Source organism: Bdellovibrio bacteriovorus (assembly GCF_001592745.1).
Lineage (GTDB): Bacteria > Bdellovibrionota > Bdellovibrionia > Bdellovibrionales > Bdellovibrionaceae > Bdellovibrio > Bdellovibrio bacteriovorus_B.
In genome coordinates, this window is the sequence record NZ_LUKD01000001.1 from 118489 (window position 1) to 174852 (window position 56364).

The following is a 56364-nucleotide window of genomic DNA, read 5'->3' on the forward strand; positions in this document are numbered from 1 at the left end:
GAAATTAGCGGAGCGGAAGGCTCAAGGACTGCGCTGAAACGTCTTCCAACCAGCATCGGTCTTTTGATAGATAAAACGCTCGTGAAGGCGTCCACTAAGGCCAAACCAGAATTCAATTTCCGTGGGGATGACTCTCCAACCGCCCCAGTGGGGGGGACGTGGAACGACTTGACCGTCGAATTGCTTTTCGTATTCAGCCACACGACGAGCGAGCCAATCACGATCTGGAATGACTTCACTTTGATGCGAAGCCCATGCACCGATCTGACTTAAGCGCGCACGGGTTGCGAAGTAAGCATCGCTTTCTTCAGCAGAGATCTTTTCAGCTTTACCTGTGATACGAATTTGATGCCACAAAACGGGCCAATGAAAATTCAGGCAAACGGAAGGGTTTGCCTCAATATCTTTTCCTTTACGGCTCAGGTAGTTGCCGTAAAAAACAAAGCCCCCCTTCGACACCTCTTTAAGATAGACGATGCGAACGGAGGGCACACCCTTTTCATCCACTGTGGCGACAGACATAGCATTGGCCTCGGGGACTTGCTTTGCGATCGCCTCTTTAAGGAGGCGATCAAAATGCTGAAAAGGATCTATCGATAAATCGATCATTACTTTTTCTTTTTAGTATCTTGTTTAACGATGTCGATCAACTCAACGTCGAAAACTAGAACTGAATTTGGTGGGATGCCTGGACGACCAGAAGGACCGTAAGCCAATTCAGGTGGGATGAAAAGTTTAGCTTTGCCGCCGACTTTCATCAATTGAAGAGCCTCTGTCCAACCTGGGATTACACCGCCAACTGGGAATTCAGCGGGTTGACCACGATCGTAAGAAGAATCGAATTGCTCACCGTTTGTCAAAGTCCCTTTGTAGTGAACTTTTACTACGTCTTCTTTTTTAGGAGAAGCGCCCGTGCCTTCTTTTTCAGTGATGTATTGAAGACCAGAAGCTGTTGTTTTCACGCCCGCTGCTGATTTGTTTTTTTCCAAGAAATCTTTACCTGCTTTTGCGTTACCTTCAGCAGCTTCTTGTTGTTTCTTCATCGCCATTTCTTGAAGTTTCATCATAGCGGCTTGCATGTCTTCTTTAGACATTTCGTTTTTACCCGCAGATGCATCTTTCAAAGCTTGCGCCAAAGCGTCAGCATCGAAATCGATGTTTTGTTGTTTCAAGTTACCACCGATTTGTTGACCGATAGCATAGCTCGCTTTTTTCATATCAGTGTCGAGCTTAACTTTCTTTTGGCAAGCAGTTGTAAATGCCATAGCAGCTACAACGAGACCGCCAAGTACTAACTTATTCATGTTGTCTCCTCATAAGGGTTGTTAAATTTGGCAACGGTTTATCTTGCGACGAAATCTTGCCGTTTCAAACAGATAACGCACCCAGAAAAAGGCAAATATCCACTACTGCGGAAGGCTTTTTAGGAAGGCAACGACCTCGTGACGAGGCCCTTTGAAGAGCACGCGGACTTGTCGCCGCTCCAAGGAAGACAGATAGAGGGGATCATAGTAATAGCTCAAAAGCTTTTCGATCCATATTTTGTTCGACTGGATATCACCGTGAGCCAGAAACTGAGACTCGGCCGTTTGCAGATCGGCCAAGATCTCCTGACTTCTTAAACCGCCCAGCTTTCTGCGAATTGACAGCACGGCCTCGCGGTATTTTGCAAAAAGTTTAAGCGCTTGTCCTCGAAGGATCTCTTCTTCTTCAGCGCAGCGAAACTGGGGTGACGAGCCTTCGCCAATATCAGTGTTGAGCACATAATCAGTAAAAATGTTCTCTACCCGGGTTTCAAAAGCTTCGTCCAACCATAGAACTTCGGAACTTCGCAGGCGTTCAAAGAAAGGCTTCGGCTGACAAATGCGACCGATAAGCCGACTTTCATCTTCCACCAAAGGGCGAATGCTTAAAGGGGTTTTGTCCTCAATCTTTAAACAATCTAAGGCCAAAGCGATTTCAAAATCGATCTGCGTGGGCTGATGAATAGGCAAAGATCCAAAAGCCGAACCACGATGTCGCGCCAAAAGTTCTAGATCCATCGTGGGATAAAACCCACTCACCTCTTTTAAGAGATCCGTCTTGCCACTTCCCGTGGGTCCCGAGACAACTAAGAGTTCGCGCTGATTGCAGAACTTATCCAACTCGTCAGAAAAAAACTGCCGTGCTTTCTTATAACCGCCGGCAATGATCGGAACTGAAATACCCGCTTCGGCAAGCCAGGCTTGAGTGATTTGTGAACGCTTCCCACCGCGAAAACAATAGACAACGCTTCCCGGATGAGTTTGTACGAAGTCTTTCCAGCGTTGAACACGGTCCGCCTTCACGTCTCCAGAAACGATTTGGTATCCGAGTGCGACGGCGGCCTCTTGCCCTTCACGCTTGTAAGTCGTGCCAATAAGGGCGCGCTCTTCATCATTTAAGATAGGAATATTGACGGCATGGGGCAGATGACCTTGAGCAAACTCCACCGGGGCTCGCACATCAATCAAGGGCGCTCCCGATAAAAATAAGTTTTTATACTGCTCGATAGGAATTCGTTCGTTACTCAAAAATCACCGCTTTATCTTGGCGAGGCAAAACCTCTCCAATGATTTCAGCAGATTTGAACTTAGCTCGCAAGGCCTGGACAGTGTCGCGACTGGTTTCGCGAGATACACTTAAAAGAAGGCCACCACTGGTTTGGGGATCGTGGATTAAAAGCCTGTGGAGATCATCGAGTTTTGTCGTATCAATCGAAGCTTCGGTGTATTGGGCATTAGAACGATGGGCTTTGGTTAAAAAACCTTTTTCTAAGAAGGATAAAGCCTTGGTAAATTTCGGAACCTTATCCAAAGAAATTCTTAAACTCACTTGGCTCGCATTAGCCATTTGCATGGAGTGACCCGAAAGTCCAAAGCCCGTGATGTCTGTCGCCGCATGCACGTAAGGTTTTGTCAGCGGAGTCAAATAGTCGACAGCATTGTTAATGGTCGCCATGCTATGCAAAGCTTCCATGATGTCTTCTTCGGAAGATTCACGACGTTTTAAAGACGCCGTCAATGTCCCGGTACCAAGAGGTTTTGTCAGGATCAAATGATCACCGACTTGCACTTTGGCGTTTGTCCACACTTCATTCGGATGAACAAATCCCGTGACCGAAAGACCGAATTTTAAAGTGTCATCATCAATGGAATGACCGCCGACAAAGTTGGCGCTGGCCTCCGCGATTTTGTCGCTCGCCCCTTGCATAACATCGACAATCACAGACTCAGGAAGAGTGGCTAAAGGAAAAGCCAGGATACCCATGGCTGTTTTAGGAAGCCCGCCCATGGCGTAGACATCGCTAAGAGCGTTGGCCGCCGCGATTTCACCGAACAGTTTGGGAGTGTCTACGATGGGAGTGAAAAAATCCAAAGTCTGAACCAGGGCTATCTCGTCCGTGACTTTGTAAATCGCCGCATCGTCAAAAAGTCCGCCATCGACCATCAAAGCCGGATGCGCGGCAGGAAACTTCACGTTACTTAAAATACGACGAAGCTCAGAGGCGGCCACTTTCGCGGCACAACCTCCCTTTTGCACAGTTTGCGTCAGTGCGATTTTTTCAGAACTCATGATTGCTTATGAGTGTCTTTTTGCTCTTGAGTTTGATTCAGAGGCTTTTCTTTGTTTTGAGAAATTTGCGGGTTGGCTTCGCGCTCATTAGGGTCTTCGTTTAAAGCTTTTTTGAAGCCGCGGATAGATTCACCCAAAGAACGTCCCAAACCGGGAAGTTTGCTGGGCCCGAACAAAAGAAGTGCGATACCACCGATCAATAAAATCTCAGTCCAACCTAAATTCATAAGGTCTCCTCGTTACAAGGCCCAACCCTACTATAAGGCCTATTGCATGGCAACAAAAGGCCGTGCATTATATTGGGATAGGAGGCAACATGCTAAGTCTCATCCTGACACTCTTACTCGTGAGTGATGCACAGGCTCAAAGCAGTGCGAATTCCACGAAATACTTCGAAGCCGAAGAAGAACCTGAAAAATCCGATGAATCTAGGAGTTTTACCGCCAAGGTCAAAGTTGTTCGCGAAGAAAGTGATGGCGTGGACGTCTTCTTTGAGGGCGAAAAAGCCAAGGGAGCTTACTTCCTTTCGCGCTCCGTGGAGCACTACGGCAAAATGATCAAAGACCTCGAAAAAAGTAAGAAGCCAAAGGGCCCGGCAGTAGCCGTCACGGCCGATAAAGATAAAAACATCAAAAAAGTGGAACTGAAAAAGGTGGAAGCCACTTCGGACTTCAAAATCCCTGACGATCCCAATCAAAAATGGGACTTCGGTAAACCACCAGAATAAGCTTCTGAATCATGTTGCGTAAGCGCCTGGGAAGTGCGATTTTCATGTCCTCAACATGGAAAAATCTCGGGCGCAATGGCTAAAACAATCCTGGCTCTATCTTAAACGCATTCTGATTTTGAATGCCGTCTTTCTTTTTATTGGTTTTCTTTGGCGTGTAGGATTTTTCTTCGTTTATGGCAACATGAACGAGGTTTCGCAGGTAAAAGGCGATGTTGTACGTGCATTCATTTTAGGCGCTCGCTTTGACAGTACGATTTTATTCTACGTCAACGCGATTCCCCTCTTGATACTTTTTCTGGCAAGCTTTCTGGCGTTCACGAAGTTTCTTGAAAAACCACTGCGCCATCTTTTTTCACACTTTACGAAGTTTTTAATTCCGTACTACACCGTCATGCTCTTTATCGTGACCTTCGTTTCGGCGGTCGACTTTGGTTTTTACAGCTTCTATCAAGATCGCATCAATGTTTTGATCTTTGGTTTTATCACCGATGACACTATCGCCTTGATCAAAACGATTTGGCGCAATTATCCGATGGTGTGGATTGCTTTGGGCTTTTTCTTTTTCACTTACTCGTTGTGGAAGGGACTGAAGATCAACTTCACCCAAGGGCGTGAGTGGATTCCTTTAAAGGTCGAGCGCGTTTCTTATCCCGTTTTCGTTCTGTTCTTTTTTATCGTCTTCCTTTTAAACGGCGTGGGTGCCCGCGGTTCCTTAGGGTTATTCCCATTAAGTGAGATGGACACCGGAATTTCCAAATCTATTTTTGTAAACCACTTAAGTTTTAACGGCACTCGCGCTTTCACTCGCGCGATAGAACTTAAAGCCCAGCAAACCTCTAAGTGGGATAGCAATTTACGCCACTACGGGTACGGCGAAAACTATCGCCAGGCTTTCGCGGATTTTTACTCCTTAACGCCGGAACAAGTCCCTGAAGATCCTTTGGAGTTGATGAAGCGTCGAACACCTAAAAGTGAATGGGCGGAAAAAACAAAGCCGCATGTCTTGCTTTTGACGATGGAATCCATGGGGGCATATTGGTTTAAATACGACCAGCCTGATTTTGATCTTTTAGGTCAATTCAAACCGCACATGCAAGAAGACACTTATCTAACGAACTTTCTTTCAAGCACCAATGCAACCATTGGAAGCTTGAGTTGTTTGATGATTGGTTCTGCACAACGCCCGATCAGCGAATTTTTATCTGAAAGCGATTACTTGCAAGTTCCCTTCCGCACTAGCCCCGCCCGCGTCTTTAAGGACTCAGGCTACAAGGCGCGCTTCTTGTATGGCGGAAATCCCGGCTGGCGAGAGGTCAATAAGTTTGCGGTCGCTCAAGGCTTTGACACCGTCGAAGGTGAATTTGAAATGAGCGAAATTTTGGGAGGACTTAAAGACCGTCACGACTGGGGCGTTTACGATGAAGACGTTTTTGAATACGTTTTTAAAACTTTAAGTGAAGCCAAAGAACCGCAGTTTTTATTGACGATGACTACGACGAATCATCCGCCCTATCAACTGCCTCGCGCTTATAAAGTTCCTGAATTAAAAGCACCGGCAGAGCTGACATCTCGTTTGATCGGCGACACGTCTTTGGCAGAGAAACGTTTTAAAACATATCGCTATTCTTCAGATAAATTGGGCGAGTTTTTAACTCGACTTAAAAACTCGCCTTTAAAAGATAAAGTGATCGTGGCGATTACGGGCGACCATACGTTCTGGATAGTGAATTTTTCTGAGCAGGAACTTCTGCAGAAAGGCTCAGTGCCGTTTTATCTTTACGTACCGGCAGCCATCCGTAAAAAATTAGACCCTGAAGCTTTTGGATCCCAAGCCGACATTGCCCCGACACTTTATAACTTAGCTCTTTCTGACAAAGAATATTACTCTTTGGGGCGTGACCTTTTTGAAAAAGAAGGCGACTTTGCCGTGAATGCTTCAAACCTTATCGTCAATCGCACCGGCGGAGTTTTGGCGGCGGGCCACGCGGCCGAGGATCATGCTTTTGATTGGCAAGGTCACTACGAAAAATTAGTTCCCGGAGAAATGACCGAATCTAAAAAAGCCCTTTCTTTAAAATACAAATCCTTGATGGGCATTTTGGATTTCTATTTTATGAAAGAGAAAAAAGATCAGAAAGGACCGATGCAAAATGCGGATTCTCGTCGTTGAAGATCAAGTCAAAATGGCGAACTTTCTAAAAAAAGGGCTCGCTGAAGTGGGTTATGCGGTCGATCTTGCGGAAAGCGGTTCCGCAGCTGAGTCTTACATGGCTCAAGGTGATTATGACTTGGTGATCTTAGATGTGATGCTTCCTGATCAAAGCGGTATCGATACCGCTCGCCATATTCGTCGCGATGGTTACGAAGGACCAATTCTGATGCTCACTGCTCTTTCAACGACGAAAGACAAAGTAAATGGTTTGGATGCCGGCGCTGACGATTATTTGACGAAGCCGTACTCTTTTGACGAACTTCACGCCCGTGTGCGTGCGCTTCTTCGTCGTAAGGGAAGTGCGACGAATGGAAGTCATTCCAACACTTTGAAATATGCGGACTTAGAGTTGGACTTGATTCAAAGAAAAGCCCGTCGCTCGGGCCAGGAGATTTCTTTAACCACGAAAGAGTTCGCTCTTTTAGAATACTTTATGCGCAACCCGGAACGTCCTTTAGGACGTGTTTCAATTGCGGAGCACGTGTGGGACATCCACTTTGATTCAGAGAGCAACGTGATTGACGTTTACATCAATCTATTGCGTAAAAAAATCGACGCTCCCTTTGCGAAGCGCTTGATTCACACAGTGGTCGGCACGGGTTATGTTCTTAAAGAAAATCTATAAATTTCTTTCTAGCTTCAGTATCCGTCTTCGCCTGTCGTTGATCTTCGTTCTGATTTTTGGAGCGACCACGATCTTTTTTAACATGTTCCTTTTCAAAATGATGATCGACACCCTTCAACAGGATTTCGACGATGCCCTCTTCAACTATTCGGTCGACGTTTCTGAGGGAATTGAAATCGGCGTAAAAGGAGATCTCAGCTTTCCGCCCCTGCGTTTAGACCATGGTAAAATTCTTCCCTTCCCGCTAGGAACCGCGTTGATTCAAGTGCGCCACAGTTCTGGCGCCGTCTTGGCGCGCGTAGGGAACTTTGGTGAATTCAATCCGCCTTATAAAAAAGATTTTCAACGCATCTGGGCCGGTGATGAAGCCACCTACCGCACTATTGAACACATTCGAAATATCCCCTCTGCCGAAGCGGACTCTTACCGACTGATTTCTTTTCCTTTAGATAATGCGGCCAAACCTCAGTTACTTTTACAGATCGCCGTGCCCATGACTTTGATGGAAACACAGATTTCGCAGCGTCTGACTTTGTTGCAGGTCGGGATTCCGTTTGTCCTTTTGATTGCAACCCTGGGCGGAATGTTTCTATCGGCCAGAGCCTTGAACCCTGTGAACAACATGATCAATACGGCCAAAGAAATTAAAGCCAGCGAGCTTTCTCAGCGCGTGCCGATTCCTAATGCCAATGACGAAATTCGTAAACTGGCTTTGACGTTAAATGAAATGCTGGATCGTATTCAGCAGGCTTTTTTAAGTCAGGAGCGCTTCGTCGCCGATGCTTCTCACCAGCTTTTAACTCCGCTGACAATCATGCGCGGAGAGCTAGAGCTTTTGCAGAAATCAGAAAAGCGCGATGTCGATCAATTTATTAAAAGTGCTTTGCAAGAGGTCGACAATCTTTCAGGTATCGTGCAAGAAATGCTGCTACTTGCGCGTGTCGATGCCGGCACCGGCGCACTCAACTTTCAAGACTTGGCCTTTGATGAAGTCATCTTTGAAGTGCTGCCTCGTTGTGAGAAGCTGGCTAACTCAAAAAATATCAAGCTCAAACTCAATATCAACAATGAGACAACGGACGATCGCAAAATGGTTCGCGGAGATAATGATCTTCTGCAAAATCTTGTGATCAATATCATCGAAAACGCCATCAAGTATTCGCCGAACAACGAAGTCGTGACGATGAATCTCAATTGGAAACAAGACATCACTCAGTTCGTCGTCGAAGACAACGGCCCAGGTATTCCCGAAGAACAATTGCCGTTTATCTTTGAACGCTTCTCGCGCGGAGCGAACATGGAGACCCGTGTTAAAGGCTTTGGTCTGGGTTTAGCCATCGCGCAAAAAATAGCGATTCTTCATAACGCAAAGTTAAGTGCGCAAAATCATTCAGAACACGGTGCGCGCTTCACTTTTGAAATTAAAAACATTTAATTCCGTTTTAATCAGGGCTTTAACCCTCTTTGCTAGCATAACTCCTGTTCGATTGAAGCTAACTAAAGAACCAATGGAGGTTACTATGAAAATCGCTTCTGTTTTGATGACTGTTGTATTTGCTGGTGTTGTTGCTCAAGCTAACGAACCTGCTAAAACTGAAACTACAACTGCTGCTGCTCCAGCTGCTGCAACTGCACCTGCTGCAGAAACTAAAGCTCCAGCTAAGAAAAAACACGCTAAAAAAGTTGAAGCTAAAGCTGAAACTAAAGAAGCTGCTCCTGCTGGTCACTAATTCCTTTACGGAATTAGCGAGCGCATAGCTTTCTAAGTTAAAAGGGAACCTCGCGGTTCCCTTTTTTATTTCTTAAGCTCTTCACACTCTTTCGCAAAACTTTTCCAGAATCCTTGAATCAGCTCTTTGCTCTTCGGATCCGTCAGCGTGCCCTTTTCGTCAAAGGCCTTAGAAGCATTAAAATAAAATTCAGGCTGACCCATTGTCGGCATATTTAAATACGCCAGCACCTGACGCAAATGATGTTGAGCGCCGAATGTTCCAATATTTCCAATGGAGGCCCCCATCACCGCCGCGGGCTTTTTATCCCACAGGTTTTGTCCATAAGGGCGGGAACCCCAATCGATGGCGTTTTTTAAAACTCCCGGAAAACTGCGATTGTACTCAGGCGTGATAAAGAGTGCAGCGTCGGCCTCTTTGATTTTATTTTTAAACTGTTTTGCGACTTCAGGTGGATCATTTTCTAGATCCTGACTAAAAAACGGCAGCGTGGCGATATCAAAAGTGTCTATCTGAATATCTTCGGGAGCCATGTCCTTGACGGCTTTAAAGAGTTTCTTATTCAATGAATCTTTGCTGATTCCGCCGACCAATGTAAGTACTTTTGTTGCCATAAAGGCCTCCTTCACAACACTTCATCAGAATCCATTCTGAAGTGCCTGCCAAGGTCTCCGACAAAAAACAAAGGCGGACTTACTGTCCGCCTTTTCTATCTTACACAAGACTTTCTTCGATCTCTTCTTTGGAAAATTCCGAAGGGCGCCGCACCGATTTAACTTCACCTGCAGAGATCTCAACGATCTGGTCACAATCTGCAATCGTACCCAAACGATGCGCGATGATGAGCATCGTTACTCCCGCGAAGGATTGACGGATGACTTTTTGAAGTGTCGCATCAGTTTGTACATCCACACTGGCAGTGGCCTCATCCATCACAATGACACGCGCTTTTGTTAATAAGGCGCGTGCTAGACAAAGAAGCTGGCGCTGACCTTGGCTTAAGTTCAAGCCCCCTTCACTGACAGCCGAATGAACTCCTTGCGGCAATTCTTTGACATATTCCCACATCGACGCATGTTTTAAAGCCGTCACTACTTCTTCATCGGAATATTCGTTATAACGATCCAAGTTATTACGAATGGTCCCTAAGAACAAAGTCGGATCCTGGGGAATGATCGCTAAGTTGCGACGCAATTTTTCTAATGGCACCGCTGCGATTTCCACTCCATCAATTTTGATTCGACCTTCTTCCGCTTCGATAAAGCGAAAAAGAGATTGAAAGAAGGTGCTCTTTCCCGAACCCGTGCGCCCGATAATACCTACTCGCGTACCGGCCTCGACATGGAAGGTGATGCCTTTAAGAACTTGCGGCAAGTGAGGAGCATAACGCACTTTCAAATTCTCAACAGAGATCTCCCCTTTTTCTGGCCAAGAAAGACGAAGCGACTCTTCGCCTTTCAGCAAAACATCTTTTTCCGCAGGAAGGTTTGAGAAAAACTTCAGACGTTCAATCGAAGTCATGCGTGACTCAATATCCGCAAAGATACGAACACCCCAGTTCAAAAAGCCCCAGAAGGATAATGAATAAAGCGTCACGAGACCCGCAGTTCCTGCTTCCATCACTCCATAGTACGCGGACAAGGTCACCCCCACGGCCGTTGACATCGAAATCAGTCCACCGATCAAAGGGATGCGTGACGAAAACCAACGATTGATCATGTAGTGTGAATAAAACATTCTTTGGCTGTGTGCGAGCTTGTCATAAAAGTTTCGCATAAACCACGGTGCCTTGTTAAAGCCACGAATAACCGTCAACCCTTGCAAGGTTTCTTTAAAGTGAGCATAACGTGGGGACCTAGCTACACTGTCAAAGCGTTTCACCTCTCGAGCGGGTCTGCGATAATCACGCTGCAACACATAGTAGAGCGCCATCACCGGTCCGATAACAAAAATCATCAGTGGCATCAATCCCAAGATCAACACGATGGACACAATCACCTGTAAAGCACAATGAACAGCGGAATCAAAACTCCACTGCAAGTAAACGTCCACCGATTCAATATCACGGGAAAACCTTTGGATGATTCGGCCCACGGGTGTGGAGTCAAAAAAGCGTACTGGAGAATTTAAAACACTGTGAAGCATTTTATCGTGCATATTTTTACCGGCACGAATCCCGCGCTCCAGCCAGATTAAGTGATTCAGTAAAGATCCCACTAAAACGGCAAGGCCGATCACACCATAGATACCCACGGCTGATAAAGCGGCCCACTCGCCTTGATGGCTGGAATAATAAGACAGCCAAGCTTTTTGCAACAGCGGCAAAAGCGTGACGCCGATCGCGCCTAATAAAAGAACACTTAAAATAAGGGGCTTCGTGTACTTTCCGTCGCCGCCCAAAGAGCTAATGTAATCCCAGTACACGGAGCCCTTAACGGCGCCGACTTCACGCTCTTCATCTTCGGTCACGCGGTTTTTCTTTTCGTCGGTTTCATCTGTCGCGGTGACAGCTTCAACTGAAGTTTCAGCAGGCACCGTCGTCGAACTATGATCCCCTTGAGTTTTACCATGTTCTTTATAAAATTCGGCAAAGGGCTGACAGACTTTTAGAAGCTCTTCAAAACTTCCTAAACCGCGCGCTACGCCGTTTTCAATATAAAGAACTTGGTCAAATTTTGGTAAGTGTTCCAGACGATGAGTGGCGACAACGCGAGTGACATCTTTCCATGCACCAAATAACAAACGCTCACAAAGAAGATTCTCGGTTTCAGCATCAACTGCGGATAACGGGTCATCCAATAATACGATCTGAGGTTTTCTTAAGTAAGCGCGTGCTAAAGCGACACGCTGTTTTTGGCCACCGGATAAGTTCACACCTTTTTCACCGATTTCGGTGCGAAGGCCTCCGGACCACTCCTTTAAATCACGGCTTAAACAACTATTGTGTAAAGCTCGACGCAACTCTTCCTTGGAAACATCTTCACCAAAAGAAAGATTTTCTAACAAAGTCGTATTGATGATGTAAGCCTCTTGCGGCACGAAGGACATGCGCGGACGCTCATTTTCTAAGACTTTAGAAAATTCAATCTTTCCCTTCGTGGGTGCCACCTCGCCAAGAAGTGCTGAAAGCAAACTGCTTTTGCCTGCGCCCACCGGACCTACGATAGCTACTGAACTTCCTGCGGGAACCACCAGGTCGATATTTTTTAATACTTCTTCTTGTGCTCCGGGATAAGTCAGCGACAGTCCATGGATTTCAAGTCCCATCGGCTGGCCCACTAAAGCGTTTTCTTTCGTCGTGATCTCGACTTCTTCTTGTTTTAAGAAATTAAGAATACGCCCCGCCCCGACAACGGCTGTGGTGTAGCGGGAGATCAAACGCGAAAGATCACCGAACGGTCCTTCTAAAAGACCGAATAAAGAAATACAGGTAAAGATTATAGCCGCATCTAAAATCTGTCCCCGCCACGCGTGAACAGCTAAAGCGACAAAAAGAACCAATGTCGAGACACCCAAATACCCCAATGAAGAAATCACTTCGGCGCGTGCCAAGCGGCGGCGACTTAGCAGTTCCTTTTCTCGCACTTCAGTCACTTCTTTAGAGACGCTTTTTTCCCAAGCGAAGTATTTTACAACGCGAATGGCGTTCAGAGCTTGCGTCATCAAAGTCACGCGATGATCGCGATGCTTCATCATTTCTTCATCCAAATGCGTGAATTTCTTCGCTACGTAATTCGTCAACGGAGCCAACGTGAAAAGCACGGCCAAGGCCGCAAGCGCCGACCATCCAATGTAATAAAAGAGCATCGCCACCACGCCGATGATCAGAAACAGTGACGAAACCAAATCTCCCAGGATCTGCGGGAAATCAGAAACAGAATCACTGTCCGAGCTCATATGGTTGACAATATCACCCACCTGGCTTTTTTGGCGCGCACTTTGACTGAGTTTCAAGCTGTGACTAAAGATCTTCTGGTTCAAAATGTTCGTCGTCACTTGATAACACTGAAGCGTATTATAAAAATAATGCTGCAAAAACAGTCCCGACAAAAAACCACAAAGACCTAAAAGAAGTCCATAAAGCAGGGCTTCAGGCAAAGTTTCTTGGGTCACACCTTTAGAAATCAAGCCAACAAAACGATTTACAAAAACTGGCGACAAAAGCGCTAAAACCGAGCTCGCCAGATACCAAGAGTATCCCGGCAGCAAAAATTTCTTAAGAGTGCGAATCAACGAAAACAAAAATGCTTTCGGCGTCGTCCACTGCAAGGGCTCTAAGGAAACAGGCAAAGTTTCCGGATGTAAATGCGCAGGCAAAGGCAGTAAGTCGCCTTCTTCAATGTTTTTCGTTTTCGCCAATTTCACCAAAGAACTAACTTGGTAAAACAGCATACGTCTAAGGAAGTTCATGCAAATCCGTATCTGCTCATCAATGAGCAAAATAAAATATTAAAATGTCAGAGAATCAGATCTTTACGTTGGGTTGACGTCGGGATCTTTATTTTTGAATAAGGGAAAGACACATCATTGAAATGATTTTAGATAGAATCATAGTGACCTCCCCTTAAGTTTTGCGTGAGATAAAACTAGGTTAAACAAACGACCGCACTTTGTCTAGCCCCTAAAAAATATATTTTTATTGAGTCATGGATTTAAAGGAATGGTGAAAATAAAGCGAGAACCCTGCCCTGGCGTGCTTTCTACGGTGATCTGACCACCCATTTTTTCCACCAGCTCTTTGCTAATACTCAATCCTAGCCCCGTGCCTCCGAAGCGGCGAGTTATCGACGAATCGCCTTGGTAGAACCTCGTGAATAGAGTGGCTAATTTATCTTCAGAAATACCTATTCCTGTATCCTGAACTGTGAATTCAAGAACGGGTTGGGCTTGTCGACGCAGGGATATATTTAATAGAACACTTCCCGAGTCCGTGAATTTAAGACCATTTCCGACCAGGTTGATAAGAACTTGCTGCAAACGTTTTGCATCTCCAGTCACCGTATCAGGTACATCGTGATCAATATCCACACGCAGTTCCAACTTTTTTTCCTGAGCCTTGATTAACAACAACTCAATACTTTTTCGCACGGTTTCGCGTAATGGAAACGGCACCTTTTCAAGCACCATTTGACCGGATTCGATTTTCGAGAAATCCAAAATGTCATTGATAATACCTAAAAGACTTTCAGAAGCACGACTCAAAATAGTGACATAGCTTCTTTGATCTTCATCAAGCGGACTTTCTAAAAGCACTTCTGCCATGCCCATTATTGAATTCATGGGTGTACGAATCTCATGACTCATATTCGCCAGAAATTCAGATTTGGCCTTGGTCCCGAGTTCGGCTTCTTCTTTCGCTTTCAGAAGTTCTTTCTGATAACGATGCAGTTCCGTGATATCCGTGGATACACCCGCCAAAGCAAGCACAGAGCCTTGAGCATCCATCAAAGGAAACTTTTCAGAGATGTATTGCTTTTCACTGCCGTCGGGTAAAAGAATGGCGTCTTCGATTTTTTCAGCTTTTCGGGTCCGGATCATCTGATGATCATTGCGTACGTGACGAAGGGCATCCCTTTCCGCAAATAGATCAAAGTCCGTCTTTCCTAAGATTTCATCTTTGCTTTTACCCATTAAAATTTCAAACTGACGGCTGGCTAAAATGTAGCGTCCTTCTAAGTCCTTCACGTAAATGATTGACGGTGAGGAATCGAAAAGACCATTTAAAAGCTCTTGCTGATAGCGCAGAATATTTTCGGTTTCTTTTACTTTGGTAATATCCTGAACGATTCCAAAAGCTGTGATGATGACGTCGTTTTCTTTTAAGGCGGCTCCCATAATTCGCGCCGGAAACAGACGGCCTTTACTAGTCGCCAGTACAGTTTCGACGTCGTACTCTTCACCGCGCTCTTTCAGATTTTTATATTTTTCTTCGATCAAGGCTCGTGCGTCAGGGGGCAAAATGCTCATGGCATCTTCCACTTCAGAGATATCCTTGGGATCGATTTCAAAGAGATCACACAGCTCTTGAGAAAAATGGACTTTCTCTTCCGCTAAGTCGACACTCCAACTGCCCAACTTCGCCACTTTATTGGCGCGCTTATAAATCTCGTCGTAGATTTTTTGCTGAGTGATGTCTTTGACGACAGCATAGATCAGCCGATTTTTCAGATCTATTTTATAATTCCAACAAAGATATTTGTAAGATCCGTTTTTACAACGATACCGATTTCGCACATCACGCACCACTTGGCCATCGTGAGGAACTCCGATCTGTTCCAAAGTGGATATGTAATCATCGGGGTGAATCAGATTTTTGAAAGAGAGCTGGATAATTTCGTCGTTGCTCCATCCCAGCTCTTTAGCCCAAACAGAATTCAGTTTTACAGGAACCCAATCCATTCCCACGACAGCAACCATGTCATTGGAAATTTCAAAAAATACGGAGTCCTCAAAATCCATCAAGAAATTTTAATGAGGACTTCAGCAAAAAGCATCGTTTATTATTTTTTTACAGGACCCACAAACAGAATATCGCAATGGCCGTAGGAACTATGGCCGCAATTAAAAGATTTAATGGCTTAATTCCGCCAGGAAATTTATGACTTAGAATAGAATATCCGGCCGCATTCGGAGCGTTGGCAATTATTGTTAGACCTCCGCCCGCAATGGCACCCGCCACCAGAGCGTATTTGCTGGAGTCGCTCAGCCCTTCGACTTGTGAACCCAAGTAAGTCAAAGCCGCATTGTCCGTGATTGCGGTCAAACCCACGGCTCCTTTGAACAACACTAAATCACTCATGCCTCCCAAAAGCGGAGCTAACCACCACTTTTGAAAAGCTCCGAATTGAATGATTCCGCCAAGGAAAAGAGAAACCAAAAGACTTTCTTTCAGTCGAAGAGCATCCTGATAACGTTGTGTGACACTCGCTACTCCTAAGAATAAAAGGAAGATGCCCAGAAACGCATTTTGATAGTGTCCCGTGATAACAATCCCTGCCAGGAACAGAAGATGCACCAATGTGACGCCGGCGGGAATAGGAGCTTGTGCTCCTGAAAGACGGGTTTCAACTTCGCGCAACGTGATACAGTTTTGTGCGAATTCTTTTCTAAAAATCGTCACCAGCAAAATACCATTGATAGCGACAGCAATCGCACTTTTCCAACCGAAGTGAGTCAACACGAATGCGAAGTCCCAATTCCATTTACTCGCAACCATTAAAATGGGTGGAGCCGCAAATGGGGTCAACGCTCCACCAATAGAAACGTTCACAAAAAGAACTGCGATCAAAGCATAGATTAGTTTGCTGGATTCTTTTTGCAACATGGAGTTAAGCATGAAAGCTGTCACTGTCATAGCTGCGGGCTCGGTGATAAAACTGCCACTGAGTGATCCAACAACTAAGACGATAAAAAGATCTGTATGAACTGCTGGAGTTCTAAATACTCTTTGCACAACGGTGCTTAAAAACAAGATTCCATGTCGAGCCGCTGCCAAGATGGGTCTTGTCGAACAGACCACCATAATCGCAAAAATAAAGAACGGCTCTACAAAATTCAGAGAAGTCTGATACTTGATCGCCTCTCCCCACCCTTCGAGAGAAATGTAGACAGCCATGAAGAGACTCGCCCAAATAGCAAAAACGGCTTCGATTTCACCTAAAAGATGCAAAATACTATTCCAAGCGGAATGCTTGGGAAAGTGGTGAGACCACTGAAGTATTTTCCCCACCATGAAAGTGTGAATGACGGCTAAAGCAAAGAATATCGTTCCAAGAAGTTCAATCGTTGTGTACTGCATGAGTACAATGCTAAACAAGAATGTCCCAGGCTCCAAACAGAACCGGTTTTAAACCTGTCGATTTTGCATTGAGCCACTTATTTTTTGACGCAGGCACCGCTCTGACAGACGTGATCGCCAGCACAGTTGATTTCTTTTTCAAGAGGTTGACCGTTTTGACACGAAAACTCTAAGACTTTTTGAGCGTCTAAGCAGCGGTCATGTTCTTTGATCATCTGCGTATAACAGGAATCACCTAAGCAATTTTCATCACCCAAAGAATAAATCACTTTTCCCGCCGTCGAGGGCTGAACACCGCCATCTGAATCCTTACAAACACCCGCTTGCACCGCACCTGCCAAACAAAAAAGAGAAACAAGAATTACGTATTTCATTACTGCACCTCACAGCGGTAGTTTTTCGTCAACGAGGCCTGTGTCGTCCAGTCGCGCTCTTTCTTCGGTGGTCCGCACATTACGATCAATTCTAAATCCACTTGTTTTGATTCTTGGCTCTTCAAACGAATTGTTGAAGAGTACGAGCATGGGGACTGGCAGTATTTTTGTTCCATGTATTCTCCCAAGCTGTTATCGCTCATCAATGTCTCTTGCGCAAAAGTCGTCGCCTCTGCGGTGTTTGCGAAAGCTTTTTTAATACCCTTCCCACTTGGAGCGACACCAAATTTTTTTCCTTCAGCCGCCGACAGTTGAATCGCGGTGTACTGTTGCGGGCAGGACTCGTGGGGAACTACCTCCGTCGGCTTCGTAGAAACCTCCACGACGGGAGCACTGACGCGAGAACACCCCCCGGGGCATCCTCCCGACTGCTTCAAGAACTCTTTTTGTAAACCTTCGAGCTGTGAAAACAAGCCCTTCATTTTAGAACTTGCCGACATGATTCCATAGCTGATCGCAGGTAAAGCCTGCTTTTCTGCTTTCACTTTTACGTCGCAATGAGATTTGTTATTTTTGTTGAGCGCATCGCAAAGCTCTTTTAAGTCTTGCGTTGACGAGGTTTTCGTTGAACACGCCTGTTGGGCTTGAGCCACAGACCCCAATAAAAATACCAAAGATAAGAGAATGTGTTTCATGGATGCTTTATCGGCAGAAGAAGCTGCTTTTTAAAGCGATTTTTCCTTGAAAAGCGCGGGTCTCCTCATTGTTTCCACATTGTCAGATTTGAGGGCGAAAGTCTGGCCTCTATTGGCACAGAGTCATATTATTTGCGATAAAGCGGCGCTGAGCAGCCAGATCTGTCTCGGAATAACTTAGCTCCGCAGCCGTGCAATGATGGGCTTGCGCTAACTCCTCCACCGCTTCTTTTTCAGAGACAGAAAGTCCCAGCGACCAAATCAGTTTAACTTTCAACCATTGAGCCAGGTATTGGCACTGATAACTGCGATTCGGAGGCATGTACCCTTCCGGAGTTTTATCGCTCTTTGACGAATTTTCCGGCCCATACACAGGCAGCAAATGAAATTCATTCCCCATATAATTCGCATAAAGACAGCGTCGTTGCCAATTCCACTTATAGGCCCCGCTGATATACGCATTCTTCAATGGAACAAAGTGATCAATTTGAATATCCGATGCCCGCGTGTAATCACGATTGCTGTACGGATCCGCCCAATGCCCCTCAGTCACGGTGCAACCATTGGAAGCGAAAGAAACTTCCACGGCAGAGTCGCGAATTAAAACTTTTGCGCGCGTGTTATAGCAAGTGCCGTCATTATGATCGCGCAACCAACTGCCAAAATGTTTCGCGCGGTTGTAGCGCTCGTTGTAGTCGGCATATTTGTCTTTGAAAAAGGAAAATCTAAGAAGAGATAAAGCAGAATTCGTGAGTGAATTGGTTTCGGAGTTGTTTTCTAGAAATTCTTCGGCGACATCGAGAGGAGTCATTAAGGCTTTTTTCGGCGGAGACTTTGCGGACTCTTGAACCATAAAATACTGAGCCCGGGCATTCCCACCGGCCAGCAACAACATCATCAAAAACAATGTCTTCATGGAGTCTCCAATCCCTAGAGATTCGCTGTCTTTTTTATTAGAAAAGCCCTTGCCACGCTTGGCAACGAGTAATTTGTTAGACTTCCGTTAAGGCTGGGCTTACAAAAGTCATTATGTTACGTACCGGTCGCTTTCGCCATCGTCTTCTTGACGACACATTTCTAAAAACTCAAGGCCCGGTGGCCTATGAGTGCTTGCAGCCATTTCTTTCTTTGTGGAGGCAAAAACGCCTGAGCGATGTAGAAATCGCCTCGATTTATATTTTTATTTTTGCGTTCTTGCGCCGACCCAAGGATTTCCTGGGAGGTGTTCACAATGAATTCCCGATTCCGTCGTCGAACGACACCGCTTTGCGGAGCGAAACTTTTTTAGGCATTCTTCGCGAATCACTTCCGGCAGAACTTAAACAGGCGAAGTCCTTGCGACGCTTTGAAAGCACCCGCCCTTTTGTGGATTTCTTCTGTTCTTTGAGCTGGCGGTCCATCCCGCTCGCCGTACCTAAGTCTATCCTTCGCTGGAAAGAGCAGATCTACCCGCTGGACCTTTTAATCACGTTGCCCACCCCGGAAGATGTTTTAAACATGCAGGCGCAAGGGCGACGTTGCATCAGCATGCTGGTTGAAAAAGATCAGATCTTGAATTTTGTCGAGGAAGGCCGAGATGTTTTGGGCTTCATCGTGCACGACCTTATTCATGCTGATCACTTTTTTGCGGATCCAGAGAAAGCTCAAGCTCAGATTGAATTTTGCAAACGTTTGCGTATTGTTGTGACCTTTCCAGATATCCAACAAATGTTAGAAGAAGACGATTCTTTCCGACGAGAATTTCATTATCTAATGTCAGATATGAACTCCGTGCCTTTGCACTTGTTGAAAACCCTCAAGGCTATTTTGCTAGGCTTTTATAAGCGTCGGCTTCAGCTTGAGATGAAAGCCGAGCTTCCCGCTGCTGCAGAAGCCAAATTTACTCATTTTTTCCAAGGCGTGCTTTCCCCTTGGAAACTCTCTGCGGAGCAACTGATTGCGGCGCAACGACTTAATACGGCTCAGTACAAAGGTCGCGAAGATGGAGTACTGCTGCACCAAGCTTTATCGACAAACTTTCATGACGAAACAGCAAATCTTTGTTAGTATACTTAACTAAGATGTCGCTAAAAAAAGATTGTCCTCCGCAACCCACAACCGAAACCTGCAGAAACTGCGAAAATAAAGCAGATTCTTTGATGTGTGCATCTCCGGATGTACAGCAGATGGTTGAAAAAGCTCGTGTCACCTGCCGCTTCAAAGCGGGGCAAGTGATTTTCTATTCAGGAAACGACTCGTTGGGAATTTTCACCATCCAACATGGCTTAGTGAAGCTGGAGGTCACCTCTCCTACAGGCGCGGCGCACACGCTTCGCTTGGTGGGGCCGGGTGGAACCTTAGGGTATAGATCTTTATTTGCGGGCGAGCCTTATCACGCTTCGGCCGTTGCAGTTGAAGACTGTGAACTCTGCTTTATCCCTAAAGCCGATGTGATGAATATTTTTAAGTCTTATCCCGACTTAGCGATGAAACTTCTTTCGCATATTTCTAAAGATTTGCGTATGGCTGAAGAAAAGTGGATGGGACAAATGGATAAAGATGCTTCCGAGCGTATCGCTGAAGCGCTTTTGTTCCTGCAAGAACATTTCTCACACCAAAATTGGACAAGAAGAGAAATCGCCCAATGGGCTGGTACGACTCCCGAGACAGTGATTCGTACGTTAGCTTCTTTCGAAAAAGAAGGTTTGATTGATCAATCCGCGGGTCGCGGAATTCGTATCCTTTCCCGCGATAAGTTGCGTGAAAAAGCGGAGCTGAACTAGTTCCGCTTCCCTATTTAAATTTTATAAAGCCAGTTGAACGTGTCTTTAACCGTGCCGTTTTGAATGCCTGTCAGTTCTTCGTACAGACTGGCTGCCACAGGTCCCATTTCGCCGTTGTTCACTGTGATCTTCCAATCCTTGGCGGCAAGTTCGCCCACAGGACTGATCACGGCCGCCGTGCCCGTTCCGAAAATTTCTTTTAACTTTCCGTTAGCGGCTCCCTCACGCACTTCCTGAAGTTTCACGCGACGCTCAACAACGGGTTTGTTTTTAGATTTTAAAAGCGTGATGATGGAATTTCTTGTACCACCACCTAAGATGGTTCCTTCCAAAGAAGGAGTGACGATTTCGTTTTCAAATACAAAGAAGACATTCATCGTTCCTACTTCTTCAATATACTGACGATTCACATCCAACCACAAAACTTGTGAATAGGAATTTTTCTTTGCCTGCAAAGCCGCCTTTAAACTTCCAGCGTAGTTTGCCGCCGCCTTCGTCGCTCCTAAGCCTCCCGGAGCAGCACGAAGATATTCTTCTTCCACCCAGATCTTTACCGCTTTCGTACCCTCGCCATAATAAGAAGCCACAGGAGAAAGGATCGTGAAAAACAAATACTCTTCTGCCGGACGAACCCCTAGGAAAGACTCACTACCGATCAATGTCGGACGAATGTAGAGAGAACAGCCTTTTTCTGAAGGAATCCAATCACGATCGACCTTGATAAGTTCTTTGATACCTTCGATGAAGATTTCTTTAGGCGGAGCAATCATGCAAAGACGTTCTGCTCCTTCGGCCATGCGGGCCCAGTTGAACTCCGGTCGGAACAGAACACAGCTTCCATCTTGATGAGAAAAGGCCTTCATCCCTTCAAACAGTGCCTGACCATAGTGCAAAACACTCGCACCCGGATCGAGCGGAATTGGCTCATACGGCGTGATTCGTAAATTGTGCCAGCCTTTTTGCGTGGAGTAAGAAGCTAGGAACATGTGATCAGTAAAGTAACGACCAAAGCCCAAGGAGTCAGCGGAAGGACGTGTTTTTGGGTTCTTCGTCTTTTGGATAGAGATGGAATTTGCTGTCATGCCCCCAATAAATCATGAGCGCGTTTATGGCGCAACCAATTGATGCACTTTTGTCCACCTAGCTCCCAAATTGAAACAATTGTCATGATTTAATCACAATTCACTACAGTTCCATTTCTCTAATTTTTGTCGTTTATGATGGGAATCATGTTTTTATACTGTGATTTTCCGCAAAGTAAGGCCAGAGGAGATGACTGAAATGTCTCTGGCAACCCTGATTCAATGCAAATACTGCGCGACACCCACTGAAGTGGGGCCTTATTGCTGTCGAGCGTGCGAGGTCTTAGACACGCAAGTCGGTGCATTTCCATTAGTAAAAAATTCATCCAATCCTTACTCTTACCTTGATCAAAAAGACTTTAAAGACATCTATCGCCATGATGAGCAGAGCGAATTTGATTATCTGTTTTATGCAGAAGGTTTGCATTGCTCTTCATGTGTTCACTTGCTTGAAAAACTTCCAGAGTTCTATCCCGACGTCGTCAATGCTCGCGTGAACTTTGCTCAATCCACCGTGGCCGTAAAACTGAAAGACCAAGGCTCTTTAGCTCAAGTCGCTTATGTTATTAAGGAGCTTGGCTATTCGCCTTCTCTTCTTTCAGCTCAAGATCATGTGGCCGAAAAATTCAAAGCTGAAAATCGGGCTTTCTTAAAACGCATTGCAGTTGCGGGTTTCTGTGCCGGCAACACAATGCTTTTTGTCATCCCGGTCTATGCGGGACTGGCGGGACGCTGGGCGCAGGTTTTCAACTGGCTGAGTTTTCTGTTGTTTCTTCCCATCTTATTTTACAGCGCCATCCCCTTTTATCGCGGTGCCTGGAACACCTTAAAGTACAAAGTTATTAACGTGGACCTTCCCATTGTCATCGCGATGTTATCGGGTTTTATCTTGTCGACTTACAGTCTGATCCGGGGCGAAGGCCACATCTATTACGACAGCACGGCGAGCTTTCTTTTCTTTATTCTATCGGCTCGTTATCTGTTAAAACGCGTTCAACAAAATCATCTTTCGTCTTCGCACTTAAAAACGTTCTTTAAGAACGAACGCTATATCTGTGTGGATAATGAACAGGAACGAAGCGTTCCTTGGGACCATATTCAGAAAGGGCAGATTCTTTTAATTCAAAAAGGACAGAACATTCCCGCCGATTGTGAGCTGCTTTCAGACCAAGCAACGGTCGATATGTCTCTTCTTAACGGAGAATCCCTGCCAAAGGTCTTCTCTCAGCACATGACTTTGCTTGCGGGAACTCGTCCTTTAGAGCATGAAATTCGTGTCAAAGTTTCGGACTCTTTCGCCAATAGCAAACTGGGTAAACTCTTCGCCCAACTTGAACATGGATCCTCGGTCAAAAGCCCCTTTGTAGCTCTGACAGATCGATTGGCGCAAAAGTTAATCATTTCGGTCTTTGGAATCGCGATTTTATTCTTCGCTCTTTATTACTCGATAAACCCGACAGAAGCTTTTAACCGGGCCTTAGCATTGATCGTGCTTGCATGTCCTTGTGCTTTAGCCTTTGGCTCCCCTCTTGCCTTTGGCTTGGCTTTAAAAAAGGGACAACGCCAGGGGCTTCTTATTAAAGATGCGAAGAGCTTAGAAAAAATTCTAACTGTTAAAAATATCTTCTTCGATAAAACTGGCACATTGACTGAGGGACAATTGCGTCTTTCCTACAGTGAGCCTAGCGTGATTGATTCCGGTCTCAAAAAAATCATTCTAAGCCTCGAGGCGGCTTCTTACCATCCAGTCGCGTTCGCCCTTCGAGAAGCTTGGTCCGAGACAAAAATTTTATGCTCTGGCGTGCAGGCCGAAGAAATCTTAGGTCGCGGTGTGCGCGGTTATGTCGATGGTGATTTTTATGAAGTTCGTCACTTGGCTGAAAGTATGCACGAATCTGAAATAGGCATCGAGGTCACTAAAAATGGGCACAGCATATCGCGCCTTTATTTCAGTGATACTTTAAGAGAGGACGCAAAATCATCCGTCGCTCAATTGAAAAGAGAAGGCAAAGAGTGCTTCTTAGTTTCGGGCGACCGTAAAAATCGCACTCTGAAAGTCGCCGAAATTTGCGGTATCGCGAAAGAGAACGCTTATGGTGAGCTTTTCCCCGAAGATAAAAAACAAATTCTCGATAAGTACTCTGACACTTGCATGATTGGTGATGGCGCCAATGATTCGTTATGCCTTAAAGAAGCCGACGTCGGTATCGCGGTGAAAGGCAGTGTCGATCTAAGCTTGCACAGCGCCGATATTTATTTAACTCGCGGCGGGCTGACTCCGGTTTTAGACCTTTTCAATCTGGCTCAGCAAACTCGTCGAGTTTTGGTGCGCAATTTGAGCATCTCTATCGTCTATAATATCGCCGGTGGGGTTTTAGCTCTTTGTGGTTTTATTAATCCTATGATGGCTGCGATCTTGATGCCGGTCAGCTCGGCAGCACTTATTTTATCTTCGCTCTGGGGGTTCCGATGAACATCATCACGATCATGATTCCCATGGCTCTTTTATTAGGAATTGGTTTCGTCGTCGCTTTTATTTGGGCTACGTCCAAAGGACAGTTTGACGATTTAGAAACTCCGGCGCACCGAATTTTGAATGATGACAACGAAAGGAAACAGTTGTGAAAACGAACAGTAGTATTGTCGAAAAAATTTACTACGATGACGACATAGTAAAGAAGTTCGTCCTTGCCACGATGATCTGGGCAGGAGCGGCTTTCTTATTTGGACTTATCGCAGCCTTGCAGTTGGCTTATTGGCCGATGAATGCGAATCTAGAATGGATCACATTCGGACGACTTCGTCCCCTGCATACGAATGCGGCGATCTTTGCCTTTGCAGGTAACGCGATCTTTGCCGGGATTTACCATTCTTCGCAAAGACTTCTGAAAACACGTATGTTCTCGGATGTGCTTTCAAAAATGCATTTCTGGGGTTGGCAGCTGATCATTCTTGCTGCAGCAATCACACTGCCGCTGGGATACACGCAGTCTAAAGAATACGCCGAGCTTGAGTGGCCGATCGACATTGCGATCACAGTAGTCTGGGTTATCTTTGCTGTGAACTTCTTCGGAACAATCCGCCAACGTCGTGAAAAACACATGTATGTGGCGATCTGGTTCTATATCGCCACGATTATCACAGTGGCGGTTTTACACATCGTAAACTCGATTGAAATTCCGGTGGGAATGCTTCAGTCGTACCCGGTGTATGCAGGTATTCAAGATGCCTTGGTGCAATGGTGGTACGGTCATAACGCGGTGGCCTTCTTCCTAACAACACCTTTCCTGGGTTTGATGTATTACTATGTACCGAAAGCCGCAAATCGCCCGGTGTACTCGTACCGCTTGTCGATTGTGCATTTCTGGTCGCTCGTATTTATTTATATCTGGGCCGGTCCTCACCATCTTCTTTACACATCCCTTCCTGAATGGGCGCAAACTCTGGGAATGATTTTCTCTGTGATGCTGTGGGCTCCGTCTTGGGGTGGTATGATCAACGGTCTTTTGACTTTGAAAGGATCTTGGCATCTTCTTCGTACCGAGCCGCTGATTAAATTCTTCGTAGCAGCTTTAACATTCTACGGAATGTCCACTTTTGAAGGTCCCCTTCTTTCTATCAAATCTGTTTCTGCTTTAGGTCACTACACAGATTGGATTGTGGGTCACGTTCATGCGGGGGCTTTGGGTTGGAATGGTTTCTTGTCATTCGGGATGATTTACTATCTGGTTCCTCGCCTTTGGAAGACAGAACTTTACTCTAAAAAACTTTTGGAAAATCACTTCTGGATCAGTTTGACAGGGGTTCTACTTTACTACATCTCGATGGTGGTCGCGGGTATCACTCAAGGTTTGATGTGGCGAGCGGTCACTCCGGAAGGTCAATTGGTGTATCCAGATTTTATCGAGACCGTGGTTCGCATCGTACCTCTTTACTGGGTGCGCGCACTAGGTGGTGCTTTGTTCATCATTGGTTTCTTCATGATGGCTTACAACATCTATAAAACTATTAAAAAAGCTCCGAAAGCTGTTGAGCAAACTTCTTACGAAGTACAAAGAACAGGTTTTGACGAGCAAACTCAAGATACTCACAGAAAATTAGAAGGAATGGGCTTCACTTTCTCCGTTCTTGCTTTCTTGGCTATCATTGTGGGTTCGATTATTGAAATTTATCCGACACTTTCTTTGCACCGCTATGTGAACCCAGCGAATATCGTTGAGCCGCATACGCCGCTGGAAATTGCGGGCCGTGATATCTATATCCGTGAAGGATGTTACGTATGTCACTCTCAACAAATCCGTCCCATTGCATCCGAGGTCCTTCGCTACGGAAAGGCATCGACTGTTGAAGAGTCCATGTACGACCGTCCCTTCCAATGGGGCTCAAAACGTACAGGTCCAGACTTGGCGCGCTTAGGAAAGAAATATCCAAATCTTTGGCACTATAGCCATATGATCGACCCACGTGCCGTAACTCCAAAGAGCATCATGCCAAGCTATCCTTGGTTGGTTGAAAAGAACACGGACTTCCTGGTTCTTCGCAAAAAACTTTCAGTGATGAGCAAACTGGGAGTCCCTTATGATTCTGAAGTCGTTGCGAACGCGGACATCCACGCGCAAAAACAAGCGCAAGAGATTGCGGCAGATTTAGAATCCAATGGGGCCCCTAAAGGTTTAGCTAAAAAAGAAATCGTGGCTTTGATCGCTTATCTTCAGTCTTTAGGACAGAAAGGGAAAGCTCAATGAAACAAGAAGGATTGAAATTCTTTACAGACACTTATTTGACATCCCTGGGGCTTTTGATTTTCTTCCTGTTCTTTGTCGGCGTGCTTATCTGGGTTTACCGCAAAAACAGCAGCAAAATCTATCACCGCATGGAACAACTACCGTTAACTGACGGAGACTCTTTATGAGCGACAAAGATCAAAAATTTCACGAATACGATGGCATCATAGAACATGACAACCCACTTCCTACTTGGTGGCTGTGGACGTTCTTTTTGACAATCATCTTTGCTTTTATCTACTACATTCATTACGAACTTGCGGGGGGACCAACCCTGCAAGATGAATTGAAAGTCGCGATGGCCGAGATCGAACAGGGAAAATCTTTGGCGCAAAGCTCAGCTCCGCTCGAGACGGAAGAAAGTCTTGCTGAAGATTTCAAAAAAGACGGACTTATCGATGTGGGTGCCGCGCAATTCACAGCAAAGTGTGCGGCTTGCCACGGCCAACAGTTAGAAGGCATGATTGGTCCGAACCTAACCGATAAGTTCTGGATCCACGGAAAAGGGACTCGTCTGGATATCGTTAAAGTGATTCGCGATGGTATTCCTGAAAAAGGAATGCCACCATGGGGACCTGTGCTTAAAAAAGAAGAACTCTATGCCGTCAGCGCTTACATCCTTTCTAAAAAGGGCTCAAGCCTTAAAGGAAAAGAACCGCAGGGCGAAGCGATAGAGGATTATTTGAAATAGGTAGTTTTATGAACAGACTGGATCCAGGAAAATTAACGAGTGTTGATGAAAATGGCGATCGCCTCTATTTAATCCCCGCAGAAGTGCGTGGATTTTTCAGAAAGCATCGCACCTGGAGCCAGTGTGTTTTATTATTGATTTTTTTGCTTCTTCCTTGGACCAGTATCAACGGTCATCAGACCATTCTGATTGATATTCCAAAAAGAGAGTTTGCGCTTTTTGGAATCCTTTTTCGCTCTCACGACGCTCCCCTTCTTTTCTTTGTCTTAGGAACTTTGACGTTGGGTCTTGCTTTCGTCACTTCCATTTGGGGAAGGGTTTGGTGTGGTTGGGCCTGCCCGCAGACCGTTTTTATTGATGCTGTTTTTCGTCGTATCGAACAGTGGGTCGAAGGATCTTACATTGAAAGACGTCGCCTTCGCGATGCACCCCTTTCCTGGAATAAATTTTCTAAAGTTTCTTTAAAGTGGTTTTTATTTTTTGTAGCCTCTTCGCTGATCGCCCATAGCTTTATGGCGTACTTTATCGGTGCCGTCGATCTTATGCACATGGTGCAAAACAGTCCCTTTCAAAACCCGACATATTTTATCTTAGTCATTTCGTTTACGGCCTTAGTGCTTTTCGACTTTGCGTGGTTCCGCGAACAGTTCTGCGTGATCATGTGTCCTTATGGTCGCATTCAATCCGTTTTGTTAGACAGTAAATCCTTAGCCGTGGTCTATGATGAAAAACGCGGCGAACCTCGCAAAGGCAGCGCTACAAAAGATAAAGTTGGTGACTGTGTTTCTTGCAATCGCTGCGTGCAGGTCTGCCCTACAGGAATTGATATTCGTAATGGGTTGCAGATGGAGTGCATCGCTTGCACGGCTTGTATCGATGCCTGCGACGAAATCATGGAGAAAGTGAAAAAGCCCAAAGGGCTTATCCGCTACGACACACTAGATGGAAGCAAAATCAATCTCAAAAAACCGCGATCTCTTATTTATATGGCCGCCATCATCGTGCTGGTCGCGGGACTTTCTTATGCCATCGGAACAAGGGAGTCGGCGCATTTTACAATCTTGCGTGGGGCGGGACTTCCGTACTCCTATGTTAAGAACAATGGGCAAGAATTGATTTTGAATCAATTCCGTATTCACATCCAAAATCAAAGCGGAAAAGAAGTGCTTTATAAACTCAGCTTAAGCCAGGATCTTTTGGAAAAAGGAGTTGAATTCAGTGTCGCTGAAAATCCTTTATCCTTAAAACCCGGCGACAGTCGTGAATGGTATTTCTTCGTGCGAATTCCCCCCGAACTTTTCAAAGTCAGTGATAAAATTAAGACAACGATTGAAATTCAAGATATCGGACCCGAAAAATCATTGAACAGCACTCGTGAGCTGATACTGGTGGGACCTCGACAATGACTTCAAGCACACTTCTGCTAGCACTGGGAATTCTTTCTGCCAGCTTCTTTGGGAGCTGGCACTGTGCTGCGATGTGTGGACCGATAGCAAGCCTGATGAGCGCGCGACGCTCCCTTCTTATGTACAATCTGGGGCGAGGCTGTGCCTATGTGCTGCTGGGAATCTTGGCCGGTTATTTGGGTCAGCTCTTTTTACAGAATGACTGGCGGATCTTTCGTTACGTAGGAGCAGGTCTTCTTGCAGCCGTATTAATTCTTTATGGACTTTCAATGCTTACACCTGTGGGATTCAAATTTCCCGCGTCGCATTTCATTCTTCCCGTGATTAAAAAAATTCAAGGTCGGTTCTTAAGCCGTTCGGGGTTCGTGATCGGTTTGCTAACGGCCTTTTTACCCTGTGGTTGGCTTTATACTTACGTTTTAGCCGCAGTCTCAACGAAAAGTCCTTGGGCCGGGGCCTTGGTTATGGGGTTATTCTGGTTGGGGGGCCTTCCCACCCTTAGTGCAGTTCCTTCGATGATTCGCACAACCATCGACCACGCAGGATTGCGGCATCAAAAAATTGCCGGAGGAATTCTGGTGATCTCTGGACTGTACTCTATTGCTAGTTTCATGTTTTTACATTGAATCCCGCAGTCCTTTGTTTACACTGGTTGTTCTATGGTAAACAAAATACTTATCCCAACAATGACAGCTTTATTATTAACTACTTCTGCTTTTGCTCAAGAGACAAAGTCAGAAAATACACCTGCAGCTCCAGCAACGCCCGAGGTTGCCGCTCCAACCACTCCTGCGGCGGAAGAAGTGCCCTCTACGGATCACAGCCAATGGCCACGCAGTCTTTGGGGTGTTTACGGTGGACTTGGACTTCCCCACGGTTTAAATGGCGGTATCGAGTTTTTAGATCAGTCGAAAACTTGGTCCGTAGCTTTAGACATAGGTGGCTTTTCTTTTAAACCTAAAGACGAAGAAAACGACAAAGAAGAGATTTCTTTAGGAAGTCTTGCGATTGAAGGTCGCTATCATCCTTTCACAAGTTCTTTTTACATCGCCGGTGCATTAGGAACTCAAGGAGTTGAAGCAAAAAAAACGGCTTCTTACAGCGGTCAATCCGTAACTCCAAAAGTTAAAATTGGGAACACTTTCTTAACGCCGAAAGTGGGTTGGTTCTGGCAATTCAATTCTGGCCTCAACTTTGGCGTCGAATTAGGCGCACAAATCCCGCTTTCGAAAAAAGTGGATGTTGAAGATGGCACAACAGATCCGGTGATCATCAATGACCCCGAGTACATTTCTAACAAGCAGGATGTTGTCGACATCGCTGAAAAATTAGGTGAACAAGTTCTGCCTCATGCGGCCGTTCGCATCGGTTACGCATTCTAAAAACGAATTATTTCCCATATTTTTTCTGTAAAAAAAGGAAGGGCTCCCCTTCCTTTTTTATTTCAAAATCCTCATAAACTTCCCTCGACGAAAACAAGAACTGTGCTATCAAACAGCAGGCGTCTAGAACGTATTAGGTTTAGCCTTAAATAAGATAAATCACACCTATCCTGGCGAACACCCTGGTGAACTTGCCAGCTAAAAGGAGATGCTTATGAGATCGCGTATCAATAAATACCTCGCGGCTCTGGTTCTAACACTAGCAGCTGCCGGCTGTGCAACGACGCCTCCCAACGTCACCTCGATTCCGAATAGCGCAAATCCTACGACGGAAATCGAAAAAACAGATCAGCTTTTGAAAGAGGCGCAAGATCGACAGGTCGACGCTCTTTCACCAGAAAATTATGCGGACGCTAAAAAAGCCTTAGACAAGGCCAAAGAGAAAAAAGCGAAAAACAAATCCAATGAAGATATCTTAGAGCAGGTTTCTTATTCACGAGCGTGGTTAGAACAAGCCAATTCTAAAGCAGAACTTGCGCAAACTTCGATGAAAGATATCACCGATGCGCGCGCCGGAGCTTTACGCGCCGGGGCTCCACAAATGTTTGAAAAGGATTGGAAGAAGGCAGACAAGCAACTTGAAAGCATTACGAAATCCATCGAAAAGGGAAACTTAAAACCGGCGGACAAAAAAGGTGAAGATCTGACAGCATTCTATCGTGACCTGGAAATCAAGTCAGTGAAAAAATCCCATCTGGAAAAAGCCGAAGACAATATCAAGTCAGCCAAAAAAGATGGTGCTGAAAAGCGAGCACCGAAAACTTACAGCCTGGCGCAAATGAAATATGAAAACGCGGAAAAGCTTATTAACTCGGATCCCCGTAATAGCGAGGCCATTCGTCGAGCTTCTGAGGATGCCAATCGCGAGTCGGTGCATTTATTGGATGTAACACGCAAAGTGAATGCAGGTAATACCGAAGATCTGGTTTTATTGTCCGAACGACAACAGCGAACTATTTCCAGTTTGAAAAACGAATACTCGTCAACGGAACAGGAACTGCAAAGCTCTCAACAACAGCTTAGCCAATCTGAACAAGAGCGAGTGGCCCTGGTTGGAAGACAAGCCGAGCTTGAAAAAACGCAAGAGCTTTCCGAAAAGGCCGACAAACTTCGTAAAGAATTCAAACCGAACGAAGCTGAAGTTTACGTTGAAAACGGTAAATTGATGGTCCGCCTTAAAGGCCTGCAATTTGCTTCTAACAAATCGACATTGAATCCGAAAAGTCAGGCATTACTAAAAAAAGTTGACGCGGCTTTGACGGATATTGACGCCAGCAAAGTGACAGTTGAAGGGCACACGGACTCCACAGGTTCTTTCGAAAAAAATAAAGAGCTTTCTGAACAACGTGCCGAAGCTGTGCAAAAATATCTGGTCACTAATGGAGCTGTGGCTGAAGAAAAAGTGGAAGCTGTCGGGGTGGGGCCTGAAAAACCCATCAGTGACAACACCACTCCTCAAGGCCGTGCGCAAAACAGACGTATCGACCTTGTTATTGAGTAAGGAGGTACCGTATGGCAACACACCTTCCAGGATGGACCGATCTAAAAAGAGAGCTCATGGAAAAATGGCATGAGCTTAAAGAACGGGACCTTGAGGAAACTCGAGGCAACGCACAGTCCATCGTCGATCTACTGGAAAAAAAGGTGGGTCTGGCCATGGATGAAGCTAGCGAGAAATTCGCAGAAATAGCCTCTCACTATCACCTTTATGACGAACCCGAAGAACGTCCGGAAGACCTCACAAAGGATAAGAAAGAGAGAGTGCTAGAGTTGAAGCCCAAAAAACCGGCGAATCGTGATCGTAAACCGAAAGACGATTTTTTAGCTTAGTGACCGGGTCCTGCTCACCTACGCAGGGGATGCATCCGTGTCCCCTGCACTTTTTCGAATCACAGAAACAAAAGAACAAGGAATAGTCTGAAGGATGAGGGGCTTTCCGTTTTCTTGTTTTTCAATCAACTCTAAAAAGTCGTAGCCTAAATCATTCTCTCGAACGAAGACCATGAGGCCTCCGACTTTGAGTTGATCAAATAAGATATTAGGAAATTCAGCGGAGCCCGCAGTGAAAATCACCCGGTCATAAGGCGCTTCGGACGTGTCGCCCTCGAAGCCATCCCCCAGTTTTACCAGCGCATTGAAGATTTTATTCTGCTCTAGATACTTTTGCGCCCGCACGGCCAATTCAGGAATCACTTCCACCGAAACAACTTTTCCGGTTTCGCCCACAAGGTAGGCCAACATCGCGGTATTCCATCCACTGCCCGAACCCAACTCGAAAACACGGTGCCCCTGTTGCAGGTTCATCATATCTAAAATTTTCAACACGAAGCTTGGTTGAGAAATCGTGGACAAGAACGGAGGCTTATTCCAAAGAAGCAACGGATGATCCGAGTACGCCTCAGCAACTGTGTATTCCGGCACGCAGAGATGACGTGGATAACGGTAAAATGCTTCTACCACTTTCTCTGAAAGAGGAAGTGACTTATCCAAGACACGCTTTTGATACTGCTCGATTCGCGTAGGCATGATTAAGCTTGCAATGTTTTTGGCGAAGGAACAAGCTTGTATCATGACACTGACTCAACTGGAATACATTCTTGCTGTCGCCGATACGGGAAGTTTTAGCCACGCCGCCCGCCAATGCCATGTCACACAACCTACATTGAGCATGCAGATCCAAAAATTAGAAGAAGAACTTGGCGTTGTTCTTTTTGATCGCACCAAGCAACCGATTAAAGCAACGTCTATCGGCGAAGAAATTGTTCTGCAAGCCCGCCTTGTTGTCCGGGATGCGCAACACTTAAAAGAAATCGTCGATGATGCAAAGGGCACATTAAAAGGTGAATTGCGTATCGGCATTATTCCAACCCTGGCACCTTACCTTCTGCCCCTCTTTCTAAAGAAAATGAAAGATCTTTATAAAAACCTTCATCTGACTTTTGAAGAAATTCAAACAGAGACGATGGTAGAGCGTATTCGCAATCACAGCCTGGATCTGGGAATTGTAGTGACGCCGATTGATGATCTGAATATCGCAAATCATGTTTTATTTTATGAGCCTTTCAGTGCTTACTTCGCCAAAGGCCACCCGCTTTTAGACAAAAAAACTATCGATGAAAAAGATCTTTCCGTTGACGATGTCTTATTGCTAAACGAAGGTCACTGTTTTCGCGAACAAAGTCTGGCACTTTGTCGTAACAAAAAACAGATTGTCTCTGCGGATCGGACTTTCACCTTTGAAAGTGGCAGTTTAGAAACGTTGAAGAAACTTGTAGATCAGGGTGAACACTTCACTTTGCTTCCATGGCTCGCGACCTTGGATGTGCAAGATAAGAAGCGCTTAAGAAACTTTTCAGATCCCGTGCCAACTCGGGAAGTCAGTCTCATTCATGGACCGCACTTTCAAAGAAAGGCTCTGCTAAAAGCCCTCATTGAAAACATAAAGAAAAACCTGCCCGAAGGTTTAAGCTCAGTTCGATCTAAAAATCAATTAAAGGTGGATAACCCGCTCGGCAGTCTCAAATAGTTTTCATCTATGCTGACCATTGACATATAGATTTTTCCTATAGGCTCTATAGAAAAGAAGAACTGTTCAATATTCTCACTTTTTTCTATCCTATTGTTATACAGGAGGAATTCTTTTATGAGATCACAATCAGCACATTCAACAAAAGAACAAGCTCGCAACCTACGTCCTGTGCAAGGGGAAGAGGTTGATACCGCCAGCGTGGTAGAAACACTCAAGAAAACTCTTTCTGATGAATATTTTCTTTATCTAAAAACTCAAAGCTGCCACTGGAATGTGGAAGGTCCTTTATTTTTCTCTCTTCATAAACTTTTTGAAGAACAGTACGAAGAACTTGCTGAGTATGTTGATCGCACAGCCGAAGTTGTACGCGCATTGAAGTCTCGTGCTCCTGGCTCTTTCAAGGAATTTAAAGAGTTCTCTTCTATTCAAGAAGCTTCGGACAAGATGAATGCAAATCAAATGATAGACGTGCTTAGCCAAGACCACACCAATATGGCGATCGCGCTCAAGTCACGTTTAGAGATTGCCGAAGATGCAGAAGAAACCAGTGCTGTGACATTGTATGAAGACTTGATTGGCTTCCATGAAAAAGCGGCTTGGATGATTCGCAGTCACCGTTCTTAATAGTTTTAGAAAATAGCCAGAGGGGCTTTTATGGGCAGTGCATTGATGGGTTTAGCGGCAGGGATTATCACAGGTGGATCAACCATGCTGGGGGCCTTGCCTATTCTTAAAAAAGAAAGCAAAGCCTGGAATCCATGGAGAAGCCTGAACCTGGATTTTGCGATAGGAATGATGCTGGCGGCGGCAGCCTTTAACTTGATCGGTCCTGCCTACAGCTCAACATCAGGAGCACTCGGGGTTTCACTGGCTTTACTTTTAGGCATCGTCTCGATCTATGGACTGAGTCACTTTATCCATAGTTTTTCTCCCACTCAGTATTCATTGCACCGTCGTGCTTGGTTGTTTGTTACGGCGATGATGCTCCACAATTTGCCTGAAGGCCTAGCCTCGGGTGCGGCACTCAGTGCAGATACACTTTCACAAGCCAACGGTTGGACCGTTGTGGGCGCCATTGTATTTCAAAACTTCCCTGAAGGGCTTGCCACCGCAGCGGCGTTTCTTTCGATTGGACTTTCTCGTCGTGCAGCTTTCTTTGGTGCGGCAATGACGGGAGTTATGGAAATCGTAGGTGGTGCAGCAGGGGGAATTTTTGCTTCGATGACGAACGCCTCTCTTCCTTACATTTTGGCGTTCGCAGGCGGCGCGATGATCAGCGTGACCTTAGAGGAAATCTTTGCGAAGTTGAAAGAAACAAACATGCGCTATCTTTATCAGAAAGAATTCGTTTTAGGCGCGATGTCGGTGGTTGTGATGAATTGGATCATCCAATAACGCAACCTTCCAAGACACGGTGCTGTGATTCCGCTTACGCTATGTGAATGGAATTAACAGCACTGCAAACTTTAGCGTTCTCAGCCCTGGTCGTCTATTTTGGTCGCTTCTTAAAAAAGAAGATTCACTTTATTGAAAAATACAATCTGCCTTCACCGGTCATCGGTGGCTTTGTCGTCGCGTCGGTTTTAGCGATTTTAAAAAGTTACGGAATTTTTGAAATCAAATTCACAAAAACATTCGAAGAAACACTGATGATCGCTTTTTTCGCTTCCATCGGTTACTCGGCCTCACTGAAACTTTTGAAAGAAGGCGGAAGAACTGTGGTGTTCTTTCTGGCTTTGACCGTCGGTGGTTTAGTACTACAGATTATTGCGGGCATAGGTGTCGCGAAACTGATGGGCTTACCGCCACTCATGGGTGTTTTAACGGGGGCCGTCTCTTTAACAGGAGGCCCCGGCACTTCTTTGGCATTTGGCCCTCTATTTGAAACGGCCGGTATCGAAGGAGCTTCCGTCATTGGATTGACAACCGCCATGGGAGGCATTCTTTTAGGAGGCCTGGTAGGTACTCCCCTAGCCACATATCTTATCAATAAACGTCGTTTGAAAGCTATTAGCGGCAGTGAAGTCGAAACGACAGCCGAAGCCCCGATGTTAACGGCGCGCGTGGGCAGTGATCTTCTTTATCACTTTCTAGCCATGGCGTTGATCATGGGCTTGGGCACAACGCTAAGTCCTTGGATCAACTCTTTGGGAGTCACTCTTCCGATCTATATCGGCTCTATGATTATCGCGGCTATAATGAGAAATATCGAAGATGTAAAACCCGTTTTTAAAATCAAGGCGGATTGGATTGAAGAAATTGGTGCGGTTTCACTGACACTTTTTATTGCCACCGCCATTATGTCATTAAAGCTGGATGAACTTCGCAATGCCGCCTTGCCAATTCTGATATTTTTAGCCGTGCAGGTTGTTTTGGTGGCGATCACTGCCTTGGGACCGGCGTTTTGGGTTGCCGGCAAGGACTATGAAGGTGCTATCATTAGCGCGGGATATGTCGGCTTTATGATGGGGACATCTGCCAATGCGATGGCCAATATGTCCTCGCTGGCTCAGAAGTATGGTCCAGCACCAAAGGCCTTTTTAGTGGTTCCTTTGGTGGGTTCGTGCTTCATTGATTTTATCAATGCCGCTTTAATCACCTTTTGCTTAAATTATTTTGGATAAATCAAACAACAAGTTCGATGATGGCGCGGAATCCGTGATTGCCCGCCATCGCACCAATGATATTACGTAATGACGTGATGTTCTTTCCCTGTGAACCAATCAACTTCCCACGAAACTCTTGCGGCAAAGTGACTTTGTAAATAGTCGTCTTTTCGCCAGCGTTGAAAGTCACCTCTACATTGTCGTAACAAGATGTCATTTCTTGAATCACACTTTGTAAAACTTTAGCCAAACGATCTCTAATTTCATTTTCCTGCATTACCGTATCCACTAGCACAAAATCATTCCTCCGCTCGAACATCTTCATCATGCTGATGTATGAAATCGCGAGCAATCATCACCTATATTTCTGGTCCACATTGTGTTCCACCAATATATCAGGACAACACCCCCAAAGTGTTAACACAAAGATGAACTTACCGACAGCGTTCGGTTAGCCATTTTTCAATCAGCACTTCCTCCTCTGAAAATCCGAATAAATACTATCATTGTTGTTAAAATCCAGTTTCACCTAAACACTTGCAAATTTGAAATCCCTTGCTTTAACAAAATATTTTGTTTGAAATAGGCCATGACTTCGAACTGGCATCGCGTTGGCGCTCTTTCTGACCTGAAAACCAAACCTCTTCAACAAGTGGAGGTGGGTAAAACAAAAATCGCATTGATATACCGTGACAATAAATTCAGTGCGATTTCCGGGACATGCAATCACGTTGGCGGTCCCTTAGGTGAAGGGCGTCTGGAAGGTGATTACGTCGTCTGCCCTTGGCACTACTACAAGTTCCATTATCAAACCGGCGAAGGCGAACCCGGATTTGAATGCGATAAGGTTGCCAGCTACTCCGTGAAAGAGGTCGATGACGACCTTTGGGTTGATCTTAATCCTGCATCACCTCGCCACATGGAACCTCACGCACCTCATCCTTTGGCCCGCACACCAGAGCGTGTTGGTGGTCCGTTGCGTATTATGGGGATTTCAACCACCGTCATGGATTCAAAGAATCCACGGGTTTCGACTTCAGAGCTTCTTTTAGATGCCGCCTTGAAATATGCTCAAAACAAAGGTTACGAAACTCATCTTCACACTTTGCGCGATTTACAGTTTCGTCACTGTGAAGGATTTTATTCCAAGGCTGCCAGGGCTTGCACATGGCCTTGCTCCATCACGCAGATGGATCCCCATGACCAACTCGAAAAAGTGTATGAGGATATTGTTCATTGGGCTGATGTGATCCTTGTGGCGACTCCGATTCGTTGGGGATCGGCAAGCTCGCTTTACTATAAATTGGCGGAGCGACTGAACTGCATTCAAAACCAAATCACCACCCACAACAATCAGCTCATCTGCAATAAAGTCGCGGGATTTATCATCACCGGCGGACAAGACAATGTTCAGGCTGTTGCAGGCCAGATGATGGGCTTTTTCTCAGAATTAGGTTTTCATCTTCCACCATTCCCGTTCATCGCACACTCCTTGGGCTGGAGCATGGAAAATATGGAACGCAATGTTCGTTACGTCCAAAAAAGTCAGGCACTTATTGAGTCTGCTGAGGAACTTCTAGATCGCGCTGCAGGTCTTGCGAGCTCATTGATCGCCTCTCATGATGCGCACCATTTGCACCATCGCGCCGGCAGAAAAGGCGAAAAGATTCTAGCCGACTAAGCACGCTGAGGCCTATTTGGTCCCCTGTCAAAGATTCAAACACTTCATAGCCTCTAATCCGTTTATTAAGCGGAATAGGACTTGCTTTGACTTTCTTCCAGGAGGCCTTATGCGTCGCTGGAGTTTGATTCTTTTTGCTTTTTTCACCGCGTTTCAAGCTTATAGCTCCAGCGCTTTGGCTTGCCATTGTATCGCCGACCCTTATTCAAAGAAGTACATCTATTACAAAAAAACCTGGTATGGCACCAAACGCAAATGGACTTGTGAATACAAGTGCCAGGATATGCGCCAGCAACAGACTGTTGTCATAGGCACACATGAGAATTGGTATGTATCGGACAAGGGATTAGAAGGCATTTGTGATGGCCTTCATTACGTGAACCGTTACAATAACTACGTCAGAGACTTCGTCTGGACCTTTGATGAAGCCCGCCATTTTGACGCTTCGGATTCGACATCGGCTGAACTTAAAGCATGGAATGCAGAAAAGTGCCGCTAGGCCCAACGGAGGTCTGGCTTTTCCTGCCTTTTTTCCCCGGCAAAGAAAGATTTGTTAAAATTTTTGGAAGGAGTTTCTTCGTAAACCGAGTCCTTCTTCCAAGCATTCGCCCCATTTGACGAACTCGCCAGCCGAAAACAAGAATGAAAAGATTCATTTTAATTGCGTGTGCCGTCAGCGTCTCTGCCTGTGCCCGTATGGATATTGCCGTGAACTGGGCAGACACCTTTATTGCCGGCCGTGTGGATGACTATTTCGATATTTCTTCTGAGCAAAGCAAAAATCTTAAAAAATCACTTCAAGGTGACTTCAAAAAAATCAAAAGCGACGTTCTTCCACAATGGATTGACAGTGCTAAGCAGTTAGAAAAAGACGTCGCGAATAACGCGCTGGATGAGCATAAAGTCAATACGGCATTTGATCTTGTGATGAAAAATGTAGAACACTTCACGTCTCATTTTTCTAAGACGGCCGTCGACTTTATCGCCTCTACAGATGGTGAGCAGCTGAGCTACTTTCAAAAGTCCTTTAAAGAAAAGAATGAAGATGATTTAAAAGACATTCAATCCAGGAAATACGAAAAAAACCAGAAGAAGCGCTATTTCAAATATTTTGAAATGTTCATTGGAGATCTTTCCGATGAACAAACCGCTTTGATCGAAAAACACTTGAAAGAGTCCCCGTATCCAGCCGAACTCAAAATTAAAAACCGCGAGCATGTCTTTCACGTGTTCATGCAAAAGCGAACTCAACCCGAAGAGCTTAAAAACTTTGTTGCCAGGTTCTCGCAGCAGCCCGACGCCTATAATCTTCCAGAATACAATGAGGCCGTGAAAAACTATCAAGCTCAGTTGAAATCTCTGCTAACTCGGGTACTGACAACATTAAGTCCCAAGCAGAAAAAAGAGCTCTGTGACAATCTGCTTGAAAAAGTGGCTCAGTTAGAGAAAATTCGCGGCCGCTCTTAAGTCCAGTTCCCTTTGAATCTGCTGAAAATTCCAGGGCATTCCGCCGATAAGAAGAGCTATGAAAGTCATCTTGGCTCTTCTTGTTTTTTTCCAGTTCTCGCTCGCGTTCGCCCAGGACGATCTGCATTCTTTTGTAAAAGGCTTAGATACGACTTTAAAGCACGTCAATCGCTCAGAATCTCGCCCATGTGCTTCCTCCGCTTTAACTCCTTCTTCGGCCCAGGCGACGAAGTATCAGGGAAAAGATGTGACGGCCCTTTCAGAGGTCGAAGCACAAACTTTGTTTAAAGAAATGCAGTCACACACTGAAATTCCCTTTGATTTTGCCATTGCCGGCTGCGAAGAGCGTGCTCATGAGATGTCACGTTTGATGCTTTTAAAAGGAATTCGGCCTTTAAAGATGTTTGCATCCGTAGACGAGAATAAGTCTCCGCGCCTTGAAATACCGCATCCTAACGGCAAGGACAAACGACGCTGGAAATTTCACGTCGCCCCGCTCGTGATGGTCCGAATAAATGGCAAAGATGTGCCTTACATCATCGACCCATCTATGGAGAAAAAGGCCGTGCCACTGCAAGAATGGAAAAGACGTATGACTCTCCATGATCCAAAGATGCCGGTGATGATGGATGCGACAATCGCAGAACAGTACGATATTTCTGGCCGGTACGTGCGCCCATTCAGCGACGAAAACTGGAACCGCGCTAATCAAGAAAAACTCAAAGAATTTAAAGAGTATTCCAAAGATCCGGATGGAGAAAATAACTATCTTTTCCAAATGCAGCGCGATCTCGAACGCATGGATATGATGGACTAGTTGCCATTCGGCAAATCAAATTCTTGTTTGAATGACTATTTATTAATACTTCATTTTTTCCTACTTGGGCCCTCTGATCCGTCAGATATTTAAAGCCAGGACAGGCTTCGAGGTCCCCATGAAAATAAAGTTCACCGAAAAAACAAAACGTGTCGGATTCTATCTGGTCGGTCCCTTGTGTGTCGCATTTCTTGCTACGTTTATCTATTTCACGCGCTACACCCCCTGGGAAATTCCCAACCCCGCTCCCTTTCTTGTCTTAATCGTTATTCTTTCTTGTTTCTATGGCGGTTTTAAACCCGGGATTATCACAAGTTTATTGGCATGGCTTTACTTGGGCTACTACTACAGCACGCTTCACTCAGTGATTGATTTGCAGGAGGACATGCAGAAACGACTTTTAAGCTGGGGACTCACCTTTCCTGCCGTCAGCATCGCGGTGGGCCTTTTAAAAGGCCGTTCGGAAGCGCATCTTCAACGAGAAATTGATCAACGAAGGCTTCGCGAAGAAGAGCTAAAAGCTTCTGAAGAGCGTACGCGCGCCATCTTAAATTCTGCCAATGACGCATTTATTGCCATCGACCCAAACAGTCTGATTCGGGAATGGAATGTCCAAGCAGAAAAGACTTTCGGATGGGCTCGCGAAGAAGTGATTGGAAAGCGTCTGACAGACGTCATCATTCCAGATGACTATCATAAAGCTCACTTGCAGGGTTTAGATCGCTTTCGCTTAACAGGAGAAGGTCCCATCATCAATAAGCGCATTGAAGTGCCCGCGAAGCACAAATCTGGCATTAGCATCATGGTTGAACTGACTGTTTATCCGATCCGTCGCAAAGATGATTTGATCTTTGGCGCCTTTCTTCGCGATGTCACCGAAAAGAAACATGAAGATCAGCTCAGCCTTTTACAATATCAAATCACTCGAATTTTGACCGAAGAAAACAATTTAAAGGCCGCTGTGCCCCGCCTTCTTGAAACTCTAGGGATGGGATTGAAATGGCCTCTTGTGGAACTGTGGCTGACGGATAAGAGACGTCAAAATTTCTACTACACTGATAACTGGAGTGATGACGCTGAACTTCGCGACAAGTTCCGCAATATCAGTCATCAGCTTTTTTTACCTAAAGACAAAGGGCTCTTCCCGCAAACGGAAGGTGCTAATCAACCTGTTCACATTACTTCTGCTCTTAAGAACTCGGACTACCCTCGCTCTAAGATGGTCGAAGCCGCCGGATTTCAATCCCTGGTTTATTGCCCCTTGTTCGATAATGACACCATCGGTACTCTTTGCTTCTTCCACACGGAAAAAATGTCCCCCGATAAACGCTTGCTAGAAACATTGGATGATATATCCAAACACATCAGTCTTTTTATTTTACGCAGTTGGGCAGAAGAAGATCTCACCCGACTTTCAAAAGAACTTGAAGTCAAAGTTCAACAACGCACCGAAGAACTGGCCATCGTCAATATGCAACTTAAGAAGGAAGCTTCCGAAAAACAAATTCTTTACGAACAAGCACAAACAGCCAATCGGTTGAAGGACGAATTTTTAGCGACGATCTCTCATGAACTCCGCACACCAATGAACGTGATACTTGGTCATAGCGAGCTGCTTTACGGCAATGAACTGAATGAAAATGAAAAGCAAAAGTCGATCGAAGCCATTTATCGAAATACAAAAGCCCAGGTTCACATTGTCAGTGACATTCTGGATGTCTCGAGATTCATTACGGGTCGCGTTCAATTGCATCTTGAAGTCGTCGACCTGGCAGAAATCGTCGCCATGGCCGTCGAGTCCATACTGCCCGCGGCGAGCGCGAAAAACATTGACGTGAATGAAGTGAACTGCGGTGAGTGTTACGTTTCGGGTGACCCCACGCGACTTCAACAAATTCTTTGGAACTTGCTTTCTAACGCCGTCAAGTTCACTCCCCGCCATGGGAAAATCTTGGTGAAGCTTGAAAAAAAAGGTTCCAACGTTGTTCTCACGGTTCGCGATTCCGGTAAAGGTATAGATCCGGCATTCTTACCCTACGTCTTTGAGCGCTTCCGTCAGGAAGACTCGACGACGACTAGAAAGTTTGGTGGTTTGGGACTCGGACTCGCTATCACGAAGAACTTGATAGAAGCCCACGGAGGAACTATTCACGTTCACAGCGAAGGCAAAGGAACCGGCGCGACCTTTACAGCCACGTTTCCAATCACCGCTTTGCGACTGCCCTTTATTCCGCCGGTTAAAGATGCTGAAGGACATGTCTCTTCACGTCTTCCCTTGAAAGGATTAAAAATTCTCGTTGTCGACGACCAACCAGATGCTCAGGCGCTGATTCGTACGATTTTGAAAAAAGCCGGGGCAGAAGCCACTGTCACTTCCGCAGCCACGGAAGCCTTTAAGCTACTCATCAAAATTAAACCGGATGTGCTGATAAGTGACGTTGGAATGCCAGAAAAGGACGGCTACGAACTTATTAGCATGATTCGTCGCCTGCCCGCCGAAATGGGTGGTAACGTAAAAGCCATTTGCCTCACTGCCTACGCCCACGAAGACGATCACAAAAAGGCTTTGGATACAGGCTTTAACGAACACTTAGCAAAGCCTGTCGAAGCAAAACAATTGATTCGCTCAATAAGTAAGTTAGTGGGAAGATACGTTCCGTACCATTAATTAATTCTCTTCTTGGTTCCGCATGTGATCGGCCAGTCGTAACAGCGAATGAAGAAGTTCCGAACGCAAAGGTTCTTGAACATTTTCATCTTCAAAAGCCTGCACCATGCAAAGCATCCACTGGTCGCGTTCTGATTTTCCGATTTTAAAAGGCATGTGTCGCGCGCGCATGCGGGGATGACCGTACTTCTCAATGAAAAGACTGGGACCTCCCAGCCACCCACTTAAAAACATAAAGAGCTTATCTTCGCTCCCTTGAAGATTTCCAGGGTGCATGTCTCGCACGCCTTTGGCTTCAGGCATAGTGTCCATTATTTGATAAAAGCGCTTCACAATGCGGCGAAGAACCTCTTCACCACCTAAAAGTTCATACGGAGTTTTGTTAGTGTCCATTTACTTCTTCAATGTATTTAAAATAAGCCTTGCAGTAGGCGCTTTCTGTTTTAGCACGATTATAGCGAATTGCCTTGTCCATTTTGCGCGCGCTACAGCGATTCAATCCAGGGCCTATAAGTCCCGTTGGACGACTTTTAATTAGATCTGACATCTCAATCTGACAATCTCCTCGCGCTTTTTGCCATAAAGACTGACAAAGACCGTGATCCAGACTGTAACACACACCTTGAGGTGTCGCGGAACCACAGGGTTCCTTCGCTAGATCTTCTTCGATCATCGCGGGCGAAACATAGGTCGCAATAACCACGATAAAAAGGATAATCAATACGACGGTCCCAATACCGTAGTCAATATAGCGAGAACTCAAAGTGTACTTTGAGATCGGTTTAAAAAACATCAAGAGCAAACAGGCAATAAGTATGAGGCTGTAAATGATGGTTTCTAGCATCCTTTTATTATAGGACCCTAAGATTCTGTGAGCCAAATTACTTTTGACGAAACCCCTTTGAACTTCAATAATTATAGAGATGAGACACTTCACTGTTATTTTGACAGTTTTCGTATTTCTTTTGTGCAGTTGCAAAGGCGATGGCACGGTGCCGGAGTTTGCTTCCGAACCGACAGAGCAATCAAAAGTTTCTGCTGCTCAAACTACTGCAACAACCAATGCCAATTGCACGGCGATCTTTCCCTTTTACTGGGAGATCGGTAACGGCACATCCGTCTTGGCTTCCGGCTCTACAGGAAATTCCTCGGTCACACGAAGCACGACGATGCCTATCGCCTCTGCGACCAAGTGGATTTTTGGCGCTTATGTCGTTCAAAAGCTCAATGGCACTTTCGATGCCGCAACAGAGAAGTCTTTAAGAATGCTGGCAGGATACACTAATTTCGGAAATCTTTCCTGCATCGGAACAAATACGGTTCAACAATGCGCGAATGTCGGAACGAACTCTCAGTACACGGCGGCTAACGATAATAAATATTTTTATAACGGTGGCCATTTTCAGAAGTGGGCTGTGGACAACGGGATGGGCGCTTTGACTCGTGCGCAGCTTCGTACGGAATTTCAAAGTCTGCTAGGTTCTGATCTCGACATCACCTTTTCTTCTCCCCAAATGGCTGGTGGCATAAATACCAATGCGGCAAACTACGCACTCTTTCTGCAGAAGATCTTAAACAATCAACTTCTGATGAGAACCTACTTGGGAGCCAACTCCACCTGCACTCTTCCCTCTGTGTGCCCGACGGCGGTCTCAAGTCCCATCCCAGTGGCTTGGCACTATTCCTATGGGCATTGGGTGGAAGATGACGACGCCGGTGACGGCAGCTTTAGCAGTGCCGGACTTTTCGGATTTTATCCTTGGGTCAATGCTTCCAAAACTTTGTACGGAATCATTTCTCGAAACGAAGTTCCTTCCGGTGGGAATGAAATCGGTTCCGGATGGGCCTCTTACCTCTGCGGTCGCGAGATTCGTAAAGCCTACGAATCTGGGGTCGCGCGCTGATTATTTTTGCAGTTTAAAATAAATTGCCGTTTGTGCTGTTTCGTTGATCACACGTTGCGAGATGGCTGGCACATTTGTGAAATATCCAAAGGCGCGAAGCTGATTTGTTTTAATTGTGGTCTTTGTCGGATTCGTCAGATTCCAAGCACTTTGGAATTTCGATTCTTTAAAATCAGAGTTCCAATTAAATTGCGCAAAGTTCACCTCACCCCATTGATGAACCATGTTCGCTAGGTGGCAACTCGCACAATCAATCGTGCCTGGGTTATGGCGTTCTGGATTTTCATATTCTAAAGCACGCCCTAAGACCTCACGGATTTGTGCTTCCGTGAATTTCTTTTTTGCGGTCCACGAATCAGCGGTCAGCTTTGAAAATTCAGGGTCGTGCTCTTCAGGAGCAGGCATCATTCCGCCTGAAAAACTTTGGAACTGCGACGAGCTTTGAATCACGCCTTGTGTTTGACCACGGATGCGCGGAATCGCCATGGGTTTAGCTTGACCATTGATAACATCAAAGCCAGAAAAAATCCAAAGCTGCTCTCCAGCCATCACATTCATTGCCGTCATACGGATTAAATTATTCTCGCCGCAGAAATTTAGAATCAAAGAACGAAGATATTTCCAGTAAGCACCGTGAAGACCTTCTTTTTTCAAACGCGGATGGATTTGCAAAGCATCTTGGCTTGAGCCCGAAGAAAGTTTCTGCCAAGCCTGCCATACTTTCTTAAAGGATTCATCGTCAAATTCGTAAAAGCTGTGAATCGCGGCATCGCGAGTGTCAACAACACCCTCTTCATGAAACACCGGCTGCCACACCAAGCGAATTTGACGTCGGCAGGGCAGAGGTCCCTCCCCTTCTGTAAAACAAGGATCAATGCGCACACCGACGACCTGCAAGGCTTGTTTCCAGATAATGTGATTGGGAACCTCAGGAACCAGTTGCACGATTTCTTGATACGTTTTTTTTGAAAGGAGAGCCCCTTGAGCACCTTTGTCTTGAGGCTTTAACATCAAGGACATTTCGCTTTCTTGAGGTAAAGGCAGAAGAACTGTCAGATCATTCAAACTCATGGCGATAGCTGATGACGAGGTGGAAATAAGACCTAAAGAAAGAAACAGCGCAATGATTTTCATGGGGCTCTTTTTTCAGAACATCGCTTGGATTTCAACCTTTAAGCGGCAAATGAAAATCTAATGAGTCTTTGTTCCGTGAGCCTCTTTCGCCGCACGCAGACAAAGGGGCCCTGAGCCCCTTAAATCGTTTACATCGTATAGAAGAATTCTTCCTTTACGATTTTGCCGTTAGAGACAGTGTACAGGGCGACCTCTTCCATTTGCCAGCGCTTGCCTGACTTTCTCTCTGATACATCCAATTTATAGTGAACCGCAAAGCGATCGCCGTGAGGATAGGGTCCCGAGACATCCATGGAATGAACCTCCATTTGCTCGTCCCATTCCATATTTTTTTTGCGAATTGCTTCGATCCCGCGCATCTGCGCTGGCATGCCGGGCATGGACGCCGCTTCTTTACTTTCGATGTTTTCAGAATAAAGCCAGTCGATAGCTTTCATGTTGTCGCCGCGCTTACAAAGCTCGACAAGTTTTTTTCCCACTTCCATGGTTTCTTTTGACGGCTGTTGAGAGGGTTGCGATTGTTGAGATGAAGTCTCCATCCAGATCTCCTTTTTTTCTTAGCACGATCATGCTTGGAAAAAAGGAGTCTGAGGATATGTAACTCTACAGAGAAATTTCAGGATCGTTTTCCGCGGACTTATCCAAATCATCGAAGAAGGAAAGATTTCTTTCTTCGATGATCTTTCTGGCCTCGCGCGACTGAGAGCCCTTTGTAGAAACCAGTTTGTTTTTGAAAGGATCGATCTTACTGATATTGAAATCACGGACGCGCTCTTCTGCCACCTTACAGTATTCTTGCGCGATGTCGATTCCGATGTACTGTCGTCCCAGTTTTTTCGCAGCCACTGCTGTCGTCCCCGAGCCGATAAAAGGATCAAGAATGGTTTTGGCTTCCGTGGAAGAAATAATTCTTTCCGCGAGAGCTAATGGAAATGGCGACGGATGATCGTTGTTCATTTCTTGAGAGAAACTCCAGACATCGCCACAGGCATTGGCTTGAGGTGAAAGCTTAAATTCGGGTTTAGCGATCAAATAAATCACTTCGTAGGTGGGAAGAAAATAACCGGGATTAAAATTAATACCACCCGCTCTTTGCCAAATGATAATTTGCCTTACTGGAAACCCACTAACGATATCCTGTCTGTCCTGTAGCACCCCATTTTGCACACGCCACTTATGAATGTAGAAAAGGGCCCCGTCAGATTTCAACGTGCGCAAGGTCTCAGCGATCACGGCTCTTTGCCATCTAACGTAGTCCGTGTGAGGCATATTGTCGTCATGATTGGGATAACCCTTTAACAACGCGGCCTTGGACCACTTTCCCCCACGACCGTCTTTAAGACCGTTCCCAGAAGAGTTTTTTAAATTGTAAGGAGGAGACGTCACGGCAAGATCAATCGAACAATCCGGGATTTTCTGAAGTGTTTCTAAAGCATCCCCACAAATAATCTGATCTAAAAATGAAGCCAAGTGATTAGCATCCATCGCATCCCCTCCTGCAACGTCTTAAGGGCTTTTTAAAATTATGCCGATAGAAATTACGCAAGAGGACTATTTTGAGTTTCACCTCGACCATTTCATTCTGAAACTTTACGGACCTGTCGGCAAACCGTCACTTACCGGGGCCTCGGCACTTGAGGCTGTCGAAATTCCAACACCTTCACCGTCAAAACCACTTAAATCTCTCAAGAGACTTTCACCTTTTGGCAACGTCATTGCTATCTAATTTTACAAACTCATGGACCCAAAGAAAAAGGAGGCCCTTATGAAAAAACAAATTCTTTCCTACGCTTTGCTCGCTGCAGTGGCTTTGATGGCAAGTCCCGTTTTAGCGGACACGAATGATTGCACAGATCCAGAAATCGCCGCAGGAACTTGTGTAAAGCATTTAAGTGCGTATGGAGATGCCGATAACAATGTATATCCCCCACAAAATCAGTATGCGGTGTTTAAAGTCGTCGACGGAAACTGCCAAGGACAGATTGAGATATTAACGCCCCAAAATGACAGCGTGTTAATGTTCGATGCTGTGGGTTTGACAGAGAATGGAGTTTACTCAATCATAAATCATGGCGAATCGGCTTGCTCTCTACAGATTCGCTATCAAAACCAACCCTAAGGAGCCTGCTATGGTCGCCCCAAAGTTTGAAACTTGGATCATTATCCAAAAGCCCGTCGCTGAAGTTTTTGATGCTGTTTACAATCCGACGAAACTCAGCGGCTATTTCATCACTGCGGGAGCGACAGGGCCTTTGGAAGAAGGAAGTACGGTGCAGTGGGAGTTCGCAGATTTTCCTGGCGCATTCCCCGTGCGCACTAAAAATGTTTTGAAAGATAAGCTGATTGTTTTTGAATGGGGTTCTGCAGAAGGTGGAAAAGACAACCGCGTTGAATTTGTCTTTGAGCCTTTAAATGCCAAAGAAACTAAAGTCACCGTCACTGAACTCGGATGGAGTGAATCCCCCGAAGGCATGAAAGCGGCATTTGGAAATTGCATGGGCTGGTCGCAGATGATTTGCGCGATGAAAGCCTATCTTGAATACGGCATCAACCTTCGCAAAGGTGCTTACAAAGCGATTTCGCCTTAGGTTTCAAAAAAATGCAGGGTTTTAGAAAGGATTCAGTATGAAGTTGTTAATAACTTTCGCACTCACGTTTCTTATCTCTGCGTCTTCTTACGCCACTATTTGGAAGTGTCAAATTCGGCTTCCCAATGGGCAAGCCTCCATTGATGAATTGCGTATTTCATTTAATAATAAGCTTGAAGAAATCGGCGTGTATCGTCCCGACCCGTTTGGATTTGGACGCTATAAAGTCGAAACCCTTTTTGCGGATTTTTCGAGAAACCGCGCAGGCTTTCAAGTCAGCCAATGCGAACACGACATTGCCAGTGTGTATCCGGAAAGCCAGCAGATTTTTGTACAGTCTGCTTGCAAGTCGCAAGAGGGCTACAGTGTTTTCGTCGATGCTGACTTTGGAATGAAAGAGGCAGGCTCAGTCATCACACAAGTGCAAACGCCTACGGCCACCACGGCTCGAGTCTTCCGCGTCGACGCTTGCTCCGTGGATTATTAGAAATCAATCCTCACGAACTTGAGGTCTCAGGTCTTCAACGCGCACATTGTTTTTGCGAGGCGCACGTTTTATTTTTTTAGGTTCTTCAGATTCGTAGAAATCGCCGCGAAGGTTTCGCATTGGCATCTGATCGAGTTCTTTAATTATTTCATAGAGTTTTACAACACGGTCTTTGAGGGCCGCAAGACTTCGCATCATTCTTCATCTCCACAGATTTAGGATTGATGCCCAGTTTACGAAAAGAAGCCTGTAATGTTGGAACTTTGAAGAAGAGCTGAACTTTTCCTAGACCAAGGGGAATCTTCATGACCGCAGTTCAGAGGTCCCCTCAGGTAATTACTCTAAAATCGGATGCTGGCCGTGCACTTTCTCTTTCGGTAGCGCATTAAAATGCCACCACTCGTGTTCTAAAACTTTAAAGCCTTGAGTCTCTAGAAGCTCACGCAAAAGTCGTCGGTTTTTCAGTTGTTCTTGGCTCAGCTCTCCTGAAGCCAGAAATTTTTCTTCCAGCTTGGGTTGCGCGAGGTCCCTGAAATCATCAAAGCCCGTTCCCATATCCAGTTGCTGGCCATCCTTGGTTTGCAACGTCAGATCCATTGCCATTCCAAAATTATGTAAGGACCCGGGGTAAGGAGCCGCCACATAGTTTTGAAAAGGCGTCCCTTCAAGATGACTGTAAAAGAGCGCTTGAATGCTGCGTGGACGAAGCGTGTCCCAAATAAGAAACTGCAGACTCGGATGATTCTTGCGAAGCACCTCACAGGCCTTCATGAACATGTCGTAGGCCAACGGTGAAACAAAACAACGAGCGAAATTTTCATAAACATTTTTGTTCATGAAATTATCGTTCGTCGCGTACTTCATATCCAACGCGACTTCGGCAGAAGGTTTGATTTCGCGAAAGTTTTGTTCGATCCATTGAATTTGGCGGGTGAAAGATGTCATCGCTTAAGGCTAAAAAGCTTTCGCCTCACAGTCAAATGGACGCTCGTGACACAGGGTCTCGTAGTGCTTGTAAAGACGTCTATGACTTTAAACGCACCGCTTTTGCTAAAAGAAATACAACGGCGCAAGAGACAAAGGCCGCGGCCCCCAACCCTCCGCCAACATCTTTGACCATCGGAACTAGAAATGAATAAATCAATGCAAAGATCACGCTGGAAATCAAAACTCTTTTTTTACCCATTCTAGATTTATCTGTCATACCCACAAAGGTCGCCCCGAAGAAGGCGGCCTGTAGTGTCGTTACAAAGGTCTGCGGCCATAGACTGACTATCAAGGCAAAAAGCAAAGTGGGACCGCTCGATGCTCGCACTGTAGAGATCCGCTTTTCATGAATAAGATAAAAGGTTGTTTGCGCACCCAAAATAGAAACCAAGATCACAGTTAAAAGAATCACAACCAATACCTCAGTGCGATTCCCAACAAAGAAGACACAAAAGCTATGAAGCCCAGACGACCGCCCAAACCTTTAAAACGAGCCCCCAAGCAAAAGTAAATTGTACTGCCGACAACCGACACCAATAAAATCTGCCACAACCCTGCATCGACAACTCGAGAACCCATGGCAACAAAGGCTCCCGTATAGACCAGGGCGTGAATGTGGGCACCCTCTATGCGTTTAGTATCAGGGATAAAAGTACCCAAAAGACCCGTTAAAGAAGCCGCAACGACAGGCGTCCATTTAAAATGCGATTGCAGATAAAAACAGAAAAAACAGCCGCCAAAGAAAGTGAGAAATTTCAGAAGCCAAAGTTCGAAGTTTCGCAAGGTCGCAGTCATGAAGGTCCTTAAGAATCATCATCTTTGGACAAGGCGGACAAAACAGCAAGTTTTTTTTGATTCTTATCCTTTTAGAAACAGGGAAGATTTTCTAAGCCTCCATTGCAAGCTGGCTTCAGATTCTAAAAGTCGCTATACCAGTGCCAACAAATAAAGGAGCCGTCATGAAATGGATCATCGCTAGCACCCTGCTACTTTCTCCCCTTTTTTCGTTCGCGCAAAACAAATGCGAAGCTGAAGCCGTTGGTTATGCCCGTGAATATATGGATGAAAACTACGGTAGCAATTCCTCACCATCTAATATCTATGGTTCAGGAGTTGTAGATGCTAAAGGCGTTATTTCCTACGGCATCGAGTTCGTCTTGGCTGGCGGAGAAAGTATTGTCGTGGTTCCAATGATGTTCTCGGATTGCGATTTGTTAGATATTCAAGGTTACTAAAAAAAAAAGCCCGGAGGACCCGGGCTTTTTTTATTCTCCGCCGAGGACGTCGATTTTATTATTACTGCATAAAATCGCACGCACTCTTAATGTAGTGAACTCGCCGACTTCAAACATTCCGTTTCTTGGGTTGAAATAGGAATTGTATTTAGAGGCGTCTGCGTAACCCGAATAGTTACCATTCTTATAGCCCAACTTCTGACAAAGAGCCGCGATATTCTCTGTTTTTCCAGTCAGGCTTGCCTTCACTCCGTACTCCATATAGGAAGACCCGGTAAGAACATAGGGATTTCCCACGATAAGGTCGTCAGAGGTGTGCTTATAGACCTCACCACGCAGTTGACCTTTTTGAGGTGTTTCGCGCGTCCCATAAGCGACATACGCCACTTCTGCAATAACGGCTTCTCCACGACTTGCAGTACAACTTGAATCGCGACCGCAGGACTCATTGTTATTGTGTCATCCATTTTCGACCTCAGAATTTTGACAGCTCGACTTTGCCTTTCTAGTCATCGTCTTTTTTTTCCTGTTTAAATCTTCAGACCACCAAAACTTTACCGAAAAAAATACGGAGGAAAAATGCGTTTAACCTTGTTCACGGCTTTACTTTTATTGTTGTCATTTTCAACTCATGCGGTTCAAGATCCCAGCTCTGTCATCCGCGATAAACACGAAGATCCTAAACCACCCGCATGGTCGGACTGGACATCCATTGGAGGAATGGCCACATCTGATCCCGCAGCGTGCTCACTTTCAGGATATAAAACTTTTGTCTTTGTTCGTGGCGGAGACAACGCGTTATGGATGCGCTACTGGAATGGCAACTACTGGGCGGCATGGGTTTCACTAGGAGGAGTTTTAACATCCTCTCCGTCAGCGACTTGTCATGGATCACGTATTGATGTTTTTGCGCGCGGCCTTGACGGAGCTCTTTGGCAACGCACTTTTAGATCTAATAGTTGGAGACCGTGGATTTCTTTAGGTGGAACTCTTGCGGCGAATTCAGGCCCGGCATCAGCCGCTTGGTCAGGCAATCGCTTGCACGTCTTTGTTCGCGGAACCGACAATGCTTTATGGCGCAAATCCTATATCGCGAACAACTGGAGCGCTTGGCAATCCTTAGGTGGAATTTTAACTTCGGACCCAGCAGCTGCCGCATGGGCTAACGGCCGCTTGGATGTTTTCGTGCGCGGAACTGACAATGCTCTTTGGCACATCTGGTACACAAGCAGTGGCTGGTCTGTGTGGGAGTCCTTAGGAGGATATCTAACGTCGTCACCTGATGTTGCTTCTTGGGGCAACGGCCGCTTAGATGTCTTTGTTCGGGGCGGTGACAGCGCTCTTTATCACAAATGGTTTCAATCTGGCTGGTCTAATTGGGAAAGCTTGGGCGGCATTTTAACTTCGGGTCCGGGCGCAAGTTCTTCAGCTCCGGGACACGTGATGGTTTTTGTCAGAGGTACGGACAACACCATTTTCTATCGCAGTTATCGTTAAAATAAAAAAAGGCGCTCCTTCTTCAAGGGGCGCCTTTCTATTTTTCTATAGTAAAACACTATTTCATTTTCACAGTGACGATTTCACAGATGCTACCTTGTAGCAACGAGGCTCCACGGTAAATTGTCGCATCTAAAACCGAGCTATCACGAAGAGCTTCATCACGAGCGGCTTCGCATTCGTCAAAATAATGCGCGCAAACGCCACCTTGATCTCTGTTTTCACAAACCCAGTAGAATTTTTTAACGATCTTTGAGTCAAACTTCACGTCAGCAAGTTCAGAGTGCAACTCAACAGAACAAACGATTTTAGCACGGCCATCTTCTTGAACATCATTCGTCCAACGATACGTGAAGTTCTTGTACTTCAGTTCAATTCTTTGGCTTTTAGCGATTTCGTTTTTACGTGCATCGATATTGGCGATGAATTTTTCACAGCGCTCACCAAGCTCTTGAACCGTTCCTTTTTTGCTCCAGTTCGAAACGCGACCTGATGGTTTTCCGAAGGTGCAGCGAGTGCCTTCTTCATTACAACCAACGCCTGTATAATAAGGAGCCGCCTGTGCGATATTCCCAGCAATCAACAAGAAAAGAACAGCTAAAGTCTTCTTCATAGCAAAACCTTTCATTTTAGATATATCTGAACATTCGCCTTCTTAGCGAAATGCGCGCCATTCTTAGGAGGCCTATAGAAGCGTTTTAAGCTTAGTCAGCTGACGAAATTTTAGACAATGAAACCCGAAAGCGGCTGGTAACTCGTGGAATATTCGGGATCTCCACAGTGAGAAATAGCCCGACACAAAGTTGAATTCTGTTTACTCCATTATTCAACTGAGTTTAAGATTTTGATATGTCAGCTGGTGATTGGAAAGAAATGTACTCTGCAGCTTCTTCGGGGAATATGGACCTTGTGCGGTACCATATCGAAAATGGAGTAAATCCCAATTATCAACATCCCGAGATTTTAGCGACACCTCTCGTCGCTGCGATCTCTGCAGGTCACACTGATATCGCTCTTTTTCTTTTAGATAATAAAGCCGATCCCAACCTAAAATCCTTCTTTGACGATATGACCGCCGTCGAAGCGGCTCGTCGATACAAAAACGAGACAGTGCTTGGAGAACTCAAGAAGCGTGGGATTCACATAAAACCATCTTTCTTTGGTAAGCTTTTAGATCGTTTGCTGCCGAAGTAAAATTCGTCTCCAATACAGTCGTTCACGGAATAGAAAGCCGCTCATATTCGCCAATTGTGACCAACACTTCATGATGTCTCCTTGTCTTGATTCCGATAAGTAAGGCATGGGACTCAGGTACGTCGTTGGTATAGCTACCTCTTTATTCTTATTGTTGTTTACTTCAAGTGCGTTTGCAGCACCGTCCGCTCTGACTTTTCAAGGGCGAATTCTGAAGACGGACGGCACACCTTTAGAACATTCTAACGTCAGCTTTATCTTTCAAATCACAGACCCTTCCGGTCACTGCGTGATTTATCAAGAGCAGGTCACTGGTGTGAACATGGCTAACTCCAAAGGGATCTTTGATGTTCCTATTGGTAAAGGCGGAGTGAACTATCCACTCGGCGGCGGTTTTACGGTTCTGGATGCATTTAACAATTCATCACCATTCACCTGCGGTGCTTGCAGTGGTTACACGTGCTCAGACAGCACAAGTACTTACAATGCGGTTCAGACGGACGGACGTCTTTTGCGCGTGCAATTTCACGACGGGACGGCTTGGCGTTTGATTTCACCAGACAACGTGATTCGCTCTGTTCCCTACTCGGCATTTTCTCACTCCGCAAATAAACTAGGGACAAACGTTGCTTCGGATTTCCTTTTAAAAGCCGGTCTTCCAACGTGTAACTCGAGTGAGTTCTTAACCTGGAATGGAACTTCATTGTCTTGTGCCGCTGTCACTGGTGCTAGTGGTGGCACCGTCACAAACGTGACTTCGACAAATTCTTATCTCAGCGTCGCTAACGGCGTTTCGACTCCGGCTTTGACTTTAAATGTTGGCACAACAGCGGGCACTGTCGCAGCCGGTGATGATTCAAGATTCACGAACTCACGTCCTCCGAATGGAGCTGCTGGAGGCGATCTGAGCGGTAGTTATCCAAATCCGACGGTTCAAAAAATTCAAAATACCGCTGTTGCTAGTGCCGCTCCATCAAACGGTCAATATTTCAAATTTGACGGGACCTCATGGGCAGGTGCGGCCATCACGATCAGCGACGTCAATAATCTGACGACCACATTAGGAACATACTTAACGACAGCGGCATTTAATACCGCGGTGGGTTCTGGCAACTGCGCGAGCCATCAAACTCCGTATTGGAATTCTGTCAGCAGCTCGTTCCAATGTCAGTCGATCAATGTTTCCGTTGCCGGCGATGTCAGCGGCAGTATTGGTGCAGTGACTGTCAATAAGATCAAAGGTGTGGACATCGACACGACGGGGTTAACTTCTGGTCAGGTATTGAAATACGATGGCACAAAATGGGCACCCGCAAGTGATAGTAATGCCGGAGGAACTGTCACCAGTGTGATCGCCGGAACAGGTTTGTCAGGCGGAACAATTACTACAACAGGAACTATTTCATTAGCAAACACGTCAGTATCGGCAGGAAGTTATGGTAGTGCGACACAGGTTGCGACATTCACCGTCGATGCACAAGGCCGCCTGACTTCGGCAGCCAATGCCGCTATCCCGACCGCTAATGGCACAACCACGGGACTTTTAGCTTCGACGGATTGGACCACTTTCAATAACAAACTAGGAACGGCTTCAAGTTTTAGCGGCGACATCTCTGGCACTTACAATTCAACAAGCGTTGATAAAATCAAAGGTCGCAGTGTTTCTGCAACAGCTCCCACTTCTGCGCAATTCTTAGTTTATGACGGTTCAACACAATATGCGCCGGTGTCACTCAGTGGTGATGCGACGATGGCAGCAAATGGTGCCGTTACTTTAAAAAATACCGGGACAGCCGGCACTTACGCAAAAGTCACTACAGATGCGCAAGGAAGAGTGACGTCAGGAAGCACTCTTACCGCCTCTGATATTCCTAACTTAGACTGGTCAAAAATTACTTCTGGAAAACCGACGACTTTAAGTGGTTACGGTGTGACCGACGCTGTTCAAAACGCGGGTGCGACTCCCAGTGTTCAAACTGGAACCGTGGCAGCTCGTCCTGCGGCAGGAACAGCGGGCCGACTTTACATCGGCTCTGATGACAACACTCTTTATCGTGACACAGGTTCTGCGTGGGTGAAAATCGGTGATGGCACAGGAACAGCGGGAGCATTGACAGCAGTGACTGCCAGTGCGCCCCTGGCTTCAAGTGGCGGAACGACTCCAAACATCACTATTTCACAAGCAAATACAAGCACAAATGGTTATTTGAGTTCTACAGACTGGAATACGTTTAATAATAAATTAGGAACGTCTTCAACTTTCTCGGGAGATGTCAGCGGGACTTCAAGCACAACGAGTGTCGATCGCATCAAAGGAAAATCCGTTTCACCAGCGGCTTATGCTGCAGGACAGACGTTGCGCTATGATGGGACAAACTGGGTAAATACCACTTTAGGGTTTGCAGATCTTTCAGGAAGTGTGACGACGGCCCAACTTCCGGTTGTCCCTGTTTCTAAAGGCGGTACTGGCGTCAGCACTTTGACGGCGGATCGCTTCCTTGTTAGCAACGGCACCGGTTCTGCGGTGAGTGAATTTAACTGCGCGACGGGACAGCTTATTACATTCGATGCTTCAGGAGTTATGGGTTGTACAACCTATGCTTCCTCTGCTCTTTATGCAAATGGTGGGAACTCATTTGGTGGCA

The 56364-nt window shown here is 45.7% G+C and carries 61 protein-coding genes (1 of these 61 only partly in view); 34 read left to right on the top strand and 27 right to left on the bottom strand.

What is annotated here, in order from left to right; genetic code table 11:
* Window positions 1-21 precede the first annotated feature (21 nt).
* From pdxH to AZI87_RS00550, 5 genes are all read right to left on the bottom strand, one after another.
* The gene (pdxH, locus tag AZI87_RS00530; RefSeq protein ID WP_063204507.1) at window positions 22-609 is read right to left on the bottom strand and encodes a pyridoxamine 5'-phosphate oxidase; all 588 of its coding nucleotides are present in this window, start codon (window positions 607-609) and stop codon (window positions 22-24) included.
* The gene (locus AZI87_RS00535; protein ID WP_041873119.1) at window positions 609-1304 is read right to left on the bottom strand and encodes an FKBP-type peptidyl-prolyl cis-trans isomerase; all 696 of its coding nucleotides are present in this window, start codon (window positions 1302-1304) and stop codon (window positions 609-611) included. The genes pdxH and AZI87_RS00535 overlap by 1 nt, the downstream gene beginning before the upstream one ends.
* 102 nt (window positions 1305-1406) lie before the next feature.
* Window positions 1407-2552, bottom strand: a complete 1146-nt coding sequence (gene mnmH / locus AZI87_RS00540) for a tRNA 2-selenouridine(34) synthase MnmH (protein ID WP_063204508.1) — start codon at window positions 2550-2552, stop codon at window positions 1407-1409.
* Entirely contained in the window at window positions 2545-3594 is a 1050-nt protein-coding gene (selD, locus tag AZI87_RS00545) for a selenide, water dikinase SelD (protein ID WP_063204509.1), read from the bottom strand. The genes mnmH and selD overlap by 8 nt, the downstream gene beginning before the upstream one ends.
* Window positions 3591-3821 (bottom strand): twin-arginine translocase TatA/TatE family subunit, encoded by a 231-nt coding sequence (locus AZI87_RS00550; RefSeq protein WP_063204510.1) that lies wholly within the window; start codon window positions 3819-3821, stop codon window positions 3591-3593. The genes selD and AZI87_RS00550 overlap by 4 nt, the downstream gene beginning before the upstream one ends.
* An 89-nt stretch (window positions 3822-3910) precedes the next feature.
* Between AZI87_RS00550 and AZI87_RS00555 the strand changes: the two genes are divergently transcribed.
* From AZI87_RS00555 to AZI87_RS00575, 5 genes are all read left to right on the top strand, one after another.
* Window positions 3911-4321, top strand: coding sequence for a hypothetical protein (locus tag AZI87_RS00555; protein ID WP_063204511.1), 411 nt, complete (start codon window positions 3911-3913; stop codon window positions 4319-4321).
* Window positions 4322-4376: 55 nt separating this feature from the next.
* On the top strand, window positions 4377-6494 hold the full coding sequence (locus AZI87_RS00560) for an LTA synthase family protein (protein WP_063204512.1): 2118 nt from the start codon (window positions 4377-4379) through the stop codon (window positions 6492-6494).
* The gene (locus AZI87_RS00565; protein ID WP_063204513.1) at window positions 6475-7161 is read left to right on the top strand and encodes a response regulator transcription factor; all 687 of its coding nucleotides are present in this window, start codon (window positions 6475-6477) and stop codon (window positions 7159-7161) included. Before AZI87_RS00560 ends, AZI87_RS00565 begins: the two co-directional genes overlap by 20 nt.
* On the top strand, window positions 7139-8596 hold the full coding sequence (locus AZI87_RS00570) for a sensor histidine kinase (protein ID WP_063204514.1): 1458 nt from the start codon (window positions 7139-7141) through the stop codon (window positions 8594-8596). Before AZI87_RS00565 ends, AZI87_RS00570 begins: the two co-directional genes overlap by 23 nt.
* An 85-nt stretch (window positions 8597-8681) precedes the next feature.
* Window positions 8682-8891: a hypothetical protein gene (locus tag AZI87_RS00575; protein WP_063204515.1), complete on the top strand. Its 210-nt coding sequence runs from the start codon at window positions 8682-8684 to the stop codon at window positions 8889-8891.
* A gap of 65 nt (window positions 8892-8956) precedes the next feature.
* Here the strand turns inward: AZI87_RS00575 and AZI87_RS00580 are convergent, their stop codons facing one another.
* From AZI87_RS00580 to AZI87_RS00610, 7 genes are all read right to left on the bottom strand, one after another.
* A complete protein-coding gene (locus AZI87_RS00580; RefSeq protein ID WP_063204516.1) occupies window positions 8957-9505 on the bottom strand; it encodes an NADPH-dependent FMN reductase in 549 nt (182 codons plus the stop codon).
* A 100-nt stretch (window positions 9506-9605) separates the two neighbouring features.
* Window positions 9606-13301: an ABC transporter transmembrane domain-containing protein gene (locus AZI87_RS00585; RefSeq protein WP_063204517.1), complete on the bottom strand. Its 3696-nt coding sequence runs from the start codon at window positions 13299-13301 to the stop codon at window positions 9606-9608.
* A 234-nt stretch (window positions 13302-13535) separates the two neighbouring features.
* Window positions 13536-15350 carry a PAS domain-containing hybrid sensor histidine kinase/response regulator gene (locus tag AZI87_RS00590; RefSeq protein ID WP_063204518.1) on the bottom strand — a complete coding sequence of 605 codons (1815 nt, stop codon included), beginning with the start codon at window positions 15348-15350 and terminating at the stop codon, window positions 13536-13538.
* A gap of 49 nt (window positions 15351-15399) precedes the next feature.
* A complete protein-coding gene (locus AZI87_RS00595) occupies window positions 15400-16689 on the bottom strand; it encodes a putative Na+/H+ antiporter (protein WP_063204519.1) in 1290 nt (429 codons plus the stop codon).
* 77 nt (window positions 16690-16766) lie between these two features.
* Complete coding sequence (locus AZI87_RS00600; RefSeq protein WP_063204520.1) at window positions 16767-17063, bottom strand: hypothetical protein; 297 nt, start codon at window positions 17061-17063, stop codon at window positions 16767-16769.
* Window positions 17063-17758, bottom strand: a complete 696-nt coding sequence (locus tag AZI87_RS00605; protein ID WP_063204521.1) for a hypothetical protein — start codon at window positions 17756-17758, stop codon at window positions 17063-17065. Before AZI87_RS00605 ends, AZI87_RS00600 begins: the two co-directional genes overlap by 1 nt.
* Before the next feature lie 109 nt (window positions 17759-17867).
* Complete coding sequence (locus AZI87_RS00610; RefSeq protein ID WP_063204522.1) at window positions 17868-18674, bottom strand: HNH endonuclease family protein; 807 nt, start codon at window positions 18672-18674, stop codon at window positions 17868-17870.
* Window positions 18675-18787: 113 nt separating this feature from the next.
* Between AZI87_RS00610 and AZI87_RS00615 the strand changes: the two genes are divergently transcribed.
* Entirely contained in the window at window positions 18788-19804 is a 1017-nt protein-coding gene (locus AZI87_RS00615; RefSeq protein ID WP_063204523.1) for a hypothetical protein, read from the top strand.
* A gap of 14 nt (window positions 19805-19818) precedes the next feature.
* Window positions 19819-20520 (top strand): Crp/Fnr family transcriptional regulator, encoded by a 702-nt coding sequence (locus AZI87_RS00620; RefSeq protein ID WP_063204524.1) that lies wholly within the window; start codon window positions 19819-19821, stop codon window positions 20518-20520.
* Between the two features lie 14 nt (window positions 20521-20534).
* On the opposite strand, the gene AZI87_RS00625 is transcribed toward AZI87_RS00620, so the two are convergent.
* A complete protein-coding gene (locus tag AZI87_RS00625; protein WP_063204525.1) occupies window positions 20535-21602 on the bottom strand; it encodes a branched-chain amino acid aminotransferase in 1068 nt (355 codons plus the stop codon).
* A 199-nt stretch (window positions 21603-21801) separates the two neighbouring features.
* Between AZI87_RS00625 and AZI87_RS00630 the strand changes: the two genes are divergently transcribed.
* The 10 genes from AZI87_RS00630 (at window position 21802) to AZI87_RS00670 (ending at window position 31755) form a co-directional block, all read left to right on the top strand.
* On the top strand, window positions 21802-24075 hold the full coding sequence (locus AZI87_RS00630) for a heavy metal translocating P-type ATPase (RefSeq protein WP_081112084.1): 2274 nt from the start codon (window positions 21802-21804) through the stop codon (window positions 24073-24075).
* Entirely contained in the window at window positions 24072-24227 is a 156-nt protein-coding gene (gene ccoS / locus AZI87_RS00635) for a cbb3-type cytochrome oxidase assembly protein CcoS (protein WP_063204526.1), read from the top strand. The genes AZI87_RS00630 and ccoS overlap by 4 nt, the downstream gene beginning before the upstream one ends.
* 71 nt (window positions 24228-24298) lie before the next feature.
* Complete coding sequence (gene ccoN, locus AZI87_RS00640; protein WP_437435058.1) at window positions 24299-26347, top strand: cytochrome-c oxidase, cbb3-type subunit I; 2049 nt, start codon at window positions 24299-24301, stop codon at window positions 26345-26347.
* Complete coding sequence (locus tag AZI87_RS17945; RefSeq protein ID WP_081112085.1) at window positions 26344-26514, top strand: CcoQ/FixQ family Cbb3-type cytochrome c oxidase assembly chaperone; 171 nt, start codon at window positions 26344-26346, stop codon at window positions 26512-26514. Before ccoN ends, AZI87_RS17945 begins: the two co-directional genes overlap by 4 nt.
* Window positions 26511-27077, top strand: a complete 567-nt coding sequence (locus tag AZI87_RS00645; protein WP_063204528.1) for a cbb3-type cytochrome c oxidase N-terminal domain-containing protein — start codon at window positions 26511-26513, stop codon at window positions 27075-27077. Before AZI87_RS17945 ends, AZI87_RS00645 begins: the two co-directional genes overlap by 4 nt.
* Window positions 27078-27085: 8 nt before the next feature.
* Window positions 27086-28483: a cytochrome c oxidase accessory protein CcoG gene (ccoG, locus tag AZI87_RS00650; protein ID WP_063204529.1), complete on the top strand. Its 1398-nt coding sequence runs from the start codon at window positions 27086-27088 to the stop codon at window positions 28481-28483.
* Window positions 28480-29109, top strand: coding sequence for a sulfite exporter TauE/SafE family protein (locus AZI87_RS00655; protein WP_063204530.1), 630 nt, complete (start codon window positions 28480-28482; stop codon window positions 29107-29109). The genes ccoG and AZI87_RS00655 overlap by 4 nt, the downstream gene beginning before the upstream one ends.
* 33 nt (window positions 29110-29142) lie before the next feature.
* Window positions 29143-29865, top strand: a complete 723-nt coding sequence (locus AZI87_RS00660; RefSeq protein WP_155722470.1) for a hypothetical protein — start codon at window positions 29143-29145, stop codon at window positions 29863-29865.
* Between the two features lie 214 nt (window positions 29866-30079).
* Window positions 30080-31426 carry an OmpA family protein gene (locus AZI87_RS00665; RefSeq protein ID WP_063204532.1) on the top strand — a complete coding sequence of 449 codons (1347 nt, stop codon included), beginning with the start codon at window positions 30080-30082 and terminating at the stop codon, window positions 31424-31426.
* An 11-nt stretch (window positions 31427-31437) separates the two neighbouring features.
* Complete coding sequence (locus tag AZI87_RS00670) at window positions 31438-31755, top strand: hypothetical protein (protein ID WP_063204533.1); 318 nt, start codon at window positions 31438-31440, stop codon at window positions 31753-31755.
* 18 nt (window positions 31756-31773) lie between these two features.
* Here the strand turns inward: AZI87_RS00670 and AZI87_RS00675 are convergent, their stop codons facing one another.
* Window positions 31774-32451, bottom strand: a complete 678-nt coding sequence (locus AZI87_RS00675) for a protein-L-isoaspartate O-methyltransferase family protein (protein ID WP_253696283.1) — start codon at window positions 32449-32451, stop codon at window positions 31774-31776.
* Between AZI87_RS00675 and AZI87_RS00680 the strand changes: the two genes are divergently transcribed.
* The 4 genes from AZI87_RS00680 to gltS all read left to right on the top strand — a co-directional run bounded on the left by AZI87_RS00680 (window position 32450) and on the right by gltS (window position 36078).
* Entirely contained in the window at window positions 32450-33451 is a 1002-nt protein-coding gene (locus AZI87_RS00680; RefSeq protein ID WP_253696285.1) for a hydrogen peroxide-inducible genes activator, read from the top strand. The two genes, AZI87_RS00675 and AZI87_RS00680, sit on opposite strands and share 2 nt — an antisense overlap.
* A gap of 117 nt (window positions 33452-33568) precedes the next feature.
* Entirely contained in the window at window positions 33569-34078 is a 510-nt protein-coding gene (locus AZI87_RS00685) for a Dps family protein (protein ID WP_063204535.1), read from the top strand.
* A 30-nt stretch (window positions 34079-34108) separates the two neighbouring features.
* Window positions 34109-34849, top strand: a complete 741-nt coding sequence (locus AZI87_RS00690; RefSeq protein WP_063204536.1) for a ZIP family metal transporter — start codon at window positions 34109-34111, stop codon at window positions 34847-34849.
* A gap of 47 nt (window positions 34850-34896) precedes the next feature.
* Window positions 34897-36078, top strand: coding sequence for a sodium/glutamate symporter (gltS, locus tag AZI87_RS00695; RefSeq protein ID WP_063204537.1), 1182 nt, complete (start codon window positions 34897-34899; stop codon window positions 36076-36078).
* A gap of 1 nt (window position 36079) precedes the next feature.
* Here the strand turns inward: gltS and AZI87_RS00700 are convergent, their stop codons facing one another.
* A complete protein-coding gene (locus AZI87_RS00700; RefSeq protein WP_253696287.1) occupies window positions 36080-36337 on the bottom strand; it encodes a KH domain-containing protein in 258 nt (85 codons plus the stop codon).
* A gap of 312 nt (window positions 36338-36649) precedes the next feature.
* Here AZI87_RS00700 and AZI87_RS00705 point away from each other — a divergent pair, with 312 nt between their 5' ends.
* From AZI87_RS00705 to AZI87_RS00725, 5 genes are all read left to right on the top strand, one after another.
* A complete protein-coding gene (locus AZI87_RS00705) occupies window positions 36650-37741 on the top strand; it encodes a Rieske 2Fe-2S domain-containing protein (protein ID WP_063204539.1) in 1092 nt (363 codons plus the stop codon).
* Between the two features lie 109 nt (window positions 37742-37850).
* Window positions 37851-38240, top strand: a complete 390-nt coding sequence (locus tag AZI87_RS00710) for a hypothetical protein (RefSeq protein WP_253696289.1) — start codon at window positions 37851-37853, stop codon at window positions 38238-38240.
* Between the two features lie 143 nt (window positions 38241-38383).
* Window positions 38384-39208, top strand: a complete 825-nt coding sequence (locus AZI87_RS00715) for a DUF6279 family lipoprotein (protein WP_063204540.1) — start codon at window positions 38384-38386, stop codon at window positions 39206-39208.
* A gap of 58 nt (window positions 39209-39266) precedes the next feature.
* Window positions 39267-40025 carry a protein-glutamine glutaminase family protein gene (locus AZI87_RS00720; protein WP_063204541.1) on the top strand — a complete coding sequence of 253 codons (759 nt, stop codon included), beginning with the start codon at window positions 39267-39269 and terminating at the stop codon, window positions 40023-40025.
* Between the two features lie 118 nt (window positions 40026-40143).
* A complete protein-coding gene (locus tag AZI87_RS00725) occupies window positions 40144-42693 on the top strand; it encodes a hybrid sensor histidine kinase/response regulator (protein ID WP_063204542.1) in 2550 nt (849 codons plus the stop codon).
* On the opposite strand, the gene AZI87_RS00730 is transcribed toward AZI87_RS00725, so the two are convergent.
* Together AZI87_RS00730 and AZI87_RS00735 are read right to left on the bottom strand one after the other, a co-directional pair.
* Entirely contained in the window at window positions 42694-43086 is a 393-nt protein-coding gene (locus tag AZI87_RS00730; protein ID WP_063204543.1) for a group II truncated hemoglobin, read from the bottom strand. It abuts the gene before it with no gap.
* The gene (locus AZI87_RS00735) at window positions 43076-43537 is read right to left on the bottom strand and encodes a hypothetical protein (RefSeq protein ID WP_063204544.1); all 462 of its coding nucleotides are present in this window, start codon (window positions 43535-43537) and stop codon (window positions 43076-43078) included. The genes AZI87_RS00730 and AZI87_RS00735 overlap by 11 nt, the downstream gene beginning before the upstream one ends.
* A 79-nt stretch (window positions 43538-43616) precedes the next feature.
* On the opposite strand from AZI87_RS00735, the gene AZI87_RS00740 reads away from it, so the two are divergent.
* Entirely contained in the window at window positions 43617-44597 is a 981-nt protein-coding gene (locus AZI87_RS00740; RefSeq protein WP_063204545.1) for a hypothetical protein, read from the top strand.
* Here the strand turns inward: AZI87_RS00740 and AZI87_RS00745 are convergent, their stop codons facing one another.
* The 4 genes from AZI87_RS00745 to AZI87_RS18325 form a co-directional block, all read right to left on the bottom strand.
* Window positions 44598-45731, bottom strand: a complete 1134-nt coding sequence (locus tag AZI87_RS00745) for a hypothetical protein (RefSeq protein WP_063204546.1) — start codon at window positions 45729-45731, stop codon at window positions 44598-44600.
* A 128-nt stretch (window positions 45732-45859) separates the two neighbouring features.
* Entirely contained in the window at window positions 45860-46270 is a 411-nt protein-coding gene (locus tag AZI87_RS00750) for a nuclear transport factor 2 family protein (protein WP_253696291.1), read from the bottom strand.
* Window positions 46271-46334: 64 nt separating this feature from the next.
* A complete protein-coding gene (locus AZI87_RS00755) occupies window positions 46335-47216 on the bottom strand; it encodes a DNA-methyltransferase (protein WP_063204547.1) in 882 nt (293 codons plus the stop codon).
* 105 nt (window positions 47217-47321) lie between these two features.
* Window positions 47322-47447 carry a hypothetical protein gene (locus tag AZI87_RS18325; RefSeq protein ID WP_301335606.1) on the bottom strand — a complete coding sequence of 42 codons (126 nt, stop codon included), beginning with the start codon at window positions 47445-47447 and terminating at the stop codon, window positions 47322-47324.
* 49 nt (window positions 47448-47496) lie between these two features.
* On the opposite strand from AZI87_RS18325, the gene AZI87_RS00760 reads away from it, so the two are divergent.
* Genes AZI87_RS00760 through AZI87_RS00770 form a run of 3 tightly spaced genes read left to right on the top strand, consistent with a single transcriptional unit; the run spans window position 47497 to window position 48806 of the window.
* Window positions 47497-47850 (top strand): hypothetical protein, encoded by a 354-nt coding sequence (locus AZI87_RS00760; RefSeq protein ID WP_063204548.1) that lies wholly within the window; start codon window positions 47497-47499, stop codon window positions 47848-47850.
* Between the two features lie 10 nt (window positions 47851-47860).
* A complete protein-coding gene (locus AZI87_RS00765; RefSeq protein ID WP_063204549.1) occupies window positions 47861-48319 on the top strand; it encodes an SRPBCC domain-containing protein in 459 nt (152 codons plus the stop codon).
* Between the two features lie 37 nt (window positions 48320-48356).
* Window positions 48357-48806 carry a hypothetical protein gene (locus tag AZI87_RS00770; protein WP_063204550.1) on the top strand — a complete coding sequence of 150 codons (450 nt, stop codon included), beginning with the start codon at window positions 48357-48359 and terminating at the stop codon, window positions 48804-48806.
* Between the two features lie 3 nt (window positions 48807-48809).
* Here AZI87_RS00770 and AZI87_RS00775 read toward each other — a convergent pair whose 3' ends face one another.
* From AZI87_RS00775 to AZI87_RS00790, 4 genes are all read right to left on the bottom strand, one after another.
* Window positions 48810-49004: a hypothetical protein gene (locus tag AZI87_RS00775; protein WP_063204551.1), complete on the bottom strand. Its 195-nt coding sequence runs from the start codon at window positions 49002-49004 to the stop codon at window positions 48810-48812.
* A gap of 138 nt (window positions 49005-49142) precedes the next feature.
* The gene (locus tag AZI87_RS00780) at window positions 49143-49751 is read right to left on the bottom strand and encodes a M15 family metallopeptidase (RefSeq protein ID WP_063204552.1); all 609 of its coding nucleotides are present in this window, start codon (window positions 49749-49751) and stop codon (window positions 49143-49145) included.
* A 79-nt stretch (window positions 49752-49830) separates the two neighbouring features.
* The gene (locus AZI87_RS00785; protein ID WP_063204553.1) at window positions 49831-50205 is read right to left on the bottom strand and encodes a hypothetical protein; all 375 of its coding nucleotides are present in this window, start codon (window positions 50203-50205) and stop codon (window positions 49831-49833) included.
* The gene (locus AZI87_RS00790) at window positions 50202-50588 is read right to left on the bottom strand and encodes a hypothetical protein (protein ID WP_063204554.1); all 387 of its coding nucleotides are present in this window, start codon (window positions 50586-50588) and stop codon (window positions 50202-50204) included. The genes AZI87_RS00785 and AZI87_RS00790 overlap by 4 nt, the downstream gene beginning before the upstream one ends.
* Window positions 50589-50752: 164 nt before the next feature.
* On the opposite strand from AZI87_RS00790, the gene AZI87_RS00795 reads away from it, so the two are divergent.
* On the top strand, window positions 50753-51028 hold the full coding sequence (locus tag AZI87_RS00795; RefSeq protein ID WP_063204555.1) for a hypothetical protein: 276 nt from the start codon (window positions 50753-50755) through the stop codon (window positions 51026-51028).
* A 30-nt stretch (window positions 51029-51058) separates the two neighbouring features.
* Here AZI87_RS00795 and AZI87_RS00800 read toward each other — a convergent pair whose 3' ends face one another.
* On the bottom strand, window positions 51059-51415 hold the full coding sequence (locus tag AZI87_RS00800) for a hypothetical protein (RefSeq protein ID WP_063204556.1): 357 nt from the start codon (window positions 51413-51415) through the stop codon (window positions 51059-51061).
* Window positions 51416-51607: 192 nt separating this feature from the next.
* On the opposite strand from AZI87_RS00800, the gene AZI87_RS00805 reads away from it, so the two are divergent.
* Entirely contained in the window at window positions 51608-52525 is a 918-nt protein-coding gene (locus AZI87_RS00805; RefSeq protein WP_063204557.1) for a hypothetical protein, read from the top strand.
* A 58-nt stretch (window positions 52526-52583) separates the two neighbouring features.
* On the opposite strand, the gene AZI87_RS00810 is transcribed toward AZI87_RS00805, so the two are convergent.
* On the bottom strand, window positions 52584-53138 hold the full coding sequence (locus AZI87_RS00810) for a hypothetical protein (protein ID WP_063206504.1): 555 nt from the start codon (window positions 53136-53138) through the stop codon (window positions 52584-52586).
* Window positions 53139-53374: 236 nt separating this feature from the next.
* Between AZI87_RS00810 and AZI87_RS00815 the strand changes: the two genes are divergently transcribed.
* Window positions 53375-53719 (top strand): ankyrin repeat domain-containing protein, encoded by a 345-nt coding sequence (locus tag AZI87_RS00815; RefSeq protein WP_063204558.1) that lies wholly within the window; start codon window positions 53375-53377, stop codon window positions 53717-53719.
* A gap of 106 nt (window positions 53720-53825) precedes the next feature.
* A protein-coding gene (locus AZI87_RS00820; protein WP_063204559.1) for a tail fiber domain-containing protein crosses the window boundary here: on the top strand, window positions 53826-56364 show its 5' portion. Its footprint extends 1508 nt past the window's final position; only the first 2539 of its 4047 coding nucleotides appear in the window; its start codon is at window positions 53826-53828; its stop codon lies off the right edge, out of view.

Coding starts and splice junctions, on each gene's coding strand:
- pdxH (WP_063204507.1), bottom strand. CDS start 609: ATGATCGATTTATCGATAGATCCTTTTCAGCATTTTGATCGCCTCCTT.
- AZI87_RS00535 (WP_041873119.1), bottom strand. CDS start 1,304: ATGAATAAGTTAGTACTTGGCGGTCTCGTTGTAGCTGCTATGGCATTT.
- selD (WP_063204509.1), bottom strand. CDS start 3,594: ATGAGTTCTGAAAAAATCGCACTGACGCAAACTGTGCAAAAGGGAGGT.
- AZI87_RS00550 (WP_063204510.1), bottom strand. CDS start 3,821: ATGAATTTAGGTTGGACTGAGATTTTATTGATCGGTGGTATCGCACTT.
- AZI87_RS00555 (WP_063204511.1), top strand. CDS start 3,911: ATGCTAAGTCTCATCCTGACACTCTTACTCGTGAGTGATGCACAGGCT.
- AZI87_RS00560 (WP_063204512.1), top strand. CDS start 4,377: ATGGAAAAATCTCGGGCGCAATGGCTAAAACAATCCTGGCTCTATCTT.
- AZI87_RS00565 (WP_063204513.1), top strand. CDS start 6,475: ATGCGGATTCTCGTCGTTGAAGATCAAGTCAAAATGGCGAACTTTCTA.
- AZI87_RS00570 (WP_063204514.1), top strand. CDS start 7,139: ATGTTCTTAAAGAAAATCTATAAATTTCTTTCTAGCTTCAGTATCCGT.
- AZI87_RS00575 (WP_063204515.1), top strand. CDS start 8,682: ATGAAAATCGCTTCTGTTTTGATGACTGTTGTATTTGCTGGTGTTGTT.
- AZI87_RS00580 (WP_063204516.1), bottom strand. CDS start 9,505: ATGGCAACAAAAGTACTTACATTGGTCGGCGGAATCAGCAAAGATTCA.
- AZI87_RS00585 (WP_063204517.1), bottom strand. CDS start 13,301: ATGAACTTCCTTAGACGTATGCTGTTTTACCAAGTTAGTTCTTTGGTG.
- AZI87_RS00590 (WP_063204518.1), bottom strand. CDS start 15,350: ATGGATTTTGAGGACTCCGTATTTTTTGAAATTTCCAATGACATGGTT.
- AZI87_RS00595 (WP_063204519.1), bottom strand. CDS start 16,689: ATGCAGTACACAACGATTGAACTTCTTGGAACGATATTCTTTGCTTTA.
- AZI87_RS00600 (WP_063204520.1), bottom strand. CDS start 17,063: ATGAAATACGTAATTCTTGTTTCTCTTTTTTGTTTGGCAGGTGCGGTG.
- AZI87_RS00605 (WP_063204521.1), bottom strand. CDS start 17,758: ATGAAACACATTCTCTTATCTTTGGTATTTTTATTGGGGTCTGTGGCT.
- AZI87_RS00610 (WP_063204522.1), bottom strand. CDS start 18,674: ATGAAGACATTGTTTTTGATGATGTTGTTGCTGGCCGGTGGGAATGCC.
- AZI87_RS00615 (WP_063204523.1), top strand. CDS start 18,788: ATGTTACGTACCGGTCGCTTTCGCCATCGTCTTCTTGACGACACATTT.
- AZI87_RS00620 (WP_063204524.1), top strand. CDS start 19,819: ATGTCGCTAAAAAAAGATTGTCCTCCGCAACCCACAACCGAAACCTGC.
- AZI87_RS00625 (WP_063204525.1), bottom strand. CDS start 21,602: ATGACAGCAAATTCCATCTCTATCCAAAAGACGAAGAACCCAAAAACA.
- AZI87_RS00630 (WP_081112084.1), top strand. CDS start 21,802: ATGTCTCTGGCAACCCTGATTCAATGCAAATACTGCGCGACACCCACT.
- ccoS (WP_063204526.1), top strand. CDS start 24,072: ATGAACATCATCACGATCATGATTCCCATGGCTCTTTTATTAGGAATT.
- ccoN (WP_437435058.1), top strand. CDS start 24,299: ATGATCTGGGCAGGAGCGGCTTTCTTATTTGGACTTATCGCAGCCTTG.
- AZI87_RS17945 (WP_081112085.1), top strand. CDS start 26,344: ATGAAACAAGAAGGATTGAAATTCTTTACAGACACTTATTTGACATCC.
- AZI87_RS00645 (WP_063204528.1), top strand. CDS start 26,511: ATGAGCGACAAAGATCAAAAATTTCACGAATACGATGGCATCATAGAA.
- ccoG (WP_063204529.1), top strand. CDS start 27,086: ATGAACAGACTGGATCCAGGAAAATTAACGAGTGTTGATGAAAATGGC.
- AZI87_RS00655 (WP_063204530.1), top strand. CDS start 28,480: ATGACTTCAAGCACACTTCTGCTAGCACTGGGAATTCTTTCTGCCAGC.
- AZI87_RS00660 (WP_155722470.1), top strand. CDS start 29,143: ATGGTAAACAAAATACTTATCCCAACAATGACAGCTTTATTATTAACT.
- AZI87_RS00665 (WP_063204532.1), top strand. CDS start 30,080: ATGAGATCGCGTATCAATAAATACCTCGCGGCTCTGGTTCTAACACTA.
- AZI87_RS00670 (WP_063204533.1), top strand. CDS start 31,438: ATGGCAACACACCTTCCAGGATGGACCGATCTAAAAAGAGAGCTCATG.
- AZI87_RS00680 (WP_253696285.1), top strand. CDS start 32,450: ATGATTAAGCTTGCAATGTTTTTGGCGAAGGAACAAGCTTGTATCATG.
- AZI87_RS00675 (WP_253696283.1), bottom strand. CDS start 32,451: ATGCCTACGCGAATCGAGCAGTATCAAAAGCGTGTCTTGGATAAGTCA.
- AZI87_RS00685 (WP_063204535.1), top strand. CDS start 33,569: ATGAGATCACAATCAGCACATTCAACAAAAGAACAAGCTCGCAACCTA.
- AZI87_RS00690 (WP_063204536.1), top strand. CDS start 34,109: ATGGGCAGTGCATTGATGGGTTTAGCGGCAGGGATTATCACAGGTGGA.
- gltS (WP_063204537.1), top strand. CDS start 34,897: ATGGAATTAACAGCACTGCAAACTTTAGCGTTCTCAGCCCTGGTCGTC.
- AZI87_RS00700 (WP_253696287.1), bottom strand. CDS start 36,337: ATGCAGGAAAATGAAATTAGAGATCGTTTGGCTAAAGTTTTACAAAGT.
- AZI87_RS00705 (WP_063204539.1), top strand. CDS start 36,650: ATGACTTCGAACTGGCATCGCGTTGGCGCTCTTTCTGACCTGAAAACC.
- AZI87_RS00710 (WP_253696289.1), top strand. CDS start 37,851: ATGCGTCGCTGGAGTTTGATTCTTTTTGCTTTTTTCACCGCGTTTCAA.
- AZI87_RS00715 (WP_063204540.1), top strand. CDS start 38,384: ATGAAAAGATTCATTTTAATTGCGTGTGCCGTCAGCGTCTCTGCCTGT.
- AZI87_RS00720 (WP_063204541.1), top strand. CDS start 39,267: ATGAAAGTCATCTTGGCTCTTCTTGTTTTTTTCCAGTTCTCGCTCGCG.
- AZI87_RS00725 (WP_063204542.1), top strand. CDS start 40,144: ATGAAAATAAAGTTCACCGAAAAAACAAAACGTGTCGGATTCTATCTG.
- AZI87_RS00730 (WP_063204543.1), bottom strand. CDS start 43,086: ATGGACACTAACAAAACTCCGTATGAACTTTTAGGTGGTGAAGAGGTT.
- AZI87_RS00735 (WP_063204544.1), bottom strand. CDS start 43,537: ATGCTAGAAACCATCATTTACAGCCTCATACTTATTGCCTGTTTGCTC.
- AZI87_RS00740 (WP_063204545.1), top strand. CDS start 43,617: ATGAGACACTTCACTGTTATTTTGACAGTTTTCGTATTTCTTTTGTGC.
- AZI87_RS00745 (WP_063204546.1), bottom strand. CDS start 45,731: ATGAAAATCATTGCGCTGTTTCTTTCTTTAGGTCTTATTTCCACCTCG.
- AZI87_RS00750 (WP_253696291.1), bottom strand. CDS start 46,270: ATGGAGACTTCATCTCAACAATCGCAACCCTCTCAACAGCCGTCAAAA.
- AZI87_RS00755 (WP_063204547.1), bottom strand. CDS start 47,216: ATGGATGCTAATCACTTGGCTTCATTTTTAGATCAGATTATTTGTGGG.
- AZI87_RS18325 (WP_301335606.1), bottom strand. CDS start 47,447: ATGACGTTGCCAAAAGGTGAAAGTCTCTTGAGAGATTTAAGTGGTTTT.
- AZI87_RS00760 (WP_063204548.1), top strand. CDS start 47,497: ATGAAAAAACAAATTCTTTCCTACGCTTTGCTCGCTGCAGTGGCTTTG.
- AZI87_RS00765 (WP_063204549.1), top strand. CDS start 47,861: ATGGTCGCCCCAAAGTTTGAAACTTGGATCATTATCCAAAAGCCCGTC.
- AZI87_RS00770 (WP_063204550.1), top strand. CDS start 48,357: ATGAAGTTGTTAATAACTTTCGCACTCACGTTTCTTATCTCTGCGTCT.
- AZI87_RS00775 (WP_063204551.1), bottom strand. CDS start 49,004: ATGATGCGAAGTCTTGCGGCCCTCAAAGACCGTGTTGTAAAACTCTAT.
- AZI87_RS00780 (WP_063204552.1), bottom strand. CDS start 49,751: ATGACATCTTTCACCCGCCAAATTCAATGGATCGAACAAAACTTTCGC.
- AZI87_RS00790 (WP_063204554.1), bottom strand. CDS start 50,588: ATGACTGCGACCTTGCGAAACTTCGAACTTTGGCTTCTGAAATTTCTC.
- AZI87_RS00795 (WP_063204555.1), top strand. CDS start 50,753: ATGAAATGGATCATCGCTAGCACCCTGCTACTTTCTCCCCTTTTTTCG.
- AZI87_RS00805 (WP_063204557.1), top strand. CDS start 51,608: ATGCGTTTAACCTTGTTCACGGCTTTACTTTTATTGTTGTCATTTTCA.
- AZI87_RS00810 (WP_063206504.1), bottom strand. CDS start 53,138: ATGAAGAAGACTTTAGCTGTTCTTTTCTTGTTGATTGCTGGGAATATC.
- AZI87_RS00815 (WP_063204558.1), top strand. CDS start 53,375: ATGTCAGCTGGTGATTGGAAAGAAATGTACTCTGCAGCTTCTTCGGGG.